The sequence below is a fragment of the Pseudooceanicola aestuariicola genome (genome assembly GCF_045763785.1).
Lineage (GTDB): Bacteria > Pseudomonadota > Alphaproteobacteria > Rhodobacterales > Rhodobacteraceae > Pseudooceanicola.
Map to the genome: position 1 here is coordinate 1,474,969 of NZ_JBJGSF010000001.1, position 56,542 is coordinate 1,531,510.

General features: G+C 61.8%; 53 protein-coding genes (1 of these 53 cut by a window edge). 30 read left to right on the forward strand and 23 right to left on the reverse strand.

The features are described 5' to 3' along the window. Positions 1 to 308 carry the 5' portion of a histidine phosphotransferase family protein gene (locus tag ACI3GR_RS06800; protein ID WP_407493323.1) on the reverse strand. The gene continues 298 nt to the left of window position 1, outside the view, so 308 of the gene's 606 nt are visible here — the first part of the coding sequence; the start codon lies at positions 306 to 308; the stop codon falls past the left edge of the window. Positions 309 to 343: 35 nt separating this feature from the next. Between ACI3GR_RS06800 and ACI3GR_RS06805 the strand changes: the two genes are divergently transcribed. The 3 genes from ACI3GR_RS06805 (at position 344) to olsA (ending at position 2,276) form a co-directional block, all read left to right on the forward strand. Beyond that, positions 344 to 523 carry a DUF3553 domain-containing protein gene (locus ACI3GR_RS06805; RefSeq protein ID WP_407493324.1) on the forward strand — a complete coding sequence of 60 codons (180 nt, stop codon included), beginning with the start codon at positions 344 to 346 and terminating at the stop codon, positions 521 to 523. Between the two features lie 149 nt (positions 524 to 672). Further along, a complete protein-coding gene (gene olsB, locus ACI3GR_RS06810; protein WP_407493325.1) occupies positions 673 to 1,446 on the forward strand; it encodes an L-ornithine N(alpha)-acyltransferase in 774 nt (257 codons plus the stop codon). Further along, positions 1,443 to 2,276 carry a lyso-ornithine lipid O-acyltransferase gene (gene olsA / locus ACI3GR_RS06815; RefSeq protein ID WP_407493326.1) on the forward strand — a complete coding sequence of 278 codons (834 nt, stop codon included), beginning with the start codon at positions 1,443 to 1,445 and terminating at the stop codon, positions 2,274 to 2,276. The genes olsB and olsA overlap by 4 nt, the downstream gene beginning before the upstream one ends. A 17-nt stretch (positions 2,277 to 2,293) precedes the next feature. Here olsA and ACI3GR_RS06820 read toward each other — a convergent pair whose 3' ends face one another. Further along, positions 2,294 to 2,914: a thiamine phosphate synthase gene (locus ACI3GR_RS06820; RefSeq protein WP_407493327.1), complete on the reverse strand. Its 621-nt coding sequence runs from the start codon at positions 2,912 to 2,914 to the stop codon at positions 2,294 to 2,296. A gap of 107 nt (positions 2,915 to 3,021) precedes the next feature. Between ACI3GR_RS06820 and ACI3GR_RS06825 the strand changes: the two genes are divergently transcribed. From ACI3GR_RS06825 to ACI3GR_RS06835, 3 genes are all read left to right on the forward strand, one after another. Continuing rightward, on the forward strand, positions 3,022 to 3,756 hold the full coding sequence (locus ACI3GR_RS06825) for an RNA methyltransferase (RefSeq protein WP_407493328.1): 735 nt from the start codon (positions 3,022 to 3,024) through the stop codon (positions 3,754 to 3,756). Positions 3,757 to 3,825: 69 nt separating this feature from the next. Then, the gene (gene ctaA, locus ACI3GR_RS06830; RefSeq protein ID WP_407493329.1) at positions 3,826 to 4,959 is read left to right on the forward strand and encodes a heme A synthase; all 1,134 of its coding nucleotides are present in this window, start codon (positions 3,826 to 3,828) and stop codon (positions 4,957 to 4,959) included. A 1-nt stretch (position 4,960) separates the two neighbouring features. Next, entirely contained in the window at positions 4,961 to 6,436 is a 1,476-nt protein-coding gene (locus ACI3GR_RS06835; protein ID WP_407493330.1) for a carboxypeptidase M32, read from the forward strand. A gap of 6 nt (positions 6,437 to 6,442) precedes the next feature. On the opposite strand, the gene ACI3GR_RS06840 is transcribed toward ACI3GR_RS06835, so the two are convergent. From ACI3GR_RS06840 to gyrA, 3 genes are all read right to left on the reverse strand, one after another. Then, positions 6,443 to 7,144: a hypothetical protein gene (locus tag ACI3GR_RS06840; RefSeq protein ID WP_407493331.1), complete on the reverse strand. Its 702-nt coding sequence runs from the start codon at positions 7,142 to 7,144 to the stop codon at positions 6,443 to 6,445. A gap of 392 nt (positions 7,145 to 7,536) precedes the next feature. Then, positions 7,537 to 8,400 (reverse strand): LysR family transcriptional regulator, encoded by an 864-nt coding sequence (locus ACI3GR_RS06845; RefSeq protein ID WP_407493332.1) that lies wholly within the window; start codon positions 8,398 to 8,400, stop codon positions 7,537 to 7,539. After that, positions 8,400 to 11,162, reverse strand: coding sequence for a DNA gyrase subunit A (gene gyrA, locus ACI3GR_RS06850; RefSeq protein WP_407493333.1), 2,763 nt, complete (start codon positions 11,160 to 11,162; stop codon positions 8,400 to 8,402). The genes ACI3GR_RS06845 and gyrA overlap by 1 nt, the downstream gene beginning before the upstream one ends. Positions 11,163 to 11,355: 193 nt before the next feature. Here gyrA and ACI3GR_RS06855 point away from each other — a divergent pair, with 193 nt between their 5' ends. After that, positions 11,356 to 11,625, forward strand: coding sequence for an usg protein (locus ACI3GR_RS06855; RefSeq protein ID WP_407493334.1), 270 nt, complete (start codon positions 11,356 to 11,358; stop codon positions 11,623 to 11,625). Between the two features lie 230 nt (positions 11,626 to 11,855). On the opposite strand, the gene ACI3GR_RS06860 is transcribed toward ACI3GR_RS06855, so the two are convergent. After that, a complete protein-coding gene (locus ACI3GR_RS06860) occupies positions 11,856 to 12,812 on the reverse strand; it encodes a radical SAM protein (protein ID WP_407493335.1) in 957 nt (318 codons plus the stop codon). A 166-nt stretch (positions 12,813 to 12,978) separates the two neighbouring features. On the opposite strand from ACI3GR_RS06860, the gene zwf reads away from it, so the two are divergent. Genes zwf through pgi form a run of 3 tightly spaced genes read left to right on the forward strand, consistent with a single transcriptional unit; the run spans position 12,979 to position 16,729 of the window. Next, positions 12,979 to 14,433: a glucose-6-phosphate dehydrogenase gene (gene zwf / locus ACI3GR_RS06865; protein WP_407493336.1), complete on the forward strand. Its 1,455-nt coding sequence runs from the start codon at positions 12,979 to 12,981 to the stop codon at positions 14,431 to 14,433. Further along, a complete protein-coding gene (gene pgl, locus ACI3GR_RS06870) occupies positions 14,430 to 15,101 on the forward strand; it encodes a 6-phosphogluconolactonase (protein ID WP_407493337.1) in 672 nt (223 codons plus the stop codon). Before zwf ends, pgl begins: the two co-directional genes overlap by 4 nt. Positions 15,102 to 15,127: 26 nt before the next feature. Then, entirely contained in the window at positions 15,128 to 16,729 is a 1,602-nt protein-coding gene (gene pgi / locus ACI3GR_RS06875; RefSeq protein ID WP_407493338.1) for a glucose-6-phosphate isomerase, read from the forward strand. 185 nt (positions 16,730 to 16,914) lie between these two features. Here pgi and ACI3GR_RS06880 read toward each other — a convergent pair whose 3' ends face one another. From ACI3GR_RS06880 to guaA, 5 genes are all read right to left on the reverse strand, one after another. Further along, positions 16,915 to 17,337, reverse strand: a complete 423-nt coding sequence (locus ACI3GR_RS06880) for a cupin domain-containing protein (RefSeq protein ID WP_407493339.1) — start codon at positions 17,335 to 17,337, stop codon at positions 16,915 to 16,917. After that, on the reverse strand, positions 17,334 to 17,846 hold the full coding sequence (locus ACI3GR_RS06885; RefSeq protein WP_407493340.1) for a GNAT family N-acetyltransferase: 513 nt from the start codon (positions 17,844 to 17,846) through the stop codon (positions 17,334 to 17,336). Before ACI3GR_RS06885 ends, ACI3GR_RS06880 begins: the two co-directional genes overlap by 4 nt. 192 nt (positions 17,847 to 18,038) lie before the next feature. Then, entirely contained in the window at positions 18,039 to 19,313 is a 1,275-nt protein-coding gene (eno, locus tag ACI3GR_RS06890) for a phosphopyruvate hydratase (protein ID WP_407493341.1), read from the reverse strand. A gap of 252 nt (positions 19,314 to 19,565) precedes the next feature. After that, a complete protein-coding gene (locus tag ACI3GR_RS06895) occupies positions 19,566 to 19,988 on the reverse strand; it encodes a Fur family transcriptional regulator (protein WP_407493342.1) in 423 nt (140 codons plus the stop codon). A 66-nt stretch (positions 19,989 to 20,054) separates the two neighbouring features. Further along, positions 20,055 to 21,620 carry a glutamine-hydrolyzing GMP synthase gene (guaA, locus tag ACI3GR_RS06900; protein ID WP_407493343.1) on the reverse strand — a complete coding sequence of 522 codons (1,566 nt, stop codon included), beginning with the start codon at positions 21,618 to 21,620 and terminating at the stop codon, positions 20,055 to 20,057. A gap of 530 nt (positions 21,621 to 22,150) precedes the next feature. Here guaA and ACI3GR_RS06905 point away from each other — a divergent pair. After that, on the forward strand, positions 22,151 to 23,698 hold the full coding sequence (locus ACI3GR_RS06905) for a trimethylamine methyltransferase family protein (protein WP_407493344.1): 1,548 nt from the start codon (positions 22,151 to 22,153) through the stop codon (positions 23,696 to 23,698). 54 nt (positions 23,699 to 23,752) lie between these two features. Here ACI3GR_RS06905 and ACI3GR_RS06910 read toward each other — a convergent pair whose 3' ends face one another. Beyond that, entirely contained in the window at positions 23,753 to 24,073 is a 321-nt protein-coding gene (locus ACI3GR_RS06910) for a DUF6477 family protein (RefSeq protein ID WP_407493345.1), read from the reverse strand. A 240-nt stretch (positions 24,074 to 24,313) separates the two neighbouring features. Here ACI3GR_RS06910 and ACI3GR_RS06915 point away from each other — a divergent pair, with 240 nt between their 5' ends. Beyond that, the gene (locus ACI3GR_RS06915) at positions 24,314 to 25,396 is read left to right on the forward strand and encodes a DUF6456 domain-containing protein (protein ID WP_407493346.1); all 1,083 of its coding nucleotides are present in this window, start codon (positions 24,314 to 24,316) and stop codon (positions 25,394 to 25,396) included. Positions 25,397 to 25,417: 21 nt separating this feature from the next. Here ACI3GR_RS06915 and ACI3GR_RS06920 read toward each other — a convergent pair whose 3' ends face one another. Continuing rightward, on the reverse strand, positions 25,418 to 26,143 hold the full coding sequence (locus ACI3GR_RS06920) for a VIT1/CCC1 transporter family protein (protein ID WP_407493347.1): 726 nt from the start codon (positions 26,141 to 26,143) through the stop codon (positions 25,418 to 25,420). Between the two features lie 100 nt (positions 26,144 to 26,243). Here ACI3GR_RS06920 and ACI3GR_RS06925 point away from each other — a divergent pair, with 100 nt between their 5' ends. From ACI3GR_RS06925 to lipA, 5 genes are all read left to right on the forward strand, one after another. Beyond that, positions 26,244 to 27,173, forward strand: a complete 930-nt coding sequence (locus ACI3GR_RS06925) for a hydrogen peroxide-inducible genes activator (protein WP_407493348.1) — start codon at positions 26,244 to 26,246, stop codon at positions 27,171 to 27,173. 128 nt (positions 27,174 to 27,301) lie between these two features. Further along, positions 27,302 to 28,711 carry a cytochrome ubiquinol oxidase subunit I gene (locus ACI3GR_RS06930; RefSeq protein ID WP_407493349.1) on the forward strand — a complete coding sequence of 470 codons (1,410 nt, stop codon included), beginning with the start codon at positions 27,302 to 27,304 and terminating at the stop codon, positions 28,709 to 28,711. Then, a complete protein-coding gene (cydB, locus tag ACI3GR_RS06935) occupies positions 28,711 to 29,718 on the forward strand; it encodes a cytochrome d ubiquinol oxidase subunit II (protein WP_407493350.1) in 1,008 nt (335 codons plus the stop codon). Before ACI3GR_RS06930 ends, cydB begins: the two co-directional genes overlap by 1 nt. After that, positions 29,718 to 29,813 (forward strand): DUF2474 domain-containing protein, encoded by a 96-nt coding sequence (locus tag ACI3GR_RS06940; RefSeq protein ID WP_407493351.1) that lies wholly within the window; start codon positions 29,718 to 29,720, stop codon positions 29,811 to 29,813. Before cydB ends, ACI3GR_RS06940 begins: the two co-directional genes overlap by 1 nt. 179 nt (positions 29,814 to 29,992) lie before the next feature. Then, complete coding sequence (gene lipA / locus ACI3GR_RS06945; RefSeq protein ID WP_407493352.1) at positions 29,993 to 30,946, forward strand: lipoyl synthase; 954 nt, start codon at positions 29,993 to 29,995, stop codon at positions 30,944 to 30,946. A gap of 118 nt (positions 30,947 to 31,064) precedes the next feature. On the opposite strand, the gene ACI3GR_RS06950 is transcribed toward lipA, so the two are convergent. From ACI3GR_RS06950 to hpt, 4 genes are all read right to left on the reverse strand, one after another. Continuing rightward, complete coding sequence (locus tag ACI3GR_RS06950; protein WP_407493353.1) at positions 31,065 to 32,120, reverse strand: FAD-dependent oxidoreductase; 1,056 nt, start codon at positions 32,118 to 32,120, stop codon at positions 31,065 to 31,067. Further along, a complete protein-coding gene (locus ACI3GR_RS06955; RefSeq protein ID WP_407493354.1) occupies positions 32,117 to 33,010 on the reverse strand; it encodes a c-type cytochrome in 894 nt (297 codons plus the stop codon). The genes ACI3GR_RS06950 and ACI3GR_RS06955 overlap by 4 nt, the downstream gene beginning before the upstream one ends. Positions 33,011 to 33,043: 33 nt before the next feature. Beyond that, a complete protein-coding gene (locus ACI3GR_RS06960) occupies positions 33,044 to 33,520 on the reverse strand; it encodes a cytochrome c (RefSeq protein WP_407493355.1) in 477 nt (158 codons plus the stop codon). 94 nt (positions 33,521 to 33,614) lie between these two features. After that, positions 33,615 to 34,163: a hypoxanthine phosphoribosyltransferase gene (gene hpt, locus ACI3GR_RS06965; protein ID WP_407493356.1), complete on the reverse strand. Its 549-nt coding sequence runs from the start codon at positions 34,161 to 34,163 to the stop codon at positions 33,615 to 33,617. 67 nt (positions 34,164 to 34,230) lie between these two features. Between hpt and ACI3GR_RS06970 the strand changes: the two genes are divergently transcribed. The 4 genes from ACI3GR_RS06970 to ACI3GR_RS06985 all read left to right on the forward strand — a co-directional run bounded on the left by ACI3GR_RS06970 (position 34,231) and on the right by ACI3GR_RS06985 (position 37,601). Beyond that, positions 34,231 to 34,683, forward strand: coding sequence for a type II toxin-antitoxin system RatA family toxin (locus ACI3GR_RS06970; protein WP_407493357.1), 453 nt, complete (start codon positions 34,231 to 34,233; stop codon positions 34,681 to 34,683). Between the two features lie 127 nt (positions 34,684 to 34,810). Then, complete coding sequence (locus ACI3GR_RS06975) at positions 34,811 to 35,320, forward strand: hypothetical protein (protein ID WP_407493358.1); 510 nt, start codon at positions 34,811 to 34,813, stop codon at positions 35,318 to 35,320. 305 nt (positions 35,321 to 35,625) lie between these two features. After that, positions 35,626 to 36,258, forward strand: coding sequence for a hypothetical protein (locus ACI3GR_RS06980; protein WP_407493359.1), 633 nt, complete (start codon positions 35,626 to 35,628; stop codon positions 36,256 to 36,258). A 59-nt stretch (positions 36,259 to 36,317) separates the two neighbouring features. Next, on the forward strand, positions 36,318 to 37,601 hold the full coding sequence (locus tag ACI3GR_RS06985) for an MmgE/PrpD family protein (RefSeq protein WP_407493361.1): 1,284 nt from the start codon (positions 36,318 to 36,320) through the stop codon (positions 37,599 to 37,601). A gap of 225 nt (positions 37,602 to 37,826) precedes the next feature. Here the strand turns inward: ACI3GR_RS06985 and ACI3GR_RS06990 are convergent, their stop codons facing one another. From ACI3GR_RS06990 to ispF, 4 genes are all read right to left on the reverse strand, one after another. Next, the gene (locus ACI3GR_RS06990) at positions 37,827 to 39,005 is read right to left on the reverse strand and encodes an ammonium transporter (RefSeq protein WP_407493362.1); all 1,179 of its coding nucleotides are present in this window, start codon (positions 39,003 to 39,005) and stop codon (positions 37,827 to 37,829) included. 173 nt (positions 39,006 to 39,178) lie between these two features. Next, on the reverse strand, positions 39,179 to 39,649 hold the full coding sequence (locus ACI3GR_RS06995) for a CinA family protein (protein ID WP_407493363.1): 471 nt from the start codon (positions 39,647 to 39,649) through the stop codon (positions 39,179 to 39,181). A 9-nt stretch (positions 39,650 to 39,658) separates the two neighbouring features. Further along, on the reverse strand, positions 39,659 to 40,159 hold the full coding sequence (locus ACI3GR_RS07000; protein WP_407493364.1) for a phosphatidylglycerophosphatase A family protein: 501 nt from the start codon (positions 40,157 to 40,159) through the stop codon (positions 39,659 to 39,661). Continuing rightward, on the reverse strand, positions 40,156 to 41,307 hold the full coding sequence (gene ispF, locus ACI3GR_RS07005; protein ID WP_407493613.1) for a 2-C-methyl-D-erythritol 2,4-cyclodiphosphate synthase: 1,152 nt from the start codon (positions 41,305 to 41,307) through the stop codon (positions 40,156 to 40,158). The genes ACI3GR_RS07000 and ispF overlap by 4 nt, the downstream gene beginning before the upstream one ends. A 381-nt stretch (positions 41,308 to 41,688) precedes the next feature. Between ispF and dusB the strand changes: the two genes are divergently transcribed. The 5 genes from dusB (at position 41,689) to ntrX (ending at position 48,927) form a co-directional block, all read left to right on the forward strand. Next, entirely contained in the window at positions 41,689 to 42,666 is a 978-nt protein-coding gene (dusB, locus tag ACI3GR_RS07010) for a tRNA dihydrouridine synthase DusB (protein WP_407493365.1), read from the forward strand. Then, the gene (locus ACI3GR_RS07015) at positions 42,663 to 43,748 is read left to right on the forward strand and encodes a two-component system sensor histidine kinase NtrB (RefSeq protein WP_407493366.1); all 1,086 of its coding nucleotides are present in this window, start codon (positions 42,663 to 42,665) and stop codon (positions 43,746 to 43,748) included. The genes dusB and ACI3GR_RS07015 overlap by 4 nt, the downstream gene beginning before the upstream one ends. Positions 43,749 to 43,750: 2 nt before the next feature. Continuing rightward, positions 43,751 to 45,130: a response regulator gene (locus ACI3GR_RS07020; protein ID WP_407493367.1), complete on the forward strand. Its 1,380-nt coding sequence runs from the start codon at positions 43,751 to 43,753 to the stop codon at positions 45,128 to 45,130. A gap of 93 nt (positions 45,131 to 45,223) precedes the next feature. Further along, positions 45,224 to 47,530, forward strand: coding sequence for a sensor histidine kinase NtrY-like (locus ACI3GR_RS07025; protein WP_407493368.1), 2,307 nt, complete (start codon positions 45,224 to 45,226; stop codon positions 47,528 to 47,530). Then, on the forward strand, positions 47,527 to 48,927 hold the full coding sequence (gene ntrX, locus ACI3GR_RS07030; protein ID WP_407493369.1) for a nitrogen assimilation response regulator NtrX: 1,401 nt from the start codon (positions 47,527 to 47,529) through the stop codon (positions 48,925 to 48,927). The genes ACI3GR_RS07025 and ntrX overlap by 4 nt, the downstream gene beginning before the upstream one ends. Before the next feature lie 2 nt (positions 48,928 to 48,929). Here ntrX and ACI3GR_RS07035 read toward each other — a convergent pair whose 3' ends face one another. After that, positions 48,930 to 49,400: a hypothetical protein gene (locus ACI3GR_RS07035; protein WP_407493370.1), complete on the reverse strand. Its 471-nt coding sequence runs from the start codon at positions 49,398 to 49,400 to the stop codon at positions 48,930 to 48,932. Positions 49,401 to 49,503: 103 nt separating this feature from the next. Between ACI3GR_RS07035 and trkA the strand changes: the two genes are divergently transcribed. The 4 genes from trkA (at position 49,504) to hflX (ending at position 54,064) form a co-directional block, all read left to right on the forward strand. Then, positions 49,504 to 50,880: a Trk system potassium transporter TrkA gene (gene trkA, locus ACI3GR_RS07040; protein ID WP_407493371.1), complete on the forward strand. Its 1,377-nt coding sequence runs from the start codon at positions 49,504 to 49,506 to the stop codon at positions 50,878 to 50,880. A gap of 10 nt (positions 50,881 to 50,890) precedes the next feature. Beyond that, complete coding sequence (locus ACI3GR_RS07045; protein ID WP_407493372.1) at positions 50,891 to 52,402, forward strand: TrkH family potassium uptake protein; 1,512 nt, start codon at positions 50,891 to 50,893, stop codon at positions 52,400 to 52,402. 151 nt (positions 52,403 to 52,553) lie between these two features. Further along, positions 52,554 to 52,793, forward strand: a complete 240-nt coding sequence (gene hfq, locus ACI3GR_RS07050; RefSeq protein ID WP_011047807.1) for an RNA chaperone Hfq — start codon at positions 52,554 to 52,556, stop codon at positions 52,791 to 52,793. After that, on the forward strand, positions 52,793 to 54,064 hold the full coding sequence (gene hflX, locus ACI3GR_RS07055) for a GTPase HflX (protein WP_407493614.1): 1,272 nt from the start codon (positions 52,793 to 52,795) through the stop codon (positions 54,062 to 54,064). Before hfq ends, hflX begins: the two co-directional genes overlap by 1 nt. Positions 54,065 to 54,071: 7 nt before the next feature. Here hflX and ACI3GR_RS07060 read toward each other — a convergent pair whose 3' ends face one another. After that, a complete protein-coding gene (locus tag ACI3GR_RS07060; protein ID WP_407493373.1) occupies positions 54,072 to 56,540 on the reverse strand; it encodes a penicillin acylase family protein in 2,469 nt (822 codons plus the stop codon). Between the last annotated feature and the right edge of the window lie 2 nt (positions 56,541 to 56,542).

Sequence of the window (56,542 nt, forward strand, 5' to 3'; positions counted from 1 at the left end):
AGACAATCCTTATCCAGCGTCCAATCGTATCGCACACGACCCGCGCGGCTCATGTCGGCCAGCGTGCCCATCACCTCGGCCCGAGAGATTGGCTGCGCAACCCCGGCCAGACCGAACGCCACGCGCATATACCGGATCCGGGCCGAGGCGTTCTTGACGCTATCCTCGATCAGCGCCATTTCAGGACCAGCGCGACCCTCCATCGCCAAAAGTTCGACGCCATTCTGGATCGCCCCGACAGGAGAGATCAGGTCATGGCAAATCCGCGATCCAACGAGGGCCGCAAGCCTTTGGGTTTCATCCGACATGGTGGTATCCTTCGGCACAATCAGCGAGGCTATAGATGACAGAGTTGAATTCGCTACTGGAACCCGGAATGCGCGTCAGCCATCCCAATGAACCCGACTGGGGCATCGGACAGGTGCAATCCAACATCGGTGGACGCGTCACGGTGAACTTTCCCGAGGCGGGCAAAGTGGTCATTGATGGCACGCGCGTCTCCTTGATCCCGCATTTCGAGTAGCGGGCGATTAACCAAGTTATCGCCGCTCTATGTCATACAAATCCTTTCATAAAGGTTAACAAAGCCTGAAGACCCAGAGGACAAGCGGGATTGCGCTTGGGCCTTTGGGCCCCTAAACCCCCTCAAAGCCTGACAGGACCTACGATTTCATGCCCGATACCTCTCCTGATTTTGTGGTGCGCCTTGCCCGCGATCCGGCAGAGGTTCAGGCCGCCCAACATCTGCGTTATCGCGTTTTCGTGCAGGAACTTGGCGGTGACGGAGAGATGGTGGACCACGACCTGCAGATCGAGGCCGACCGCTTTGACCCCTATTTCGACCACCTGTTGCTGCTGGACACACAGCGCGGGGAAAGCGTTCGGGATCAGGTGGTTGGCGTCTACCGACTGCTCAGCGAAGAGGGCGCGGCACAGGCGGGCAGCTTTTATTCCGACCATGAGTATGACCTAAGCTTACTGCGTAAGTCAGGCCGCAAATTGCTGGAATTGGGCCGGTCGTGCCTGCACCCCGACTATCGCGGCGGCGTTGGCATGATGCTGATGTGGCAAGCCCTGTCGGACTATGTGGCCGAGCGGGGGATCGACCTGCTGTTCGGCACCGCGTCGTTCCACGGCACGGATATCGACACACTGGCCCCGTCGCTATCGTTGCTACATCACCGCCATCTGGCCCCCGCAGATATCCGCGTCCGCACCCAGCCCGACGCCTATCAGCCTATGGACCTGATCGCCGAGGATCAGCTGGACCGCGTTGCCGCCATGCGCAACGTGCCCGCGCTGATCAAAGGGTATCTGCGTCTGGGCGGCTACGTCGGGGACGGCGCTTATATCGATCATGCGTTCAACACGACCGACGTGTTCCTGATCCTCGACACCGCGCGGATCACCGACACGCAGGCGCGCATCTACAAGGGCGGAAAATGACCTGGGATCCCGACAAGGCCGACGCGCCGATGCCGCCGCTTGGCCTGCGCACCAAGGTGATCTTTGCCCTGCGCGCGATCCCCTTTGCCTCGATCATCGTGATCTGCCTTCTTTTGCTGGTCATCCTGCGCTATCCCGAACGCGCGATTTACGGGATGCACCGCCCCTTCACGCCCTATCTGACGCAATTCGTCTGCCGGATGTTCTTTGTCATCACCGGGATCGGGCTGAAGATCACCGGCAAGCCTATGGACGATCACGGCGCCATCGTCGCCAATCACGCCTCGTGGAGCGATATTTTCACCCTGCACGCCGCCAAGCGCGTCTATTACGTGTCCAAGGCCGAGGTGCGCGGCTGGCCCGGCATCGGCATTCTGGCCCGCGCCACCGGCACGATATTTATCAACCGCGTCCGCGCCGAGGCCAAGCAGCAGCAACAGGTGCTAAGCGACCGTCTGACCATCGGGCATAAGCTGTTGTTTTTCCCCGAAGGAACCTCAACCGACGCAGTCCGCGTGCTGCCCTTCAAGACCACGCTGTTTTCCGCCTTTTACGCCCCCGAACTGCGCGACACGCTGAAGATTCAGCCCGTCACGGTGATCTACCACGCGCCCAAGGGCAAAGAGCCGACGTTCTACGGCTGGTGGGGAGAGATGGAGTTCGCGTGGCATCTGGTCCGCGTGATCGGGCAGATGCCGCAAGGATCGGTCGAGGTGGTCTATCACCCGCCGATGAACGTGTCGGATTTCCCCGATCGCAAGGCACTGGCCAAAGCCAGCGAAGACATCGTGCGCAGCGCGATGCCGCCGGAACGCCAGATTATCGACTAAAGATTATCGACTGGGGATCAGTCGAGCGCGGCCAGCAGGTCTTTCAACGCCTGCGCGGGATCGTCGGTTTTCCAGATCTCGGTGCCTACGCCAAAGAAATCCGTCATCGGACCCAATTGCTTGACCAGATCTACCGTCAGGCCGCCTTCGGCCACGACCGGGATTTCGATCATCTGCGACCACCAGTCAAAGGTCTCGGCCTCGGCGCGTTCTCCATCCGCCAATGCGGTTTCGCCCACGGGACCAAAGCTGACGTAATCCACGCCCGCTTCGCCGGCCGACATGCCATCATGGCGAGAGGTGCCGCAGAACGCGCCCACGATCGCATCCGCGCCAAGCTGTTTGCGCGCCTTACGCACGGACCGCGCCCCATCCGTCAGGTGCACCCCGTCCATGCCATGCCGTTCAGCCAGCAGGATGTGGTTGTCGATCACGATGGCAACGTCGCGCTGATGGCAGACCTCGCGCAGGGTGTCGCAGGCGCGGGCGATCTCGCTCTCGTCACGCGTCGACAGGGCCAAACGCACGCAGGCGACCTCGACCGCATCCAGAACCCGGCCAAGCGCCTCACTAAAGCTGCTTAGGTCGAATTCGGGGGGCGAGATCAGGTAGATTTGCGGCTGCTCTTGCTCGGCCATGGGGAATCTCCGTTAAGTTCCGGCGGTATACTGTATGTTCCCTTGCGCGCAAAGACTTGTTCCCAAGACGTGCCGACGCTAACACCCGCCCCAAAGCAGGAGCCGCCATGACCCAACCCGTCTTTGTCCTTGTCCGCCCTCAGATGGGCGAAAACATCGGCGCCGCCGCGCGGGCCATGTGGAATTTCGGACTGGACCGGATGCGCGTCACCGCGCCCCGCGATGGCTGGCCGAACCAGAAGGCCGTCGCCATGGCATCGGGCGCAGGTCGCCTGCTGGACGAGGCCGGTTTGTTTGACACCACAGCCGACGCACTGCACGACCGCACGCATGTCTTTGCCACCACGGCGCGCGCCCGTGGCTTGACCAAACCCGTGGTGACCCCCGAACGCGCAATGCAGATGGCGGCCGAAATGATCGGGCGCGGCGAAAAGGTCGCCGTGATGTTCGGGCCTGAACGCGCGGGGCTGGAAAATGACGACATCACCCGCGCCAACACCATCATCAACGTACCCGTGAACCCCGAATTTCCGTCACTGAACCTTGGCCAATGCGTGTTGCTGTGCGCCTATGAATGGCAGCGGCACACGGCTGAGATCGTTCAGGAACGCGTCGATATGGCAGGCACCCAGTGGGCGACGGGCGTCGAGGTGGAAAAGCTGTCCCAGCACTACGAAGACCGTCTGGGCGATGCCGGGTTCTTTTTCCCCAACCACAAGGCCGAGACGATGAAGATGAACCTGCGCAACCTGTGGTCCCGGATGCCGCTGACGCAGGCGGACGTGCAGACGCTGCATGGTGTGTTGCGACAGATGGTCCGTTGGAAGGAACGGGGCGACTAAACGCCTCAGCCCGTCTGGACGGGGCAGGGGCGGGCGACTACTTTCCCGCAGACTAGCAAGAGGCGGACCATGGCTGAGAAACGCAAATTGTTCGAAGAGGTCCAGACGGACCAGCGCCCCGAAATCGCAACAGGCACTATCGACCGCGCCAAACGCGGCGCGCGCGGGGCGATCCGCGTCTGGCTGATGATCCTGTTCGCAATGGTCGTCGTGATGATCGCCGTGGGCGGTCTGACACGGCTGACCGACAGCGGGCTGTCCATCACCGAATGGCGCCCCCTGACCGGCGCGCTTCCCCCGATGAGCGAGGCCGACTGGCAATCCGAATTCGCCAAGTATCAGGAAATCCCCGAATTTCAGGTGCAGAACGCCTGGATGCAGCTAGAGGATTTCAAAACGATCTACTGGTGGGAATGGGGCCATCGCCAACTGGGCCGCGTGATCGGTCTGGTCTGGGCCATCGGGTTCTTTGGATTTCTGGCATTTCGGAAAATTCCGACCGGCTGGACCGGACGCCTTGTCCTGATTGGCGCTTTGGGTGGCCTTCAGGGCGCGATTGGCTGGTGGATGGTGTCATCCGGGCTTGAGGGTACGATGCTGGATGTGGCGTCCTATCGTCTGGCCACGCACCTTGGGCTGGCCTTTATCATCCTTGGCTTCATCGCGTGGTACGTGCTGCTGCTGGGCCGAGAAGAACGCGACCTGATGCAGGCGCGCCGATCGCGCGAGGCCAAGCTGTTTTCCTTGGGCACAGGATGGATGCATTTCGCCTTTTTGCAGATCCTCATCGGCGCGCTGGTGGCGGGCATCGACGCGGGCCGCAGCTATACCGATTGGCCCACCATGGGCGGGCAGTTCATCCCGCCGGATCCCTTCATGCTGGAACCAGTTTGGCGGAACTTCCTTGAAAATCCGGGCCTTGTGCAGTTCATCCACAGGATGGTCGGCTATGTGCTCTTCGCCTTTTCGATCATGGTGCTGATCAAGTCGCGCCGCGCCGCGCATCGCGTAACCTCTGGCGCGTTTCTTGTGGCATTTGTCGCGCTGACGGGCCAAGTGCTGCTGGGGATTTACACTGTAATCTCAGCCGCCCAGATGCATGTCGCGCTGACCCACCAACTGCTGGCTGTGGCGACCTTCGTGCTGATCCTGCGCGCGCGTTTCCACGCCGCCTATCCCGTCCCCCAATCTGTCCGAGGCTGACATGACCGCACTATCCAACCTACTGGAATTCCAAAAGGAAACCGAGGCGCTGTCAGCCATCGCGGGCCGTCTGGAATGGGATCAGGAAACCATGATGCCCGAAGGCGCGGCGGATCAGAGGGGCGAGGAACACGCCGCGATCCAAAGCGTGTTGCACGCCCGCCGTACGGACCCGCGGATTGGCGACTGGTTGGACAAAGCCGCGTCCGAGGACGCAACCGAGGCGCAGCAGGCCATGCTGCGCCACATCCGCCGCGACTATGAAAAAACCCAGAAGGTGCCCGCGAAACTGGCCGCCGAACTGGCGCGGGTGACCTCTGTCTCCCAAGGTAAATGGGCCGCCGCGCGGGCCGAGGATGATTTCAAAGCCTTCCTGCCGTGGTTGGAAAAGGTCGTCGCCCTGCGTCAGGAAGAAGGTCAGGCGCTGTCCGATGGCAACACGCCCTATGACGCGCTGGTCGACAATTACGAACCGCTGATGTCAGCCGACCAACTGGCGGATATGTTCGGCGAAATGCGCCCCCGGCTGACGGCCCTGCGCGAAAAGGTGCTGGAAAAACCCACGCCCGATGGTCTGTCCGGCACATTTCCCACCGACAAGCAGATGGCCTTTACCACGCAACTGGCCACGACCTTCGGCTATGACCTGAACCGTGGTCGGCTGGACCTATCGGTCCACCCGTTCTCCTCCGGCTCTGGCAGTGATGTGCGCATTACCACGCGTGTTGCAGAAAACGACCCCTTCAACTGCTTCTATTCCACGATCCACGAAGTCGGCCACGCCTGTTATGAACAGGGCATCGATCCGGCATATGCGTTGACGCCACTCGGGCAGGGCGTGTCCATGGGCGTGCACGAAAGCCAAAGCCGCATCTACGAAAACCAACTGGGCCGCAGCCGCGCCTTTACCGGCTGGATGTTCGACCAGATGACCGCACAGTTTGGCGACATCGGCGTGGCGGATGCCGATGCCTTTTACGCCGCCGTGAACCGCGTGCGCAAAGACTTCATCCGGACTGAATCGGACGAGCTTCAGTACAACCTGCACATCATGCTGCGCTTTGATCTGGAACGCGCGCTGATGGGCGGTGATCTGAAGCCTGCCGATCTGGAAACCGCGTGGAATGATCGGTTCAAGGCCGATTTCGGCTATGACGTGCCGCGCGCGTCCTTGGGGTGTTTGCAGGATGTACACTGGTCGATCGGGCTGTTCGGCTACTTCCCGACCTATTCCCTGGGCAACGTCTACGCGGGCTGTCTGAACAAGGCGCTGCGCAAGGCCGTGCCCGATCTGGACGCGCAACTGTCCAAGGGCGACACCAGCGCCGCCACGACGTGGCTACGCGAGAACGTCCAACAGCACGGGGGCCTATATCGCCCGGCCGAGCTGATCGAACGCGCCTGTGGAGAGGCCCCGACAGCGGAGCCTCTGCTAGAGTATATCGAGGCGAAGTTTACCGCCCTTTACGACCTGTAAAGCGCCTTAGTAGCCGTCAAACACACCTTGGCTGTGGCGGCGCGAAAAGCGTGCGCCATTGCCGAACTGGATGGTATAGCCCAAGGTCGCCACGGTTTCGCGGCGATCGTTGCGACCCACGGTCAGCGCCAGTTTGGTGTTATTCGCGAACCGATAATCCGCGCCGACATAGGCGATAGACTTCGTCCCACCCGGCAGACCGGTTTCGCCATGCGCGCCACCAAAGACCCCAAAGCCATTCCAGTTCCCCGGCGCATAGGCCAGTTCGATCCCATAGCGTTCACCGTGGAAAGCGCCATTGTAATCATGACGATAGGCGACATAGACCTCACCACTGAAATCCCCGGTGGTATAGGCCGCCTCTAGCCCCGCGTAGGCGTAGTTGCCGGGACGAAGGTCTTCGGCCAGCACAAAGCCACCGACGGCCCAGTCAGAGGTCGGCGCATAGAACACGTGCACCCCGGCGCTTGGCACCGTGGAATTGATCGCTTCGTATTTACCGACGCTAATGTCCAGCTGCATCCCGATGCCGTTGTCGAAGGTCGTGCCCAAGGACGTCGCAATATGCTTGAAGTTACGGCTTTTCCCGACGTTGTGACCCAGTTCGAACGTGACATCGCCATCCAGCATGTTCTGCGCAACGGCAGGAGAGGTCAGCAAAGCCGCCGTGGCAGCAGTCGCAAGAAGGCGGGCGGGAAATCGGGTCATGGGTCGTCCTTTCAGAACGCTAAACTGGTTAAACTTCAAACCTACCGCCAATGCATATGGTTCCCAAGTCCCTGACGTGCGACAAAAAATGTGTCATTTACGCCATAGGTTTTATCGCCCGCCGATCAGGCATATGCGCAAAAAATTTGGGCCGGAGTTGCCTCCGACCCAAGTTAATCGTGGGCCCAAACGGGGTAGACGTTGTCCCACTTTATTCCGCGACGATACCGGGTAGTGCTATAGGGCCTGTACCGCTGCGGTAACTTTCTTCCCGCAAAGGTAGAACACGTTCAGGTTGCGCGCGCAAGAGCCCTGTGGACAGAATCCGCAAGTTGCTGCAAAAGCGCAATAATCCTGTATACAGCGATGTGGATAAGCGTCAGGTTGACGCGTTACAGCGTGTCGGATTTATCGAAAGCGTTGGAAATCCACTCAATCACAGCTTGCAAAAGCGGATCGTGGCGACGCGTTTCGTGGTAACACAGGTACAGCGGCGTTTCCGTGTCGGGCACAGAAGGATCGTAGCGCTCCAGCCCGGGCGTCTGTTCTGCTTCGATTCGCAGCGTCAGACCGGGCAGGCGGGTCGTGCGGATCGCATTGGCCGTATCGTGCAGCGTTTCCACCCGCAGGCTGGGCGGGCGTCCGTCCATAATGTTGAACGCGTTTTGAACAGCCATCTGCTGATCATGTTCCCGCAGCAAACTGATCCAGGCGCCGCCACGGGGGCTGTCTTCGAAGGCATACATATTCGCATGAACCTTACCGATCGGCTTGACGATCAACCGCCCTTGCTGCGGCCGCACGGGCGACACGATCAGATCATTTTCCCCAAGCGTTTCGCGATAGGTCTGCGCATGCAGGCTTAGTCGGATACCGGGATGACGTCGGACCAGATCGGGGATGAAGGGCGGCAGAACCGCATTGGCCAGCGACCCGGGCATGCCGACGGAAATCGCACCGTTCAACTCTCCGCCTGACGAGTCGGAGGCGTTGAGGAAACTGTCGATCTCTCCTTCGAAGCTGCCGACGCTTTGGATCAGCGCACCGATGGCTTCGCTGGCGACCCAGCCTTCGGGCGTCTTGTGAAACAGCTCGTACCCAAGCGTTTCCGATAGCCGCGCCAGACGACGGGATACCGTGGCCGGGTTCGTGGTCAGCAACCGCGCCGCCGCGCTCATGCTGCCGGTTTTATGGACCGCCAGCAGGTATCGCAGGTCGTCCCAGTTATCGATCCGAGTTTCCGTTCCGCGCAGCATCAGCTTTCATCCGTATTCGTACCTTCTGCGGCCTCGGCCCCGTCGGTATCTTCTTCATTTTGCTCAGCAATGCGCGCGACAGAAACGACGGTTTCGCCCTTGCCGGTGTTGAACACCTTCACACCGCCCGCACTGCGCGAACGGAAGGAAATGCCATCCACCGGCACGCGGATCGACTGGCCCTTGGACGTCGCCAGCATCACCTGATCATCCATCTCGACCGGGAAGGCCGCGATGATTTCACCGGTGCGCATGGATTTTTCCCACGCGGTCACACCCATGCCGCCACGGCCCCGGATCGGGTAATCGTGGGACGAAGAGATATGGCCAGCGCCACCCGCCGTGATGGTCAGGATGATCGTTTCCGCCGCCGACATTTCGGCATAGCGGTCCTGGGGCAGGGGCATATCGGCGTTGCCCTCGTCTTCGTCCGATACCTGTTCCACGTCACCGGCCATGGCGCGGCGCATTTTCAGATAGGACGCGCGTTCATCGGATTCCGCAGGGAAGGTCGGCAGCACGAACATCGACGCGACTTCATCCTTGTCGTTCAGGCGAACACCGCGCACACCCGTCGAGGCACGAGAGTTGAACACCCGTACATCATCCGCCCGGAACCGGATCGCGCGGCCAGATTGCGTGAACAGCATCACGTCATCTTCGGGCCCACAGATCGCGGCGTTGATCAGGCGCATGCCTTCGTTTTCGCCTTCGAACTTCATGGCGATCTTGCCGTTGGATTTCACGTTGGTGAAGTCCGACAGGGCGTTACGGCGAACGGTGCCCGCGCTGGTGGCGAACACGATCTGCAGATCGCCCCAATCCTCTTCGGCGCGGTCAACCGGCATGATCGCCGCAATCGACACGCCTGTCGGGATCGGCAGGATATTGACGATAGCCTTACCTTTGGACGTCCGACCACCAAGGGGCAGGCGCCACGTCTTCAGCTTGTAGGCCATGCCGTCCGTCGTGAAGAACAGCAGCTGCGTATGGGTGTTTGCCACGAACAGCGACGTCACCACGTCGTCATCCTTGGTGGACATCCCCGACAGACCTTTGCCGCCACGTTTCTGCGCACGGTAATCGGCCAGCGGGGTGCGTTTGATATAGCCGGACTGCGTGATCGTCACGACCATGTCTTCGCGTTCGATCAGGTCTTCGTCGTCCATGTCGCCAGACCAGTCGACGATTTCCGTCCGACGCGGCACGGCGAAGAGGTCTTTCACTTCGCGCAGCTCGTCCGAAATGATGCCCATGATCCGGTCGCGAGAGCCAAGGATTTCAAGGTATTCCTTGATCTTGGTCGCCAATTCTTCCAGCTCATCCGTGACTTCTTTGACGCCCAACTGGGTCAGGCGCTGAAGACGCAGTTCCAGAATGGCGCGGGCCTGCACTTCGGACAGGTTATAGGTGCCATCGTCGTTCATCGTATGCGACGGGTCGTCGATCAGGCGAATGAAGGGCGCGATTTCCTCGGCCGGCCAGCGGCGGGTCATCAGTTTTTCACGCGCTTCGGCGGCATCGGCGGACGCACGGATGGTCGCCACGACCTCATCCACGTTCGACACGGCGACGGCCAGACCACACAGCACATGGCTGCGTTCACGGGCCTTGTTCAGCAGGAAGGCGGTACGGCGGGCGACAACTTCTTCGCGGAAGGACACGAAGGCCGACAGGAAACCATACAGTGTAAGTGTCTCGGGGCGGCCACCATTCAGCGCAAGCATGTTACAGCCGAAATAGGTCTGCATCGGTGTGAACCGCCATAGCTGGTTCAACACGACGTCAGGCGTCGCATCGCGCTTCAGCTCAATCACCACGCGCACACCGTTCCGGTCGGATTCGTCCTGAACGTGGGCGATGCCTTCGATCTTCTTCTCGCGCACCTGCTCCGCAATCTTTTCGATCATCGCGGCCTTGTTCACCTGATAAGGAATCTCATCAATAACAATGGCGTAGCGTTCTTTGCGGATTTCTTCGACGTGCTGCTTACAGCGTATGATGACCGATCCGCGGCCTTCCAGATACGCCTTACGCGCGCCAGAGCGGCCCAACATGATACCGCCGGTGGGGAAGTCGGGGCCGGGGATATAATCGATCAGATCTTCGATCGACATATCCGGGTTTTCGATCAGCGCCAGCGTCGCATCCACCACTTCGCCCAGGTTATGGGGCGGGATGTTCGTCGCCATACCCACCGCGATCCCGCCCGCGCCGTTGACCAGCATGTTGGGGAATTTGGCAGGCAGAACAGTGGGTTCGCGGTCCTTGCCGTCATAGTTCAATTCGAAATCGACAGTATCCTTGTCGATGTCGTCCAGCAGGTAGTTCGCCGCCTTGTCCATCCGCACTTCGGTGTAACGGAAGGCCGCGGCCTTATCCCCGTCCATAGAGCCGAAGTTGCCCTGACCATCGAGCAGCGGCAGCGACATGGAGAAATCCTGCGCCATCCGCACCAAGGCGTCATAGATCGCGGAATCACCATGCGGGTGATACTTACCCATCGTGTCCGCAACCGGGCGCGAGGACTTACGATACGGTTTGTCATGCGTATTGCCGACCTCATTCATCGCGTAAAGGATGCGGCGGTGCACAGGTTTTAGGCCGTCGCGCAGATCGGGAATCGCACGGGCCACGATGACGGACATCGCGTAGTCGAGATACGAGGCTTTCATCTCCTCGGCGATGGAAACGGTCGGGCCGTCATACGCCGGGCGGGGATTTTCCTCAGTATTCTCAGGGGGTTCTGGGGTATCAGTCACGGATGTGGCCTGTTCTTTGGCAGCGTCTATATATTGTTGTGGCGGACTATAGCACCCACCTTTTGTTGGGTGCAATGGTCACCGGGCGGCACTTTTGGCACTCATTTGGTCAGGTGGATAACAGTCTGTTTTTGTTGATTTTTAATCCTTACGGCGCATCATTTTCATATCGGTAACGTGTTGAGGTGCACATATGAGCATGAGCGAGACGGAAATGATGCTAAAGGGCTACGGTCTGACGACGGCGGAATTGTTCTATCGATTGCCTGACTATCAAAGCGTCCTGAACTCTTTCATCTGGCAGGAATACGATCTGGCCCCGGACCATCCGCGGCTGTTTCAATTCATCGAGTTCTGGCAGGACAAGATCGAAGGCCCGCTGCATTCCGTGCGGTTCACCCATCGCAAACAGATATCGCCCGGAGAATGGCGGAACTGCAAAGGAGAGTTCACGCTGCATTAGCGGATCAGGGCTGGGCGTCAGGCCCTGCTTCCCAACATCGAATTATCTAACACGTGCGGAATCAAGGGCCGCAGGCCCGCCGCACATCGCAGGGCCGCCCCCCGGCACTGCGATTGGCTGATGCCTGCGGCACGTGCGGGCGCAAGCGCTACCACGGCTGCCATAAATCAAGGTGTCCATTGGTCAGGGTCGCCGCACCGCGGCCCTGCGACATGCGGCTCTGACCCAAATCAAACCGAACAGCTCGCCCCGCCCAATACGCAGAACTTGGCGCAATGCGGATGGTTCAGCGCGACTTCCTGACCGACCTCTGGCGCCTCTGGCCCCATGTCAAATCCGCGGTCGTAGGGCAGCAGGGTGCAGGCGGCATAGGCCGGGGCCTCTCCCTTCCGTTTCACCAGCATCCGGGACGTAGCGCACATCTGATCTTCGGGCCGTTTGTTCAGAATACCCCAGCAGGCCGTCGTGATCTCGGGCACGGGCGCGTTCATATCCATCTCGGGGAAGATCACGCAGCGGGCCGGATCATAGGCGTCGATCTTAAACCCTTCCTCGGCAAACAGCGCGGCATAGCCCGCACGTTGGGATGCCTCGTCTTCTCCGGTAAATCCTCGCCCCGCCACGCTTAGCGTCACGCCGATATCCCGCAGCCAGCGCATCCCGGTCAGCGAACTTAGGAAAGACCCCAGCCCGCGTTCTTCATCATGCACGGACGCGGTGTAGTGATCCAAGGAAATCCGCAATTCCATCTGGCCGGGATAAAGCGCGTTCAACCGCTGGATCGCCTCTTGCGGCACGGGCCGCATCATCGGCTTCATCGCATTGGTCAGGATCAACACGCGCAAACCACGGCGCAGCGCATCCTCGACCATTGCAGGGAAGGCGGGGTTCATAAAGGGCTCGCCCCCGGTAAATCCAACCTCTTCAACGGGATGGCCCGCTGCCAGCACGGCATCCAGATGTGCGCTAACTTCTTCGGCGCTCAGGTACACCAGCGCGTCATTGGTCGGAGAGCTTTCGATGTAGCAATGCGAACAGGCGATATTGCACAGCGTCCCGGTATTCACCCACAGCGTGCGGATCCCGGTCAATGCCACGCTGGCCCGGGTGTCGCCATCTGCGGTCACCTGCGGGTCGATAAACTTGCCGGAATTGGCAGCACCGGCGGCGGCGATCTCGTCTTTCATGGGGGCTCCGCGTCAAATCTGTTGTCCGGATCCGTGTAACGGGTGGACAGGGGCAGGGCAAACCGCTGGTATGGTCATATCGCCATTGTGATCTGCGGGTGCGACGTTATGTTAGCGCCCAAACTGGGCTTGGGAAGCCCATAAAACCTAGGCAAAGGAAAACTCCATGGTCTCGCGCGTCATCCCGGTCGATCCCTTTGACCTTGTCGTTTTTGGCGGCACTGGTGATCTGGCACGACGGAAAATCCTGCCCGCGCTGTTCCGACGGTTCTGCTCTGGCCAGATGGAGGATGACAGCCGCATCATCGGCGCCGCCCGGTCCGAACACAGCCGCGACGAATTCCGCCAGATGGTGGCCGAGGCGATTGCCGAATTCAACACATCCACCACCTGCGAGGCGGGCACGGTCGAGGCGTTTCTGGAACGCATCGATTACGTCAATATCGACGCTAAGGGCGAAGAAGGCTGGGAAGACCTGCACAACCTGATGATCCCCGGCCGCGTGCGGGCCTTCTACTTCTCGGTCGCGCCCAGCCTGTTCGGCGATCTGGCCGAACGGCTGCACAAACACGGCATGGCAGATGCCGACAGCCGCATCGTGGTCGAAAAGCCCTTTGGTCGCGATCTGGACACGGCCAAGGACCTGAACGCAACGCTGGCGCAGCACTTTGACGAAAGCCAGATCTACCGGATCGACCATTACCTTGGCAAAGAAACCGTCCAGAACCTGATGGCCGTCCGTTTTGGCAACATGCTGTTCGAACCGCTGTGGAATTCGCAATACGTCGATCACATCCAGATCACCGTGGCCGAAACCGTGGGCGTGGGGGGCCGTGGCGAATATTACGACCGCTCTGGTGCGATGCGGGACATGGTGCAGAACCACCTGATGCAGCTTCTCTGCCTGATCGCGATGGAGCCGCCCGCCAAGTTCGATCCAGACGCCGTGCGTGACGAAAAACTGAAAGTTATCCGCGCCTTGGACCCGGTCGAGCCCATCGACATCGTGCGCGGTCAATACGGCGCAAAGGACGGCAAGCCTGATTACCCGACCGACGTGGAAAACCCGCGCTCGACCTCGGAAAGTTTTGTGGCGCTGCGGGTCAATATTTCCAACTGGCGATGGGCCGGGACGCCGTTCTACCTGCGCACCGGCAAGAAACTGAAGGCGCGCAGCAGCGAAATCGCCGTGGTCTTCAAGGAAACCCCGCATTCGATCTTCGGAGAAGAGGCAGGCCGCCACCGCAACATCCTGACCATCCGATTGCAGCCCAACGAAGGCATGGATCTGGACGTCACGATCAAGGAACCGGGGCCGGGGGGTATGCGTCTTGTGGATGTGCCCTTGGACATGACCTTTGCCGATGCGCTTGGCCCCGACGGCGAAGACGTCCCCGACGCCTACGAACGCCTGATCATGGACGTGATCCGCGGCAACCAGACGCTCTTTATGCGCGGGGACGAGGTTGAAGCCGCCTGGGCCTGGACCGACCCGATCATCGAAGGCTGGGAAACCCGCGGCGACAGGCCCGTATCCTACGATCCCGGCTCCTCGGGGCCGGATGACGCGCTGATGCTGATGCATCGCGACGGTCGCAAGTGGAGGGAGATAAGATCATGAATTTCAAAGCCTATCCCGATACAGACATGCTGGTTCTGGACCTGTCGGACGTGCTGGCCGCGTCCTTGAACTCGGCCCTTAATGGCAAGGAGCGGGTGACCTTTGCGGTGCCCGGCGGCACCACCCCCGGCCCGGTATTCGACGCGCTGTCCCAAGTGCACCTGCCATGGGACCGCGTCGATGTGGTGCTGACAGACGAACGGTGGGTGCCGGAAAGCTCTGACCGCTCCAACACCGCCTTGCTACGCAGAACCTTGCTGAAGGACGCCGCAGCGGCGGCCACCTTGATCCCCTTGGTCGCCGACACGGACGCGCCCGAAGACAGCCTTGATGCTTTGACCGAAGGACTCAAGCCGCACCTGCCTATCGACGTGCTGCTGATCGGCATGGGGGCGGATATGCATTGCGCGTCGCTGTTTCCCGGCGCGGATCGGCTGGCCGACGCGCTGGCCCACAACGCGCCACCCTTGATGCCGATGCGCGCGCCCGGCGCACCAGAGCCGCGGATCACCCTGACGGCCCCCGTGCTGCGCGGCGCGATCGACACGCATATCGTCATCACCGGAGCCGAGAAGAAAAACGCCATTCACAAGGCGCAAAAGCTGCAACCGATCGACGCCCCGGTCGCCGCGATCCTTGACGGCGCGCAGGTTCATTACGCCGACTGAAGTCACCGACCCGAGCGGAGGGTACATTGTTCAAAGACATCCAGAACCACGGCCAAGCTGCGATTTCCCGAAATATCGCAAAAATGTTCGATTCAGAGAACAGAGCGGCGGATATGTCTGTCACTTTTGGTGACATCCTGTTCGATTACTCTAAGACGCAGATCGACGGATCGGACCGTGACGCGCTGCTGGCGCTGGCCCGGGAGGCCCATGTCGAAGCCCGTCGTGAGGCGATGTTCAACGGCGAGAAGATCAACGAAACCGAAGGCCGCGCGGTTCTTCATACCGCCTTGCGCAACCTGTCGGGGCGTGAGGTTTTCGTCGACGGTCAGGATGTCATGCCCGGCGTGCTGGACACGCTGACACGGATGGAGGATTTCGCCAACGACGTCCGCTCTGGCGCTTTCACGGGGCAGGGTGGTGCGATCACCGATGTGGTGAACATCGGCATCGGCGGGTCCGACCTTGGCCCCGTCATGGCCACCGCGGCATTGGCGCCCTACGCCGACGGGCCGCGCGTGCATTACGTGTCCAACGTCGACGGCGCGCACATCCACGACACGCTGAAGGCACTGGATCCCTCGACCACGCTGGTGATCGTCGCGTCCAAGACCTTCACCACGATTGAAACGATGACCAACGCCGAAACCGCGCGCCGCTGGATGGCGGAAACGGTCAGCGACCCGGCCGCGCAATTCGCCGCCCTGTCCACCGCCGCCGACCTGACGGCAGAGTTCGGCATCGATCCGTCCCGCGTCTTCGGGTTCGAAGACTGGGTCGGCGGCCGGTACTCGCTGTGGGGGCCCATCGGCCTTCCGCTGATGATCGCCATCGGCCCGAACAACTTCCGCGATTTCTTGGCGGGCGGGCACGAAATGGACATGCATTTCAGCGCCGCGCCCTTGGACCAGAACATGCCGGTCATGCTGGCCCTGGTCGGTATCTGGCACAATCAGGGGCAGGGCCACGGCACCCGCGCCGTACTGCCGTATGATCAGCGCCTACTGCGGTTACCCGCCTATCTTCAACAGCTTGAGATGGAGAGTAACGGCAAATCCGTGTCGATGGACGGCCATGATCTGGAGGTAAATTCCGGCCCCATCGTCTGGGGCGAGCCGGGCACCAACGGCCAGCACGCCTTTTACCAGCTGATCCATCAGGGCACCCGCGTCGTGCCCTGCGAATTCATGGTCGCGGCCCAGGGGCACGAACCCGATCTGGCGCATCACCACCAGCTTCTGGTCGCCAACTGCCTTGCACAGTCCGAAGCCTTGATGCTGGGCCGGTCGCTGGACGAAGCCCGCGCGCTGATGGAGGCCAAGGGGCTGGAGGGTGATGAGCTGGAGCGTCAGGCCCGCCACCGCGTCTTCCCCGGCAATCGCCCCTCTACCACGTTGATATTCCCCAAACTTACACCGCATATTTTGGGTCAGATCGTGGCCCTATACGAACATCGCGTGTTCGTCGAAGGCGTGATCCTCGGCATCAACTCCTTCGACCAATGGGGGGTCGAACTGGGCAAAGAGCTGGCGAAATCTCTGGCGCCTTTGCTGGCTGGTAAGGAAAGCATCGAAGGCAAAGACGGGTCCACCAAAGCGCTGGTGGAATACGCGCAACGGCATCGCTAAAACTTATAAAACTGGCCCGTAAATCACGTCCCACCCGGCGACCACGCCGGGCACCGTCCCGTTGCCGGGTAGGGGATTGCGCCGCAATCACCCGAAACGGGGCCGCCCCACAGGCGGCGCGACTGCGCCACCCCGGATCGACCCGGCCCTCGCCATCGGTGATAATCGCAGGTCCTGCTCTCACCTCAGTCCGGAATATCGAACCCCGGCGCGGCCAGTTCGAACCCGTCGAACCGGAACCCCGGCGACACCGTACAGCCGACCAAAGTCCAGTCTCCGGTCGTTTCAGCCGCCTGCCACCAATCCTTCGGCACAATGCCCTGAGGCCGCGCCCCTGACGCCAGATCAGGTCCTAAGGTCAGTGCCTTAGCCGGACCCGATTCGGTCTCTGCCAGATGCAGCAACGATGGCGCGCCCGCGTAATAATGCCAGATCTCCACCGCATCGACGCGGTGCCAATGGCTCCGCTCTCCGGCCTTCAATAGGAAATAAATGCAGGTGCCAGTGGGCCGCCCTTCGGCCTCTTCGTCGATCCATGTCTGGCGGTAATACCCGCCCTCGGGATGGGGCGAGAGGTCCAGCATCGCGATAATGTCGTCGGCAGTCATAGGCGGATTCCGTAAAAGCGGATTAGGTCTTCGAACCCCTCGGGCAGGTCGTAAAACGGCTCCCACGCGGTAAAGCCCAGTTTTTCATACAGCGCGATCGCCTCGACCAGCCGGACCATCGTGTCCAGCACCATCACGGAATACCCATCCGCCCGCGCCTGATCCATTGCCGCCATGAAAATCGCCTGCGCCGCCCCGTGCCCACGTGCGTCCGGCGCCGTGAAGACGCGCTTGATCTCACAGGTCTCGGGCCCGACACGATGCGTCATCCCGCAGCCCACGATCTGGCCGTTCAGACGCGCCAAGAAAATCTCTCCATCCGGACGGGCGTGCTTTTCCGGCAGCACAGCCAAAAGCGCCTCGTAATCCTCTTCCGCATAATAATTCGCAAGGATTTCAGGACGGTCCGGGATCCGCTCGGCCAGCAACAAACGGTAGGCGCGGCACAGGTCGCGCACGGCATCCAGATCCTCAGGGCTGCGAACGATATCAACGGTCAGATGGCTCATGGCGCTACTTTGGATCTCTCACCGCCAGCCGCAACACAAAAACGCGCCCGAAACCGGACGCGCTTTGATCTTCTTCTGGTTGGTAAATACCCTCGGGGGTCCGGGGGCAGAGCCCCCGAAATAGATACTGTGGGCAGAGCCCCCGAATTAGATACTCTGGGCAGAGCCCCCGAAGTACCTAACCGCGTAACATCACTTCAGGATCGAACGGCCCGCATATTCCGCCGCTTCGCCCAGCAGTTCTTCGATACGGATCAGCTGGTTATACTTGGCCAACCGGTCCGAGCGTGCCAGCGACCCGGTCTTGATCTGACCGCAGTTCGTGGCAACCGCCAGATCGGCAATCGTCGCATCCTCAGTCTCACCGGACCGGTGGGACATCACGTTGGTGTACCGCGCACGATGCGCCATATCGACGGCGCGCAGCGTTTCGGTCAGCGATCCGATCTGGTTCACCTTGACCAGCATGGAATTCGCCACGCCCTTTTCGATACCTTCCGCCAGACGCGCCGGGTTGGTCACGAACAGATCGTCGCCCACCAGCTGCACTTTGTCGCCCAAGCGATCGGTCAGCAGCTTCCAGCCTTCCCAATCGTCCTCGGAACAGCCGTCTTCGATCGAGATGATCGGATAATCCCCGCACAGCGCCGCAAGGTAATCGACGTTCTCTTCCGCCGACAGCGTCTTACCTTCGCCGGACAGCACGTATTTGCCGTCTTTGAAGTATTCGGTCGCCGCGCAGTCCAGCGCCAGATAGATGTCTTCGCCGGGTTTATAGCCCGCTTTTTCAATGGCTTTCAGAACGAAATCCAGTGCGTCACGGGTCGATGCCAGTTCCGGCGCGAACCCACCTTCGTCGCCCAGACCGGTGGACATGCCTGCCGCCGATAGTTCTTTCTTCAGCACATGGAACACTTCGGACCCCATGCGCACCGCGTCGCGGATATTGCCCGCGCTGACCGGCATGATCATGAATTCCTGAATGTCGATCGGGTTGTCCGCGTGCTCACCGCCATTGATAATGTTCATCATCGGAACGGGCAACATCCGGGCCGAGGTGCCGCCAACGTAACGATACAGCGGCTGCATGGTGAATTCCGCCGCCGCCTTGGCCGCTGCCAGAGACACGCCAAGGATCGCGTTCGCGCCCAGACGGCCTTTGTTGTCGGTCCCGTCCAGATCGATCATCGCCATGTCGAGGCCAATCTGATCCGTCGCGTTTATGCCAGCGAGTTCTTCCGCGATCTCACCGTTCACCGCCGCCACCGCCTCCAGCACACCCTTGCCGGAATAGCGGGATTTGTCGCCATCGCGCTTCTCAACCGCCTCATAGGCCCCGGTAGACGCGCCCGACGGCACCGCCGCCCGCCCCAAGGACCCGTCTTCGAGCGTCACATCGACCTCGACCGTGGGGTTGCCCCGGCTGTCCAGAATTTCGCGGGCGTGAATGTCGATAATCGTGCTCATCAGAGGCTTATCCTTATGAAAGGGCAGATGTTGCGGGGCTTTTACGGTGTGGGACGAGCCATGGAAAGGGGCCGAGGACGCAGTTTGCGCAAACAGGGTCGGAAATAGCAGTTGAGGGCAGCGCCGTCCGGGGGAACGGACGGCGCTGTCCGGCATCGCCGCCGGGCGAAGCATCTGATTATGGTTGGGAAATGCGATAATATACGTCCGATGAGGCGTGCATCCAGCGGGGATATTTACCGCAAGAGGATGCTACTCGTCGTCCTTCAGCGGACGCCCATACAGCTCCAGCCGGTGGCCCAGCAGCTTGAAGCCGAGCTTCGCCGCGATCTTTTCCTGCAGCGCCTCGATCTCTTCATCTACGAATTCGATGACCCGGCCCGTATCCATGTCGATCAGGTGATCATGGTGGTCGCGTTCCGCATCTTCATACCGCGCGCGGCCGTCACCGAAATCGACTTTCTCAAGGATCTGCGCCTCTTCCAGCGTCTTCACGGTGCGATAGACGGTGGCCAGCGAAATGCCGGGATCGCGGGCATTGGCACGGGCGTGCAGTTCTTCCACGTCGGGGTGATCGCGCGACATGTCCAGCACCGACGCGATGATGCGGCGCTGCGCGGTCATGCGCAGGCCGTTGTCTTCGCAGCGTTTCAGGATGCTGTCGCGTTTCGCCATGGCGCGGGTCCCCGGTTTGGTGGGGTCCTGAATGCATCAAGTGATGCGCTCAGGCAAGAAGCGGGATCACTCCCACTCGATCGTTCCCGGAGGTTTCGACGTGATGTCATAGGTCACGCGGTTGATGCCTTTGACCTCGTTGATGATCCGCGTCGCGGTTTCGCCAAGGAAGTCGTGGCTGAACGGATAATAATCCGCGGTCATCCCGTCCACGGACGTCACGGCCCGCAGCGCACAGGCGTAATCATAGGTGCGTCCGTCGCCCATCACGCCAACGGTGCGGACGGGAAGGATGGCAACGAAGGCCTGCCAGATCTCATCGTACAGACCATGTTTGCGGATCTGGTCGATATAGACCGCGTCGGCCTTGCGCAGTATCTCCAGCTTGTCGCGGGTGATCTCTCCGGGGCAGCGGATCGCCAGACCCGGTCCGGGGAAGGGGTGGCGGCCGATGAAGCTGTCGGGCAGGCCAAGTTCGCGACCCAAGGCGCGGACCTCGTCCTTGAACAGTTCCCGCAGCGGCTCAACCAGCTTCAGGCCCATCTTTTCAGGCAGGCCACCGACGTTGTGGTGCGATTTGATCGTGACGGACGGGCCGCCGGAAAAGGACACCGATTCAATGACATCGGGATACAGCGTACCCTGCGCCAGGAACGATGCGCCTTCGATCTGGTCGGCGTATTTCTGGAACACGTCGATGAAAAGCTTACCGATGATCTTGCGCTTGGTCTCGGGATCGCTGACGCCTTCAAGCTCACCCAGAAACAGTTCCTGCTCTTCGGCGTGAATGACCCTCAGGTTCATATGATCGCGGAACATGCCGACGACCTCTTTGCCTTCGTCCAGACGCAGCAGGCCGTGATCGACGAACACGCAGGTCAGCTGATCACCGATGGCCTCGTGGATCAGCGCGGCCGCGACGGAACTGTCGACGCCGCCAGACAGCCCGCAGATCACTTTGGCATCGCCCACCTGATCGCGGATTTTCTGAACCATTTCTTCGCGATAGGCGGCCATGGTCCAGTCACCGGCAAAACCCGCCAGACGCACAAAATTCTCATAGATCGTGCGGCCATTGGGGGTGTGGTGCACCTCCGGATGGAACTGCACGGCATAGAACCCGCGGTCGCGGTCGGCGGTGATGGCAAAGGGCGCGCCGGGCGAAGTGCCCAGCACGTCAAACCCCGGGGCGATTTCGGCCACGTGGTCGCCGTGGCTCATCCAGACCTGTTCGCGGCCCTCAAGGAACCAGCCGGTCAGCAGATCGCTTTTCGCCTCGGCCGGGGTCACGTAGGCGCGGCCAAACTCTGCCGTGGCATGTTCGCCAGCCTCAACCCGGCCACCCAGATCGTGCATCATGACCTGCTGGCCATAGCAGATGCCGAGGATCGGTACCCCAAGGTCATAGACCTCTTTCGGCGGGCGGGGCGATCCCTCGCGCATCACCGAATCCGGCCCGCCGGAAAAGATCACGGCCTTGGGCGCGAACTCGGCCAACATGGCGCCGGTCACGTTTTGATAGGGATGGATTTCACAATAGACGTTCAGCTCTCTCAGGCGGCGCGCGATCAGCTGCGTCACCTGGCTGCCAAAGTCGATAATCAGAAGGCGGTCGTGCGAGGTCTCGGTCATGGCGATGCATTAGTCGCGACCGGTCCCGCGCGCAAGATGCAACACGTCGTCCAGCCCCTTGGCGCGGGAAATAGGGGGCTTTCTGCCCCCTCCGCCGCCAGATGCGGCAGTCCCGTTCCGGCGCGCCCCTATGGCACGCCCTTCCGAGGGACATTTGCGCCACCAAAGAAGGAGAGATCACCTCCGCCCCTAGACCAGAGGCAGAGGCTTCTTCGGTCACGGTCATCGGCGTCCCCGCCTGTACCGTCCCTCGCTTATCCCTCATTAAGGTTAATTAACCGTTACCGACGCCCGAGATAGCTGCCAGACCGCCTATCTTCTTTGGTCGGACAAATATTCCTCGGGGGAGGTCGGCAAAATCCACGATTTTGACGAACGGGGGCAGACAGCCCCCGACACGCTTGACGCCCGTGCGACATGTCGTTTTTGCGATCAGCTTGACGCAATCCGCGCCTTGCCGACTGGCCTGTGCCGTTATCACGGTGGAAAATCTCCGGATGGGATTCGGAGGCACCATTTGGGGACGACCTATGAACGATACAGCAGTGCGCAGCAGACGGGGACGCTCGGGCGGGGGCGCGGCACGCCGTGCAGAACGGACCGCAGGTGATTTCGGCACCGCGCCGACGATCCAGCGCAACATCCCGAACATGGAACTGCTGACGGAAGAAACGCTGCAGATCATCGAAGCCAACGCGGAAATCGTGCTGGAAGAGATCGGCGTAAACTTCGTCAACAACCCCGGTGCGCTGCAACTGTGGCGGGACGCTGGCGCTGACGTTCAGGGCGAACGCGTCCACATCCCGCGTGGTCTGGCCCGTAAGCTGTGTGCAACCGCGCCCAGCCAGTTCACCCAGCACGCCCGCAACCCCGCCAAATCGGTGGAAATCGGCGGCAAGGGTCTGGTTCTGGCACCGGTCTACGGCCCGCCCTTCGTGCGCGACGCCCAAGGGGGCCGCCGCTATGCCACGATGGAAGATTTCCGCAAATTCGTGAAACTGGGCCATATGTCCAAATGGGTCCAGCACTCGGGCGGCACCGTTTGCGAACCGACCGATATTCCGGTGAACAAGCGTCACTTTGACATGCTGATGGCGCATATGACGCTGACCGACAAACCCTTCATGGGGTCGGTCACCGAACCCAGCCGGGCGCAGGACAGCGTCGACATGTGCGAAATCCTGTTCGGCAAAGAGTTCGTTCAGAACAACACCGTGATGACCTCGCTCATCAACATCAACTCTCCGCTGACGTTCGATGACGTGATGATGGGCGCGCTGGAAGTTTATGCGCGCAACAATCAGGCCTGCATCATCAGCCCCTTCATCGTGGGCGGCGCCATGGCCCCCGTGTCGGTTGTCGGCACGCTGACACAGGTTCTGGCCGAGGTGATGGCCGGTATCGCGTACAGCCAGTTGGTCCGCCCCGGTGCGCCGGTGATCTTCGGGGCCTTCGTGACCTCGATCGACATGAACTCTGGTGCGCCGACCTTCGGCACGCCCGAAGCGTCGCAAATCCTGTATGGCGCTGGTCAGCTGGCCCGCCGCATGGGTCTTCCGTTCCGATCGGGCGGCAGCCTCTGCGGGTCCAAACTGCCCGACGCGCAGGCCGCGTATGAAACCGCGAACACGCTGAACACGGCGCTGCTGGGCGGTGTGAACTTCATGCTGCACGCTTGTGGTTGGCTTGAAGGCGGTCTGGTGTCGTCGTTCGAGAAGTTCGTGATCGACGCCGACCAGCTGGGATCGCTGCACAAAATGGCCGCCGGCGTGGCAAACGACGAAAACGCCCAAGCCATGGACGCCATGCGCGAAGTGGGGCCGGGCGGTCACTATCTGGGCTGCGCGCATACGCAGAACAACTACAAATCTGCCTTCTGGCGCTCGGAACTGTTTGATTACAAACCGTTCGAGACATGGGACGAAGAAGGCGCGCGCGACACGCAGGCGCTGGCCGCCGAACGGGTCACCAAGCTTCTGGACCGCTACGAGGCGCCGCCGATGGATCCGGCCATTGCCGAGGCGCTGGCCGCCTACGTGGCGCAGCGCAAGGCTTCTATGGAAGACGCCTTCATGTAAGGCCGTCAGGTCTTGCGACAATTCAGGCGATCGGGTCACGGCCCGGTCGCCTTTTTATTGGCCCGGAGGCTTTGCCGCGTCCCGAGTTGAGGTCCGCAGCAACTGCGCCTCAGCCAGCAGGGCGGTCAGGGCGGCCACATGCGCCACCGCGTGATACCGCGCGTCCTGCACCTGCCGCTGGTCTTCCAGCTCGGCCTCTTTGTCGAACAATATCATCATTGCGGCCCCATGCCCCGGCACCCGCCCGATGGCCCGCGCGCCAATCACCCGGCGCAGGTCGCGCGCCCTGTGATATTGCGCGGCCCCGGCCTGCGCCGCGTCGATCAGGACGCGGGGACGGGTCATCATGTTCAGTCGGCTAATCGGATCCTGCATTCTGCACCTCTTCAATATGCGAGTCGGAGCAGTATCTCACACCTTTGGGTTGTGTTGCGTGAATCGCCAAACAGAGATCTGTGCCTCCAGACTCCGTTTACGTTTTCGAAACATTCTTGGTCATCAAGGTTAACCGTTAATGAAACGGAAACCATTAACCCGTCAGACTCCAAGGTGGTCTGGGGAAAGGCCAGCACGCAGAACGTGTGCTGGCGGGTGTCGAACAAAAGGGAGTGTCTTATGACCCAACATGTCCAGAATTGGAACGATAGCTGGCCCGAATGGGTGCCGGAACAAGTCCGCCGATACATCGCGCATACCGAAGGCGGCGCGCCGATCCGCATTCTTGCCAAGGCCGAAGGCTGCCACGCCTCGACGGTGATGCGTCAGATCCGTCAGGTGGAAAGCGCGCGGGAAGACGCGCTGTATGACGAAGGGCTTCGCTGGCTGGGCCAGAACACCGAAGTCATCGACTTGGGCACCGGAGAGGACGTGCTGCCCGGTTTCAAACTATCCGAGACCGTGCACGACGTGCCGACCTTGGAGAAAGAGGCGATCCCAGCCCTGCGCCGCCTGTCCAAACCCGGCGCCGTCATGGCGATTGCTGCGGAAATGGACCGCGCCGTCATCGTCAAAAACGGCGAAGGCGGAGAGACGCATCGCCTGGGCGTCGTCGAACGCCGGATCGCGCAGACGCTGGCGCTGAACGAATGGATCAGTTGCATCCAGCCCGGTCGGCTTAGCCGCTACCGGATCACCAACCTTGGCCGGACCGAACTGAACGCCATGATGGCGAAATTGGACAACCTTGCCAATGGGTTCGCCGAAACGCCGTCGCAGTTCCTTGGCCAGACCAAGCGCAAGTCGGCCGCCGTCAAACGCAGCCGTATGGGCCTGATCGAAACCCCGATCATGAGTCTTGCCCGCCGTCGCGATACGCGCGGACGGCCCTTCCTGACGCCTGCGCAGGTGCGGGCGGCAGAGCGTATTCAGGACGATTTCGAACTGGCGCAGATGGAGCCGCGGACCACCACCAACTGGAACGACTACCTGACCGCCGGAACCTCTGGCCCCGGCCTGTCCGAGGGCGGGTTGCGCGGTGCATCGGCTGCGCGGGCGCGGGTGTCGGCGGCGCTGCGTGAATTGGGCCCGGGTCTGGGCGACGTGGTACTGGAATGCTGCTGCCGTCTGGAAGGGCTGGAAACGGCCGAGAAAAAGCTGGGCTGGTCCGCCCGGTCCGGCAAGATCGTGCTGCGCATCGCGCTGCAGCGGTTGCGCCAGCACTATGACAACCTGTCCGATGGCGGCGGCCTGATCGGCTAAGCGGAACGGCGTGATGCGGGCTTAGCCCCCGACCAGCCAGCCCACGCCGAACGCCACAGCCGCACAGAGCGCGCCAAGGAACACCGTTTCCGCCACCGCGCGGATCAGCTTTTCCCGCGTCGCGTACCAGCGCAGAAGACCAAGCCCGAAAAGCGCCGAAAACGTCGCAATGACAGAGGCATAGAAGGTGCCCTGCGTCGCGTCGCCGATGAAGTAGGGCACCAAGGGCACCGATCCGAAGACGATGAAACTGCCGAAGGTGAACAGCCCGTTGATGCCGGGGTCTTCGTCATCCGGATCGTGCATCCCGAACTCGTAGGTCATCTTTAGATCGGCCATCATCTCCGGGTGCCGGATCAGAATCTCTGCCACCTTGTCCGCGTCATCAGCGGGCAAACCGCGCTGGCGGAACAGCGCGCTCATCTCTTGGCGTTCCTGCGCGGGCGTATCGGCAATCGCCTGCATCTCTTGTGCGCGGCGGTTGTGGTACAGATCGTTCGTGGCGCGGCCTGACAGGAACTCTCCCATCCCCATGGACACACCATCGGCAAAAAGGTTCGCAAGGCCAAAGACCAGCACAGCCAGCCCGCCGATCTGTGCGACCCCATCGGCCTGCGCACCGGCAAAGCCCGCGACGATGGCAAAGGTGGTGACGATCCCGTCGTTGCCGCCAAAGACCAGTTGTTTCAGAAATTCCTGAATGCGGGTCAGCCCGTGAGCCTTGCGCCGGTGTTGAGTCGGTTCCATGGCGGATCCTCTACTTGTCCCCAAATGAATCGCGCGGTTGCCCGGTGGGCGCAAGGGCGTGTGCTCTTGTGTCCCAAGCATTGCGCGATAAGGTACGCTTATGAATATCACGCTGCGGCAATTGAGTTACTTTAAGGCACTGGCAGAGCACGGCAATTTCGGCCGCGCCGCGCTGTCGGAACGGGTGTCGCAGCCCGCGCTGTCGATGCAGATCAAAGCGTTGGAGGACGCCTTGGGCGGTGCGCTGGTCGAACGGCACGCCCGCGCCGTGGTGCTGACCCCCTTTGGCCGCCGAATTCTGGATCACGCAGAGGCCGTGCTGTCGCGGATGCAATTGCTGGAAGAGGCCGCGCGCTGGAAGGACGGGCTGGCTGGTCGGCTGGCGCTTGGCGTCATTCCCACCATCGCGCCGTACCTGTTGCCCGGCCTGCTGGCCCGCTTGCGCGCCGATAACCTTGCGCTGGACGTGGAGGTGCAGGAGGCCCAGACCAACCGCCTGCTGGACGATCTGGCGGCGGGCCGCATCGACGCGGCGATCATGGCGCTGCCGTCGGGCGGCACGGGCGTCAGCGAACGCCGCCTGTTTGACGATCGGTTTTTTCTGGCCGGATCCGCCGCACGCATCGCCGCACTGAATACCGGGGCCGAAGCACTGCGGCCAACGGAACTTGGCACCCAACAGTTGATGTTGCTGGAAGACGGCCATTGCCTGACCGATCAGGCGCTAGAGGTCTGCGGCCGGGGCAGGGGCCATGCACAGATCAACACCGGGGCATCTTCGCTTGCGACCTTATCACGACTGGTGGCCGCGGGCTTTGGTCTGACATTGTTGCCGGAAATGGCCCTGAAAACCGAAGCGCGCGACCTGACCGTTCAGCGGTTCGCAGCGCCCGAACCCTATCGCACCATCGGTCTGGTACGCCGCGCCACATCCCCCAAGGCGGACTGGTTCGACACGCTGGCCGAGATCATCATCGACCTGTCCGGCACGCTGACTTTCGACCCACCTGCGCCACTGGACAGACCCTAAGCAGTGACCGCGCGGAACGGTCACGCGGTGACCATATTCGCCATGACAAAAGACCGCAGGGGGGTCGAATTGGCTGGTTGAGGCCTAAATGATGTCTCAGAACCAAGGCGAACATACAGGGGAATTACATGTTTGATTTCACCGCTCTCGACCTGGCCCGTTTCCAGTTCGCTTTCACGGTGTCGTTCCACATCATCTTTCCGGCCTTCTCGATCGGGTTGGCCAGCTACCTCGCCGTTTTGAACGCCGCCCATTACATCACGGGCCGCGACGTCTTTATGCGGCTGTTTGATTACTGGAAAACGATCTTTGCCGTGGCCTTTGGCATGGGTGTCGTGTCGGGCATCGTTATGTCTTATCAATTTGGAACAAACTGGTCGGTTTTTTCTGATAAAACCGGCCCGATCCTTGGACCAATGATGGGTTATGAGGTTCTGTCGGCCTTCTTCCTTGAGGCCGGGTTCCTTGGCGTGATGCTGTTTGGCCGGTCGCGGGTCGGCCCCGGTCTGCACCTTGTCGCGACGCTGATGGTCGCCATCGGTACACTTGGCTCGGCCTTCTGGATCCTGTCGGTGAATTCGTGGATGCAGACGCCTGTTGGCTATTCCATGAACGAGGTCGGCCAGTTCGTCCCCGAAGACTGGTGGGCCATCGTCTTCAACCCGTCCTTCCCTTACCGCTTTGTGCATATGGTGCTGGCCGCCTACCTGACAACCGCGCTGGTCGTGGGCGGCGTGGGCGCATGGCACCTGTTGAAGGACCGCGCCGATCAGGGCGCGCGGACCATGTTCGCCATGGCCATGGGGATGTTGGTGGTCGTCGCGCCCATCCAGATTTTCGCGGGCGACGAACACGGGCTGAACACGCTGGAATACCAGCCTGCCAAGATCGCCGCGATGGAGGGCCATTACGAACCGCATCCAGAAGGCGCGGCCCCGCTGATCCTGTTCGGCATCCCGGATGACGAGGAAGAGACTGTCCACTACAAGATTGAAATTCCATATCTTTCCAGCCTTATCCTGACGCGTGACCTGACCAGCCCGCTGCCGGGCCTGAAGGACTTCCCCAAAGAAGACCGCCCGAGTGCCGAGCTGATCTTCTACACCTTCCGCATCATGGTGGCCCTTGGCTTTGCCATGCTGGGGCTGGGCATCTGGGGCGCGATCAGCTGGTGGCAGGGGCGGCTTTACGACCGCAAGTGGCTGCACCGCGCAGCGATTGGCATGGGGCCGATGGGCTTTGTTGCCGTGCTGTGCGGCTGGATCACGACCGAGGTCGGACGCCAACCCTTCACGGTCTACGGCTTGCTGCGCACGGCGGACTCGGCTTCTCCGGTTGATCTGCCTGCGGTGACCACGTCGCTTCTGGCCTTTATCGTCGTCTATTTCATCATCTTCGGGATCGGCACCTATTACCTGATCCATCTGATGAAGCAGCCGCCTGAAAAGGGCGATCCCGATCCGGCCATGGGGCCGACCCGGACGGCGGGCGTGGCGCCCGGTCCGGCCATGGGCAAAGACGCGCAGGGGGCCGAGTGATGCTGGGGTTTGAACTGTCGATGATCTGGGCGGGGCTGATCGCCTTTGCCATTCTGGCCTATGTCATTCTGGACGGCTTTGATCTGGGCACGGGGATCCTGTTCCCGTTCCTAGGCAAAGAAGACCACAGGGCCCACGCCATGAACACCATCGCGCCCGTCTGGGACGGGAACGAAACATGGCTGGTGCTGGGCGGCGGCGGATTGTTCGCCGTCTTTCCGCTGGCCTATGCCATTGTGATGCCTGCGCTTTATCCACCGGTGATCGCGATGCTGCTGGCGCTGATCTTTCGCGGCGTGGCGTTCGAATTCCGGCACCGTAATCCCGACCACGAAAAGCTGTGGGATATCTCGTTCTTCTTCGGGTCGATCGTGGCGACCCTGTCGCAGGGGCTGATCCTTGGCGCCTTGGTGCAGGGGATCGAGGTTGAAAACCGCGCCTATGCGGGCGGCTATTTCGACTGGCTGACGCCGTTTTCGATCCTGACCGCAGTGGCCTTGGTTGCCGGATACGCGCTGTTAGGCGGGACGTGGTTGGTGATGAAGACCACGGGCCACCTGCGCGACCGCGCGCGCCGACTGTCGTGGATCGCGGCGGTTGCGACACTGGTGCTGGTGGGCGCGGTGTCGCTGGCGACGCCATTCCTTGACCCCGCCTATCTGGATCGCTGGTTCGCACGGCCCAACGTCTATTACACCATGTGGGTGCCCGCGGGCATCGTTCTGGCGGCAGTGCTGTTTGTCAGCGGCATGCGGCATGACCGCGACGCCTGGCCGTTTCTGTCGGCGCTGTCGATCTTTGTGCTGTCCTTTGTCGGTCTGGGCGTCAGCCTTTATCCGTACATGGTGCCGCATTCGGTCACGATTGCCGAAGCCGCCGCACCAGATGAATCCCTGTGGTTCCTGCTGGCGGGCGCATTGGTGCTGGTGCCGATGATCCTTGCCTACACCACCTATGCCTATTGGGTATTCCGGGGCAAAACCGATCCGTCGGAGGGGTATCACTGATGCGACGGGCCCTGTGGTTTATCGCCTTCTATCTGGTGGGGCTTAGCGTGCTGGGCGTGATCGCCTATATCATTCGGTCCGTGCTGATTGGATAGCAGGGAAGGGGGCTGTCTGCCCCCTCTGCCACCTTGGGTGGCATTCACCCCCGAGGAATATTTGTTGGACCAAAGAAGGCTATGTCGTTCGTGCATGGCGGTGATGTGTTCTGGGGTGGCTGGTCAAGAGCCTGCCGAAGGTCTATCTAGGGCCCAATGCCGCGACCAAGAGGCCCCCGATGCGTGATCTGAAGATCCCTGAACAGCGTCACCCCGAAAAGGCGAAAAAGCCTGACAATCCTCAGCCGAAAAAGCCGGACTGGATCCGGGTCAAGGCCCCCACTTCAAAGGGCTATTTCCAGACCCGCGACATCATGCGAGAGCACAAGCTGGTCACCGTCTGCGAAGAGGCGGGTTGCCCCAATGCCGGCGAATGCTGGTCACAGGGTCATGCGACCATGATGATTATGGGCGAGGTCTGCACCCGCGCCTGTACCTTCTGCAACATCGCCACAGGCAAGCCGCCCGAAGATCTGGACGTGTTCGAGCCGGGCCGCGTTGCCGATGCGGTGGCCAAGCTGGGTCTGAACCACGTCGTTATTACCTCTGTCGACCGTGACGATATTGAGGACGGCGGGGCCGAGCATTTCGCCCAGACCATCCGCGCCATCCGTCACCGTGCGCCCGGCACCACGATCGAGATCCTGACGCCGGATTTCATCCGCTGTGGGCCAGAGGCGTTGGAAGTTGTTGTGGCTGCCAAGCCGGACGTCTTTAACCACAATTTGGAAACCGTGCCGGGGCTGTATCCCGAGGTGCGGCCCGGGGCGCGGTATTTCCATTCGCTGCGCCTGTTGCAGCGGGTGAAAGAGCTGGACCCGTCGATGTTCACCAAATCGGGCATCATGGTCGGCCTTGGCGAAAACCGTCAGCAGGTCACGCAGGTGATGGAGGATATGCGCGCGGCGGATATCGATTTCCTGACCATCGGTCAGTACCTGCAACCGACGCCCAAGCATCACGCCGTGGATCGGTTTGTCACGCCCGAGGAATTCGCGGCTTACGAGAAGACCGCTTACAATAAGGGCTTCCTAATGGTGTCTGCCACGCCACTGACACGGTCGTCTTACCACGCAGGCGATGATTTCGCGCGGCTGCGTGAGAACCGGTTGAAGCGGTTGGGGCAGGCGTAAGACAGCGCGTCGGGGTTGGCTCAGGCGGGCTGAAGCCCGCCCTACGAGGCTTGGCTTAGGTGGGTTGAAAACCCACCCTACGGGTCTTGGCTTAGGTGGGGGGAAAACCCGCCCCAAATCAGCCGGATAGCAATTGGTGGACGATGGCGTGTTTGGCGCTCTCGGAATGGTTCAATCCGCGCATCGCGGTCTGGAACACCAGCTTTGCCGCGCCTGTGCTTTGGATCATCCGGCGGGCGCGTTCGCTGCCGTGAATCACCTGCTCTCCGACCTCCATACGGGTGTCCTCGTAGCCTTCCAGATCGCCCGCAGCGATACGAGCAGCCAGATCGGCGGCGTCAGCGATGCCAAGGTTCATGCCGCGCCCGCCCACGGGTGAATGCACATGCGCCGCGTCGCCTGCCAAAAAGACGCTGCCTTTGCGATAGCGTTCGGCCTGACGCACCTGGATCGTGAATTCGGACGTACGGCGCAAGTCATCGACCTCCATCGTCACGGGAAGCGCCTTCAACGCATCCGGCAGGCTAGAGATCACGCGGTAACGATCACTGGCCATGGGCACGACGACGGCGACCTCTCCGCCCGGTAGCATGTACCCGGCAAAGGAGTCCTTGTGGGGCCAAGTCTTCGACATCACGTCAGCAATCGACCAATGCCCCGGCAGATCGTGGCCGTCGAAATGAATGCCTGCGGTGGCGCGTACACGGCTGTGCGACCCGTCGGCACCGATCAGATAGCGCGCCTCTATGTGGATGTGCTGGCCAAAATCGGCAAGGATGTGATCGCCGTGAACGTGGTAGTTGGTCAGGGGGCGGTTGTATTCGACCGTCACACCACACCGGGCGAGGGCGTCGATCAGATGCGCTTCGGTCCGGTCTTGGGGCAGGCCATAGACGGTCGAGCGGTCGTCGAAGTTCAGCGGCAGGGTCAGGATCGGATCGGCGCCCTGATGCATGACCATGGCGTCAAAGCGCACGGCCTCTGACCGGATGGCGGGGCCCGCACCTGAAGGCGTCAGCAGGTCGATCGAGGCGGGGGTGATCCCCACCGCGCGGCTAAGCGGCGACGGCCCGTCGCGTTTGTCAAAGATACGAACGGCAATGCCGCGCCTTGCCAGCTCTACCGCCGCTGTCAGCCCCGTGGGCCCCGCGCCGATCACCAGCACTTGTGTCATTCGACGGCCGGGATCGCTTTCAGATAGGCTGCGATGGCCGCCAGATCTGCATCCGACAAATTCGACATGTTCTGGACCACCTCTGCCATTTCGCCACCGGCACTATCGAAATCGGGGGTGAACCCGGTTTTCAGATAGGCGGCGATGTCCACCTCGCTCCAGTCTAGCGCAGCAGGGGTGATGTTGGGAATACGTCCGCGACCATCGGGCGACGGTGCGCCCGCCATCCAGCGGCCCGTATCCAGCCCGCCAATCGCGTTGCGCGGCGTGTGGCATTCGGCACAATGGCCCAAGGCTTCGACCAGATAACGCCCACGCTCCAGATCGTCGGGGGCATTGGCAAGCACGAAATCATCGCTGAAGAACAGCATCTTCCAGCCGCCAAGGCTGCGGCGGATCGAGAAGGGAAAGCCCACGTCATGTGGCGTGTTCGGTGTGTCCGAGGCAGGCAGGGTCTGGATGAATTCATACAGGTCCGCCACGTCCTGCGGCTGCGCCTTGACGTAAGAAGTATAGGGGAAGGCCGGGTAGTAATGCGCGCCAGAAGGCGACACGCCCCGCATCATCGCATTGCCCAGATCCTCCAGCGACCAACCCGCGATGCCAGCGTCAGAGGGCGAGATGTTGGGCGCATAGAAGGTGCCAAACTCGGTCGCGAAGGGACGACCGCCCGCAAGGATCAGGCGCTCTTCGCCTTCAGCCTCGGGTGCGGAATGGCAGGACGCACAGCCAGCGGCCCAGAAAACGGCTTCGCCAGCCGCCGCATCGCCAGTGACCCCGGCAAACGTGTCAGCGGGCAGGGGGGACGGACGGGTGACGAGCCAGAACACCCCGAGGCCGATCACGGCCAGAACGACAAGCAGGGCCAATACCCTAGTGAGTTTATACATGGCCCTGCTCCTTATTAAATCGGTCAGCCGGTCTTAGTTGGACGACGCGCGGTAGGACTTGTGGCAGCCGCCGCAGGCCCCGCCAAGGGCGCCCATTGCGCCCTGCAGCGACGCAAGGTCGGTGCCAGCCGCTGCTTCCATCGCCATGGCCGCTTCGGTCATCGCGGTCGCCGCTGCGCCGACGCCAGCCATGTCTTCCCAGATCGCAGGCAGCGCCTTGGACCCTTCGATCTGACCTTCGGCCGTACCCGGGGCCCAATAGGCCATCTGGTTCTGCGTCGACAGCTTGACCAGGTTGCCAGCCGCCGCGCTTGCGGCATCGGCGTCATAGTCGGTCGTGCCCTTGGCCATGTTGCCAAGGATACCAAGGTTGAACGCATAAAGCTGCATGGTCGCCTGACGCGCGTTAACGGCCTTTTTCAGATCGTCTTCGGACATATGGCTTTCTGCAACGGAAACGCCCGCCAGACCAATCGTGGCCATAAGGGCGGCAGCAAGTGTCTTTTTCATTAGGTAAACTCCTCACAAACAACTTGTGTGGCGACGTTAGCGCGAAGTTGTGTGTCAAGCGGTGACGAATCCGTGATCGCACGTGAACGGCGGGTTACGCGTCGTCCGTGAACCGCACTTTGCCGATAAAAGGCAGGTTGCGATTGCACTGGGCGTAGTCGATGCCATAGCCCACGACGAACTCGTCCGGGATTTCGAAACCGATGTAATCCGCCTTGAAATCAACCTCGCGGCGCGATGGCTTGTCCAGCAGGGCGATGGTCTTCAACTGCTTGGGATGGCGCGACGCCAGCAGGTGGATCACGTGGTTCAGCGTGTGGCCGGTATCGACGATGTCTTCGACGACCAGAACGTTGCGGCCCTCGATCTCTCCACGCAGGTCCTTGAGGATCCGCACTTCGCGCGACGACTCGGTCGAGTTGCCGTAGGACGAGGCCTCTAGGAAATCGACCTCCACGTCGCGGTCGCGCAGTTCACGCACCAGATCGGCGATAAAGACGAACGACCCCCGCAGCAGGCCCACAACCACCAGCCGTTCATCGGCGGGGAACACCTTTTTGATCTCGTCGGTTAATTCTTCGATCCGGGCCGCAATCGTCTTGGCCGAGATCATCTGATCGATGACATAAGGACGCGTCGTCATGGGTTTTCCTTGAACTTCCGGCGTCACCATACGACATGACTTATTGAAGTAAAACGAGACATTGCCCATGCCCAGACATTCCGAGACCAAACACCTGCCGTATACCGCACAGCAGATGTACGATCTGGTCGCGGACGTCGGCAAATACCCCGAATTCCTGCCATGGTGCGCCGCCGCGCGCGTACGGTCGCGCGAAGATCGCGGTGATCACGAGGTGATGGAGGCCGATCTGGTGATCTCGTTCAAAGTGTTCCGCGAACGGTTCGGATCGCGCGTGGTGCTGTGGCCCGAGCAGAAGAAGATCGAAACCGAATACGTCGACGGCCCATTCAAATACATGAAATCCGACTGGTCCTTTGCCGACGCCGAGGGCGGCTGCGAAGTATCCTTCTTCGTCGATTTCGAATTCAAGAACGCTGTGCTGCAGGGCATCATCGGCGTCGTCTTTAACGAGGCGATGCAGCGCATCGTGCGGGCGTTCGAAAACCGCGCGGCGCAGCTATACGGCCCGAAGGCCTAATACATTTTTGCAAAGCCGTACCTGCGGCCATGGGCCAGAACTGGGCGGTTTCGTCCCCTGTTAACCACAATCCAAACGCAATTCACGCCCATCTTCTGCCGCGGGTGGACGTGAATAGGAGAGAGTTATGGGACTCATTACAGGCCTTCTGGGCGGCGGTAGCGCAGCCACGGGCACAACGAATTCGGGTGGTGCAACCTCGACATCGACGACCGCAACGGAAAACGCTGCGAACACGAACACGACGGCAGACCCGACCGAAACCAACACCGCAGTGACCGCGCCTGATGAGACGCAGTCCAGCGAAAGCACCTCGACCAACACCACCGGATCGAATGTCTATTACTACAGCCGCCCGACCGAGGCAGAAGCCGACACCGGCCGCGCGTCTGTCGATACCGGCGATCTGACCCTGCGCGACGACGAAGTGATCGCCGTCGACTATGCCCGCCGCGCCGCCATTGCCGCACAAGCCAAAGCCAAGGTGGAATCGCTGCTCGACGGTCTGACCGCAGACCCCAAGGACGACAGCGCCTATCTGCAACTGTCGGCGGGCAAGGCCGATGCCGACGGCGCCTATGCCAAGGCCGACGCCGCATCGCCGCGCTATGGCGAAAAGGTCAGCTACGACGCGTGATGCACACCGCACACGCGGGCAGCAGACCAACAGGCAAAAACAACCCAATTCCGAAACGGGCCTTTCTGTTCACCAGAAGGGCCCGTTTTCTTTTGGCCTGACGGCAGAGACGACGGGGGGCAGGGCGCAACCCCAGGGTGTGCCTGTGTACAAGCACAACCTGAGGTGTATAATTTTGTACAAGCGACTTTGCAGGTTTGAATACAATTAAGGCGGGAATTGCGAAACAAAACCATTTTTCAATCCGATTTGGGTTTCACCTTTAACGTGTAGTGCAAAGAAAAACAAAAAGGAGCTGAATGCCCATGATTACTACACGAGCCGTATTGACCCAATTCTGGGGATCGCTGAGCAACGATAAAAAAGACGCCCTTCGCGACGCGTATAAGCAGTATAAACAGGACGATACTCAAAGCACGCAAAGCACCTCGCAGGCCGAACCGGTGCCGACCGAACCCGTCGCAAAAACGGATACAACGGCAACCTCAGGTGGTACTGACACTGTCGTAAAACTGGTCACCAACACTGCCGATCAACTGGCAGAGAGGCAGCCAGAGGTTGCATCCGATCCGGTGACATCCACCGACGACGTGGTCGGTCAACTCGCCAGCAGCCTGAAAGACGCCGCGCCCGAGGTCGTCGAAAAGGCCGTCAAACTGGTGGAAGAGGTCAAGGCGCTGGTTCAGCCCGCCGATCCCGAACCCGCCCAACAGTTCCCGCGTTATGACGCCGAAGCAGATGCCGGCAAGGTCGACGCCACCGACTACGCCCGCCGCGCCGCCATCGCCGCGCAGGCCAAGGCCCAGCAGATGTCGCTGTTGGACAGTCTGGGCGCAGATCAAGGCGATAGCTTTGCCCCCGTTCTGAAGGCCAGCAGCTATGGCGGCGGATCCGCTGCCGATCAGCCGCGCACCAAGCCGGTGGATCTGACCGTCTGATCCCCCTTTAAGGCCGCGGGTCAGGGCAGTAAGGTCGCCTCCGACGATAGGAGGAGCCGATGTCCCTGACCCGCGCCCTGGCAGAGTTTGCTGCCACCCCGACACCCAATATCCCCGACACCACCGCCCGCATCCTGCGCCTATCCATGCTGGACTGGATCGCCTGTGGCATGGCGGGCCGCGATGAACCCGTCGCCCAGATCACCCGTGCTATGGGGATGGACGAAGGCGGCGCGGAACAGGCCTCGGTCTTTGGCGGCGGACGGCTGCCCGCGCGCACCGCAGCGCTGATCAACGGCGCGACCTCTCATGCGCTGGATTACGACGACACCCATTTCGCCCATATCGGCCATCCGTCGGTTGCCGTGTTCCCCGCCGCGCTGGCCGTGGCCGAGGCACAGGGCGCCGATGGCGAGGCACTGCAAACCGCCGCGCTGATCGGGATCGAGGCCTCGATCCGCGTCGGCGTCTGGCTGGGGCGTGGTCATTATCAGGTGGGCTTTCACCAGACGGGCACCGCCGGGGCCTTTGGCGCCGCCTTGGCCGCAGGTCGCCTGATGGGCATGGACGCAGACCAGCTAGAGGCCGTTCTGGGCCTTGTCAGCACCCGCGCATCAGGTCTGAAAAGCCAGTTCGGCACCATGGGCAAACCCTTCAACGCCGGGATCGCCGCCTCTAGCGGGGTCGAAGCCGCGCTATTGGTGTCCAAGGGGTTCGTGCCGTCCTTAACCGGGCTGGACGGGGCCTTGGGCTTTGGCGTTACGCACCATGGCGCGGCAGATATGTCGGCGCTGGACGGGCTGGGGCAGGACTGGCTGATGGACACGATCAGCCACAAATTCCACGCCTGCTGCCACGGGCTGCACGCCTCGCTAGAGGCCATCGCCACGATCGACGCCCCAGAACAGATCGATCGCATTGATGTGGTCACCCATCCCCGCTGGATGAGCGTCTGCAATCAGCCTGCGCCGATGACGGGTCTGGGGGCCAAGTTTTCCTATGCCACCGTTCTGCCGATGGCCCTGCTGGGCGTCGATACTGCACGGTTGGAAAGCTACACCGAAGAGCTGTGCGCCCGAGACGATCTGCAGGCGCTGCGCGCCAAGGTGCACGTGAGCGAAGACGAGAGCCTAAGCGAGATGCAGGCGCGGGTGACGGTCGCAGGCGGAGGGGAAATCCGCGAGGCCTTTTATGATCTGGATGCGCCGATGTCGGTGGACGACAAGACCGCCAAGATCGACGCCAAGGCCGCAAGCCTGCTGGGCAACCGCGCCGAAGAAGCGGCGGGTCTGGTAAGCACAAAGGCCCCGGCAGCAGAGCTGGGGGCCTTTATTCGGGGGTAGGGGCGACGCATAGTTCATGCCTTCAGATACCCGCTCGATCATAGGTCCCGCCCGGCGTGAAACGCCGGGCAGCGCCCGACCCGCCCCCATGGGCGGGCGCTTGTGCGCCCACCCTCGGGACGGGCGCTGCCCTCAGCGTTCATGAACAAAGCTTCATGACCAGCACGTACAAAAAAGGGCCGCGCCGATCCTCAGATCAGCGCAGCCCCAAAGCAAATCCACCCCTTACGACACGTGGTCGTAAGCCCGCTCACCATGCTGAACAAGGTCCAGACCGGTGGACTCGGTCTCTTCATCCACCCGCATCGGCAGCACAAGCGCCACCAGCTTGACCAGCACCACCGTCACGACCGCCGTGAACACGCCAACGATCGCCAGCGACCCAAGCTGCGCCACCCAAGACCCCTGACCAAAGACCGCGATCATGATCGTGCCAAAGATGCCGCCCACGCCGTGGACCGCGAAAACGTCCAGCGTATCGTCGATGACCAGCTTGTTGCGGATCAGGTTCACGGCTTCCTGACACAGGATACCCGCGATGGCCCCGATGATCAGCGCCTCGATCGGGCCGACGAAACCAGATGCGGGCGTGATCGATGCCAGCCCGGCGATGGTCCCGGTGACGATGCCCACCAGCGAGGCCTTGCCGTATTTGATGCGTTCCCACAGCGCCCATGTCAGCGACGCCGTCGCGGCCGAGATATGGGTGACCGTCAGCGCCATCGCGGCCCCGCCGTCCGCCGCCAGTTGCGACCCGCCATTAAAGCCGAACCAGCCGACCCACAGCATCGACGCACCCAGCATGACATAGCCGGGGTTATGCGGCGGCTTGGACTTGTCCTTACGGCTGCCCAGCATGACCGCGATGATCAGCGCCGCGAGACCTGCGGTTTCGTGCACCACGATACCACCCGCGAAATCACGCGCGCCAACCTCGCCAAAGATGCCGCCGTCCGACAGCATCCCGCCGCCCCAGATCCAGTGCACCACCGGCGCATAACACAGCAGCATCCAAAGGGTCGAAAAGGTCAGAACCCAGCCAAAGGACGCGCGTTCCACATAGGCCCCGACGATCAGCGCAGGTGTGATGATGGCAAAGGTCATCTGGAAGGCAAAGAACAGAACCTCGGGGAGGGTGCCCGACAGGCTGTCGGCGTCCACACCCATCAGAAACGCCTTGCCCAGACCGCCCCAGATCGCGTTGCCGTCGCCAAAGGCGATGGAATAGCCAACGGCAAGCCATGCGACGCTCATAGCGCAGGCGATGGCATAGCAATGCATGAAAACGCTAAGAACGTTCCGCGCCCGCACCAGCCCGCCGTAAAACAGCGCCAGCCCCGGCAAAGTCATGAACAGGACCAGCGCCGTGGCGACGATGATCCATGCTGTATCCGCTCCGTTCATCAAAGAATCCCCCATCCCGAGTTTGATTTCGGGCGTCCTAAACGGCGGAACTTTGATGAAGGAAGAGGCAAGGCACCAGATCTGCGCCTTTTATTGCATCACTTTGCAAACCGCACAATTAATAGGCGAAAAGCGGCGCGCTATGTCGTAATCTTAGGCGCTTTGCGAAACGCTTAGCCGAGAGCGGTCAGAACCATCTGCAATGCGTGATCGCGGGATGCAGCACGCACCTCGTTCCGGCCAAGTGCACCGAACTGGACGGTTTCGGCCACGACCTCGGCCCCTTTGCGCGCCACGGCGAAACAGACCATGCCTTCGGGCTTGGGGCCACTGGCCCCCGGTCCGGCGACGCCCGTGATCGATACCGCGATATCCGCGCCCAGCCGCGACAGCGCGCCGCTGGCCATTTCCCGCGCGGTCTCTTCGCTGACGGCACCGTGCGCTTTCAACGTGGCTTCCCGAACGTTCAGGACAGCCATCTTTATGCTGTTGGAGTAGGCGACGATCCCGCCCAGAACCACGTCGGACGACCCCGCAATATCGACCAAAGAGGCCGAGACCATGCCGCCCGTGCAGCTTTCCGCGGTGACCAGTTTCACACCCGCAGCCCGGCAGGCTGTCAGGACATCTTCTTGCAGGGACATGGGCTCTCCTTACCCTAGGATCATCGGCACATGATAGGCGATCGCCAGCAGGATGACGATCACAGCCGCCATGACGCCCGCAATCACGTCGTCCAGCATCACGCCAAGCGGATCATGACGACGATCGGCGCGGCCCACGGGGCCGGGTTTCCAGATGTCGAACAGGCGGAAGAACACGAAGGCCGCGATCCAACCGGGCCACAGGCGCGTCACCTCGACCCCCGCGAACATGGCGCCGTAAAGCACGGGCAAAAGCGCGACCCATTGGCCTGCGACCTCATCAATGACCACACGGCTGGGGTCGGGGTCATCGCCCTGCGTGGTGATCTGGATGGTCGCCCACCAGCCCGCAAAGAACACTACGATCAGCGCCACCAAGACCAGAAAGAACCCGCCCAGCTGAAACAGGCCATAGGCCAAGGGCAGAGCGGCCATGCTGCCCCAAGTGCCTGACGCGGGGCGCAAAAGTCCGACGCCAAAGACGGTTCCGATGACTTCAGCCAGCTTCATTCGGACAACAGCGCCGCGGTGGCAATCGCCGCGATCCCTTCGCTGCGGCCGGTAAAGCCCAACCGTTCAGACGTGGTCGCCTTGACCGAGATGCGCGCGCGGTCGATCCCCATGATCCCGGCCAGCGCAACGCGCATCGCCTCGGCATGGGGACCGACTTTGGGGTGTTCGCACACGATAGTGCAATCGACGTTCGACACGGTAAATCCTTTCTCGGCGGCCAGTTTGACCGCATGGGCCAGAAATATATCGCTGGCCGCGCCTTTCCACTGCGGATCCGAGGGCGGGAAGTGGCGACCGATATCGCCTTCGGCCAGCGCGCCATAGATCGCGTCGGTGATCGCATGCATCCCCACGTCCGCATCCGAATGCCCCTTAAGCGCCTGCGTATGCGGCACCTTCACACCGCACAGGACGACGTGATCGCCATCTTCGAACGCGTGCACGTCGTAGCCGTTGCCAAGGCGTATATCCATTGCAGCCTCTTGATTTTCCGTCAGGATTTGTTCCGCGCGGGCAAAGTCCGCGGGGTGGGTGATCTTGATATTCCGTTCATCGCCGGGGGTAAGCGTGACATGTAGCCCCGATCCGCGAGCGACCTCGACATCATCCGCGGCATGGTCATCCGGGTGTCCGTCATGCGCGGCCGCAATCGGACCGATGGCAAAACCCTGAGGCGTCTGCGCCCGGTAAAGCCCACTGCGATCCTGGGTGCCGGTGATCTGGCCATCCGTCACCTGCCACAGCGCATCGGTCACCGGAATGCCCGGTGCGGCGGCTTCGGCCCCGTCCAGAAGCGCCCGCCTTACACCGTAAATCACGTCCTGCGACACGCAGGGCCGCGCGATGTCGTGGATCAGCACATGGGTCGCGCCCAGCTCCCACGCTTTGGTCAGGCCCGCCTTGACCGACAGCCCGCGGGTCGCGCCGCCGGGGACGCGGTGGATGTGGTCGGGCAGGGGGATAGCGAGGTCGTCGGGGTGCAGCACTGTGACGATTTGGCCAAGCGGATCAAAGGCTTGGATCGTCCAGTCCGCTACGCGTTTGCCAGCCAATGGCCGCCATTGCTTGGGCGTACCGCCGCCCGCGCGAAGGCCACGGCCCGCGGCAACAAGGATGGTGATGAACTTTGGCGCGTCGGTCGTCATGGCGACTGAGTAGGGGGAAATCGCGGGCAGGTCCATGGGGGAGGATTATGTGGTAACATCTGATAGCTTCGCCCTGCACCACGTCCACATCTTCCTAACATATTTTTAAGTAACGGAGGGCAGCGCTGACCCGGGGTGGCGCGATAGCGCCGCCCATGGGGCGGGTCGGCGCTGCCCGGCGGTGCCGCCGGGCGGGCGATTGATCGTGGGTGTCGCCACAGAGGAGCCGCCAAGTAGGGAACCACACCCTCTCTGCGTCAACCGCACCTCCGCCGCACAAAAATTAATCAAACGCCGCTTTCCCAAGCGCAAAGCACCTCTGCACACGTTGAGGTTGCCCCCAGACACCGCTATCCAAAGGTTAGTGCACAAGGATTAAGCATGTCCCTACCGGATTTTACCGCAACTGAACGCCCCATCGTGGCGCTGGCCCCCATGGCCGGGATCACGGATCTGCCCATGCGCGATCTGGTGGCGGGCTTTGGCGCCGATCTGGTGGTCAGTGAAATGGTCGCCAGCGGAGAGCTTTTGACGGCACGCCCCGGCACGCGGGAAAAGGCGGAACTGGGGCTGGAACGTGCCGCGACCTCGGTTCAACTGGCTGGCCGCGCGCCCGATACTATGGCCGAAGCCGCGCGCCAGATCGCCGATCAGGGCGCCAAGGTCATCGACATCAACATGGGTTGCCCGGCCAAAAAAGTGACCGGCGGCCTGTCCGGGTCCGCCTTGATGCGCGACCCCGATCTGGCCCTGTCGCTGATCGACGCGGTCGCCAATGCGGTGGACCTGCCCGTGACGGTCAAGATGCGGCTAGGCTGGGACGACACCAACCACAATGCCGCAGACCTTAGTAAACGGGCCGAGGACGCAGGCGTGCGCATGGTCGTGATCCACGGCCGCACGCGTTGCCAGTTCTACAAAGGTCACGCGGATTGGGACGCCATCGCCAACGTGGTCAAGGCTGTGAACATCCCCGTTTTGGCCAATGGCGACATCACCGATATATCCAGCGCCCGCACCGCCTTGGCCAAGTCCGGCGCGGCGGGGATCATGGTGGGGCGCGGCATCCAAGGCCAGCCATGGCTGCTGGCCCAGCTCATCGCGGAACTGGAGGGCACCCAGCCCCCCGAGACCCCCGACCTGATCCCGCTGGTTCAGACGCATTATCAGGCGATTCTGGCCTTCTACGGCCCTGACCTTGGCCTGCGCGTCGCCCGCAAGCAATTGGGCTGGTACATGGACCGCTGCCAGACACCCGCAGACCTGCGCGGCCGGATCCTACGATCAAAAGACAGTGCCGATGTGATGCAGATGCTGCCCGACGCGCTGATCCCCCAGACCACGCCGGAGGCCGCATGACTAGCGACGACGCCATCTGGGCCTCTTTGCCCGTGCCGGCCCTGATCTTGGACCCGGACGACATGATCGTGGCGATCAACGCCGCGGCCGAAGGGTTCCTGAACACCTCGTCCAAATCCATCATCGGCCAGCCTGTCTGGGACAAGGTGATGATCGACGCGCCGTTGGAAAAGGCGTTCATCCGGGCGCGGGAAACCTCTTCGCCCTTGTTCGTCAATGACGTGGACGTGGGCACGGGCGAACGCGCGCCGCTGCATTGCAACCTGCAGGTCGCGCCCTTGGCGGATCAGCCGGGGCATATGCTGTTCCTGATTTCGCCGCGTGAACTGGCGGGACGGCTGACACAGGACCACACGGTCAAATCCGCCGCCAAATCAGCCATCGGCATGGCCGAGATGCTGGCGCATGAAATCAAGAACCCGCTGGCAGGTATCACGGGTGCGGCGCAACTGTTGTCGATGAACCTAAGCGCAGAGGATCAGGAACTGACTGACCTGATCGTCGAAGAAAGCCGCCGCATCGTGAAGTTGCTGGAACAGGTCGAACAATTCGGCAACCTGACCATGCCCGACCTGCGCCCCGTGAATATCCACGACGTGCTGGACCGGGCGCGGCGGTCCGCGCTGCTGGGCTTTGGCGCGCATATGAAGATCGTCGAAGACTACGACCCCTCATTGCCCATGGCCGTTGGCGACCCGGATCAGCTGCTTCAGGTCATTCTGAACCTGCTGAAGAACGCGTCTGAGGCCGCAGGGAAAGAGCAGGGCACCATACGGCTGCGCACGTTCTTTGAACACAGCTTCCGCCTGCGCCGCTCTGATGGCGAAGGCGCGACCCTGCCGCTTCAGATCGAGGTGATCGACGACGGCCCCGGCCTGCCGCCCGATATCGCAGGCGATATTTTCGACCCCTTCGTTTCGGGCCGCGAAAACGGGACCGGACTGGGCCTCGCGCTGGTCAGCAAGATCATGTCGGACCACGGCGGATGGATCTCCGTCACCTCGGTCCCCGGCAAAACCACATTCCGACTATCCCTTCCGATGGAAAAACCGGCGAAGGCAAAAACAAGTAAGGAGAGCTGAGCATGGATGGCACCATCCTTGTCGCAGACGACGACCGCACCATTCGCACCGTTCTGACACAGGCCCTGACACGCGCCGGGTGCAAGGTTCACGCGACATCTTCGCTGACCACGCTGATGCGGTGGGTCGGCGAAGGCAAAGGCGACGTGGTCATCAGCGACGTGATGATGCCCGACGGCAACGGCCTAGAGATGCTGCCCAAGATTGCCGAGGATCGCCCCGGTCTGCCGGTCATCGTCATTTCCGCCCAGAACACCATCATGACGGCCATTCAGGCGGCCGAGGCCGAGGCCTATGATTACCTGCCCAAGCCCTTTGACCTGCCGGACCTGATGAAACGCACCGCTCGCGCGCTGGAAGCGCGGCGGAAATCTGCGACGCCCGCGATCACCTCGGATGCGAACGAACGCCCGGACGAACTGCCGCTGGTGGGGCGGACCCCGTCGATGCAGGCGTTGTATCGCCTGATCGCGCGGGTGCTGAACACCGATCTGTCGGTTCTGATCACGGGCGAGTCGGGCACGGGGAAATCCCTGATCGCGCGCGCCATTCACGACTTTTCGGATCGGCGGAACCTGCCGTTCGTCGTCGCCTCTGCCGCGGATCTGCAGGACATCGAAGGCCCGGCGCAGGTGCTTGCGAAATCCAAGGGTGGCACGATCCTGTTTGACGAGGTCACCGACATCCCGTCCGAGGTGCAGGCCCGTATCGTGCGCATGATGGACGGCAACCCCGACGCGCTGCCGCGTTTCATGGCCACCAGCCAAAGCGATCTGAACCGCGCGATGGACGACGGCAAGCTGCGGCAGGATCTGTATTACCGCCTGTCCGGCGCGTCGATCGCGGTGCCTGCGCTGCGCGACCGGGTGGATGATATCCCGTTGCTGGTCGATCACTTCCTGTCCCGCGCCGAACGCGAAGGCCTGCCGCTGCGCAAACTGGCCGACGACGCGATGGAGCTGGTGCGCTCTCATCCTTGGCCCGGCAACGTGCGTCAGTTAGAGAACGCGATTCGACGGCTGGTGCTGACCGCGCGGGTCGATGAGATTTCGAAAACCGAAGTCGCGGCGGTGCTGGGCAGCCAGCCCGACAGCGAACCCATGGCCGGTGGCGGCGGGGTCGAGGATAATGAAATGCTCTCGGCCTCGATCGGGCGGCACCTGCGGCGGTATTTTGATCTGCATGGCAATATGTTGCCGCCGCCGGGGCTTTATGCGCGGATCCTGAAGGAAATGGAGCTTCCTTTGCTGGAAATCGCGCTGGAGGCGACAGGCGGCAATCAGGCCAAATGTGCCGATCTGCTTGGGATCAACCGCAATACCTTGAGAAAAAAGATCACTGATCTGGATATCCGCGTGACACGCCGTCGGAAGTTGATGTAAAACAGCAACAGAGCAGTGGCTTCTTTGCGTCACACCGCAAAAGGTCACGACAACATCAACGGTCGCAGAAGCGGCCCGATTGCGAGGCGCCCCGTGGCAACCCGGGCAAACAGCAACACCTGGGCGGCGTGGACGCGGCTTAGGCGGCAACGACGTTGGCAGAATGCCGCAACATTGGGCCTGGTCATCCTGGGCCCGGTTCTGGTGGCGGCCACCTTCCTAGTTCTTGGTCCCTTGCAGCAGGGCGCGGCGTCGCAATCCCTGCGTTTGGTCCTGCTGGCCGATCTGGTCTATGTGCTGGTCGTCGCGGCGCTGGTGTTGCAGCGCGTGGCCCGCATGGTGGCTGCACGGCGGGCGAAATCGGCAGGCTCGCGGCTTCACCTGCGCCTGACCGGGGTCTTTGCCATCATGGCGCTGATTCCCACGGTCTCGGTCGCGATCTTTGCCGTTCTGACCATCAACATCGGGCTAGAGGGCTGGTTTTCCGACCGTGTCCGCCAAGTGGTCGGCACATCACTGGCCGCGGCCCGCGCCTATGAACAGGAACACCGCGAAGATCTGGAAGAAGACAGTCGCGCGCTGGCCCGGTTCCTGAACACCGCCAAGCAGCGCGAATTCCTGATCGGCGACGCAGAGATCCGGCAATTGCTGGCCTCGGGTCAAAGCCAGATCCAGCGCGGGCTAAGAGAGGCCTATGTCATCGATGGGGCAGGCGGCATCCGGTCGCGCGGCGAACGCAGCTATCTGTTCAACTACGAAGAACCCACGCCAGACCAGATCGCCGAGGCGACGGATACCGGTTTCCTGCTGATCCAAGACTGGGACAACAACGAATTCCGCGCGCTGATCCCGCTGCAGGCCTATGTCGACCGCTACCTCTATGTCAGCCGCGATGTGGACGGCGATATCCTGAACCTGCTGGATGACACGCAGGAAACGGTGCGCCTGTACCAGCAGTTGGAAAACGAACGCGGGCGGGTGCTGTTTGAGTTTGGCCTGCTTTACATCGGCTTTGCGGTGATCCTGATTTTGGCCGCCGTCTGGCTGGGCCTGTGGTTCGCCGAACGCCTGTCCGGCCCTGTGGGTCGCCTGACCGGTGCAGCACAACGCGTGGGCGCTGGCGATCTGGACGTGCGCGTGACCGAGGACGACGGCGAAGATGAAATCGCGCTTTTGTCACGCTATTTCAACCAGATGACCAAACAGCTAAAGGGCCAGCGCGAGGCCCTTCTGGAAAACACTCACCAGATCGAACAGCGCCGCCGCCTGTTCGACAGCGTGCTGTCGTCGGTCACCTCGGGCGTGGTCGGTCTGGACCGCGAAGGTCGCGTGACCTTTGTAAATCGATCCGCTGAACGGCTGCTGGACTGGCAGGACGATCAGGAAAACGTGGCGATTTCCGTCGCGGTGCCAGAGTTCGGGCCGATGTTTGACCAATTGCGCGACACCGGCGGCCAGACCCTTCAGGCCGAGGTCAAGGTGGTGCGCGGCGGGCGGCAGGAGGCACTGCTGGTCCGCATGGCCACGCGCCGCAACACTGACGGCCGACGCGAAGGCTACGTGGTGGCCTTTGACGACGTGACCGATCTGGTCACCGCGCAACGGATGGCCGCATGGGGCGACGTGGCCCGCCGCATCGCGCACGAGATCAAAAACCCGCTGACGCCGATCCAACTGTCGGCCGAACGGATCAAACGCAAATTCTCGCGCCACCTGAGCGAGGAACTGGGCGAAGACCTCGAAGCGCTGACCGAGGTGATCGTGCGCCAGACCAACGACCTGCGCCGCATCGTGGACGAGTTTTCCAAATTCGCCCGCATGCCAGAGCCTGAGAAGCACAAAGAAGACCTGCGCGACCTGCTGCAGGGTGCCGTTCTGCTGCAACAGGCGGGTCAGCCCGATGTGGACATCACCGCCGATCTGTCAAAACAGCCCATGCCCGCCGATCTGGACGCCACCATGATCGGACAGGCGCTGACGAACCTGATCAAGAACGCGGGCGAGGCGACCGAGACGCGCCGCGACAAGGGTGCGCCCGACGATTACAAACCCGCGATCCGCATCACAGGAACGGTCGAACAGGAAGACACCGAAATGGGCCTGACCCCATGGGCCGAAATCCGCATCGCCGACAACGGCATCGGCCTGCCCGAAGACCGCGCGCGCCTGTTTGAACCTTACGTGACCACGCGCGACAAGGGCACCGGGTTAGGCCTGCCAATTGTGAAGAAAATTATTGAAGAACATGGCGGTACGCTCCGCCTTGATGATGCGGAGCCATTTGACGGCTCCGACCATTCCGGCGCCTGCGCCATCATCCGACTGCCGCTTTTGACGGGCGCGGGTCGTGATGATGTGTCGCCTGCGGACGTCGCAAAACTGATGAGCGAGGGAACATGAGCGATATTCTGATCGTCGATGACGAACGTGACATCCGGGAACTGATCTCGGACATCCTAGAGGACGAAGGTTTCGCCACCCGGCTGGCCGGAAACTCGGACGAATGCCTTGCCCATCTGAACACCGAAGCGCCCGCGCTGATGATCCTCGATATCTGGCTGAAGGACAGCCAGATGGACGGGATCGACATTCTGAAACATGTGAAGCGCGATAATCCGGATGTGCCGGTCGTCATCATCTCGGGCCACGGGAACATCGAAATTGCCGTCGCCGCGATTAAGCAGGGGGCGTATGATTTTATCGAAAAGCCCTTCAATATCGATCAGTTGCTGGTGGTGATCCGCCGCGCGATGGAGACGTCCCGGCTGCGTCGGGAAAATACCCAGTTGCGGAAAAAGGATGTCACCTCGGCCGAGATGGTGGGCAATTCCGCTGCCTTCCGCACGATGATCGGACAGCTGGACAAGGTGACCAAATCCAACGGGCGGGTGATGCTGAACGGGCCGTCCGGGTCGGGCAAGGAAATCGCCGCGCGCTATATCCACGCCCAATCCAACCGTGCCGACGGCCCCTTTGTCTGCGTGTCCTGCGCCACGATCGAAGCCGACCGCATGGAAGAGGTGCTGTTTGGCCGCGAAGGTGGGGATCGCGGGGTCGAACCCGGCCTGCTGGAACAGGCGCATGGCGGCGTGATCTATTTCGACGAGGTCGCGGACATGCCCATGGGCACCCAGTCCAAGATCCTGCGCGTTCTGGTGGATCAGCAATTCGCCCGCGTCGGTGGATCGGACAAGGTGCGGGTCGATCTGCGGGTCGTGTCGTCAACCTCTCGGGATCTGGAGCTTGAGATCTCCAAGGGTACGTTCCGGCAAGAACTCTATCACCGTCTGAACGTCGTCCCGATCGACGTGCCCAGCCTTGCCGACCGTCGCGAGGATATTCCGGTACTGGCCGATTACTTCATCGAAGGGCTGCACAAGTCCCAAGGCCTGCCACAGCGGAAACTGTCGGATGAGGCCGCGGCGCTGATGCAGACGATGGTCTGGCCCGGCAACGTGCGCCAGTTGCGCAACGTGATCGAACGTATCCTGATCCTTGGCGACGGCACAGGTGACATCAGCGTCAAGGAAGTCCCGACCGAAGAAGAAAAGTCCGAGGGTGAAGAGGGCCGGGTGGTCCTGTCCGGTGCGCTGGCGACCCTGCCACTGCGCGAGGCGCGCGAAGCCTTCGAACGGGAATACCTGCTGACCCAGATCAACCGGTTCGGCGGCAATATCTCGAAAACCGCGCAGTTCGTGGGGATGGAACGCTCGGCCTTACACCGTAAGCTGAAATCGCTTGGCGTGGTCACCACGTCGAAATCCGGTGGCCGCGTGGCCACCGTCGAAGGCGAATAACCTTACGGGGTCACGATCTGATAGGCATCGCCGCCACGCGGGATGATGCATGATGCTTCGCTGATCCGGGGCAGGGTACGCGTCACACCCACCGCCACGGATTGACGCTGCGCGCTGTCACAGGTGGGCAGGGTGACACGGTCGAACCCGGCCTCTGCCATACAGGTCCGCGCCAGCAGAACCCGACGCTCTGCATTGGCATCGACCGTCTCGAACTCGGGAAAGCCTTGCTGGGCGGGCACGATCTGACAGTTGCCCTGCGCGTCGCAGACCTGTTTTTCGGGGATCAGGGGCGCGGGCCTGATACGGGTTTCCGGACGATAGGGCGCGGCGGTCTGGGCCTGCAGCGCACAGGCATCCTGCGCCCGCTGCACCTGCGCGGTGGTGACGCCGGGTTTGTAATAAATCTGCTGCGCACAGCCCGCGAGGGCCAGAGCTGCTGCCAGATACGGCACGGAAGCAAAGAGTTTCATATCCGCAGTTTGCATAGCTTTAACAACAAGGACAATTCGTTTGACCACCTCTCACGCATCTGTCATGCGATAGGTTCGAAGATCAGGTCCCGGGGGACATGGGATGAAGGTGATTATCTGCGGCGCGGGCCAAGTGGGCTGGCAGATCGCACGGCATCTTTCCGGCGAAAACAACGATGTGACAGTGGTGGACAATAATGCCGACCTGGTGCGCCGGGCCTCGGAAACGCTGGACGTGCAGGGGATCGCCGGCCATGCGTCCTATCCCGACATCCTTGACCGCGCAGGGGCCCGTGACGCCGACATGATTATCGCCGCCACCCATTCGGACGAGGTCAACATGGTCACCTGTCAGGTGGCGCATTCGGTCTTTTCCATCCCGCGCAAGATCGCCCGCCTTCGCGCGCAAAGCTATCTGGACGCGATCTATTCCGACCTCTACCGCCGCGATCATATGCCCATCGACGTGGTGATTTCGCCCGAGCGAGAGGTCGCCGAAGCCGCTCTGCAACGCCTGTCGGCACCCGCGGCCTTTGACACCGAAACCTTCCTAGACGGGCGGGCGCATCTGCTGGGCATCACCATCGATGAAGACTGCCCCGTGGTGAACACGCCGCTCCGGCAGTTGACGGACCTGTTTTCCACCCTGCGAACCATCGTCGTCGGCATCCGTCGCGAAGGGCGCCTGTTCGCCCCCGAACCGCGCGACCAGCTGTTTCCGGGCGACGCCTGTTACCTCTGCGTTGTGGACGAAGACGTGCCGCGCACGATGGAGGTCTTTGGCAAGACGACCCGCACGCAGGAACGCGTGATCATCTTGGGCGGCGGCAACGTCGGTCTGGCCGTGGCGCAAAAACTAGAGGCCAAAGGCCGGTCGATCCGGTCCAAGATCATCGAGAAAAACCGCCGTATCGCCGAACATGCCGCCGATGCACTGGAACGGACCATCGTTCTGAACGGCGACGGGTTGGACAAGGCTCTGCTGGCCGAAGCGGGGGTGAACCGCGCCGACGCCATCCTGTGCGTGACCGACGACGACAAGACCAACATGCTGGCCGCGGTGCGCGCCAAGGCGGCGGGCTGCGAAATGGCGATCACGCTGATCAACGACCCGTCGCTGGTGCCGCTGATGAACCCGCTTGGCATCGACGCCCATATCAATCCGCGCCAGACCACCGTGTCGTCGATCCTGCGCCACATCCGACATGGCCGCGTGCGCGGTGTCTATTCCGTGGGTGATGCCGAGGCCGAGGTGATCGAAGCCGAGGTGCTGTCGACCAGCCCCATGGCCGGGCGCACCCTGCGCGACATCGATTTCCCCGAAGGCGTTCTGCTGGGCGCGGTGATGCAGGGCAACAAGGTGGTCAAACCCGACGGCAACCTGAAGATCGAAGCAGGCAACGTCGTGCTGATCTTTGCGCTGTCGAATGACGTGCCCGAGGTCGAACGCCTGTTGCAGGTCTCGATCGACTATTTCTAGGCCGCCGCCGATGCGCCTGTCCCAACAGCCCCTGATCCTAGTGCTTGTGGCCTTTGCTGCGGCGTCCATGATGCTGCCCGCAATCGTCGCCTTGGGGATGGAGGATTTCCGCACCGCGCGCAGTTTCTTCTATGCCTCGATCGTGGGGCTGGTGATGGCACTGATGGTGTCGCTGGCGCGGGGCAAACAGCCGTGGACCGGGCGCAATACGGACCTGATCGGGCTGTTGTCACTGCTGGCGGCCTATGTGCTGATCCCGGCCTTTCTGGCGATCCCCTTCGTGGAAAGCCTGCCGTCGACCACCTACCTGAACGCCTATATCGAAATGGTGTCCGCCCTGACGACGACGGGCGCGCAGATCTTCGAAAGCGGCCGCTTGCCCCCGGCGCTGGAGCTGTGGCGCGCGCAGGTCGGCTGGATGGGCGGGCTGATGATCTGGGTCGCCGCAGCAGCCGTTCTGGCCCCTTTGAACCTTGGCGGGTTCGAGGTAACGCTGGCCGCCGTTTCGGCCAATTCAGGGACCGAGGTCGAACGCTTCCGCCGCGCTGGTATCCTGCGACGCGTTATCCGCAGCTTTGTGCAACTGGCCCCGGTCTATGCGACGCTGACGGCGATCCTGTGGCTGCTGCTGCTGATCAACGGCGACAACGCGCTGGTGGCGCTGTGCCATGCCATGTCGACCATGGCGACCAGCGGGATCTCTCCGGTCGGGGGGCTGCCCAATGGTGAAAGCGGCATCGCGGGCGAAATGGTGATCTTCCTGTTCCTGATCTTCGCGCTTAGCCGCGTCAGCTTTACCACCGACACATCTGTGTCGCGGTTTGGCCTGCACATGGATCCCGAACTTCGGCTTGGCACGCTGATCGTGCTGGGCGTGCCGACCCTGCTGTTTCTGCGCCATTGGATCGGCGCGTTCGAGGTCAACGCAGGCGAAGACCTTGGCCTTGGCCTGCGGGCGTTCTGGGGCGCGCTGTTCACGGTGATGAGCTTTCTGACGACCAACGGCTTCGAAAGCGGCGACTGGGACGCGGCGCAGGCGTGGTCCGGTTTGGGCACGCCGGGGATGATCCTGATGGGCCTTGCGATCATGGGCGGGGGCGTCGCAACCACCGCTGGCGGCGTCAAGCTGATGCGGGTTTTTGCGCTGTATCTGAATGGCTTGCAGGAAATGCAGAAACTTGTGCATCCGTCGGCTGTATCCGGCATGGGGTCGGTTGCCCGCCGGATCGGACGGCAGGGGGCCTATCACGCCTGGATCTTCTTTATGCTCTTCGCGCTGACCATCGCCGGGCTGATGTTCCTGCTGGCGCTTTTCGGGCAGGAATTCGAACAGGCGACGGTGCTGGCGGTGTCGGCACTGACCACCACCGGGCCGCTGTTGGCCCTTGCGACCGAGACGCCCATTCAGATTTTGGATTTGAACCTAGGCGCCAAGCTGGTCTTTGCCGGCGGGATGATTTTGGGGCGGCTGGAGCTTTTGGCATTTGTTGCGTTGTTGAACGCAGATTTGTGGCGGGACTGAATAAATCCGCGCATTCCGGGCATTAAGCGAAAATTGGGGTGGAAAAAGCCCGGAACACCAGACATAGTGGATGCGCTAGAGGGCCCGTGAATGGGGTGGTCGCCTGCGCGGTGACGAAAAATATGAAGAACAAGAACAAAAGGCTACAATAATGGCTTCGGACAGACAGAACCTTCAGGATGCGTTCCTAAATCATGTTCGCAAAACCAAGGTTCCCGTAACGATTTTTCTGATCAACGGTGTGAAGCTCCAGGGGGTTATTACCTGGTTCGATAATTTCTGCGTTCTGCTTCGCCGGGATGGCCAATCGCAGCTGGTTTATAAGCACGCGATTTCGACCATCATGCCGGCGCAACCGATCAGCCTTTATGAAGGCGAAGACGCCAATTGATCCCGCGTGACAGGCCCGACACGCGGGCCTGGGTACTGCATCCAGACCTCGTCAGCGAAGACCGCCGCCACGCGGCCGAGTTTGCATTGGACGAGGCGGTTTCCCTGGCCCATGCTTTGCCCGGACTGGAGGTCATCGGATCTTCGGTGGTTCGCCTTGCGCGGGCCATTCCCGCAACTTTGTTCGGAAAGGGCAAGGTTGAAGAGCTAAAGCAGCACTTTGCCGACCAGAATGTTGAACTTGTGCTAGTGGATGGCCCGCTATCTCCGGTGCAGCAGCGCAATCTGGAAAAGGACTGGGGCGTCAAAATCCTGGACCGGACCGGCCTGATCCTTGAGATCTTCTCGGACCGCGCCCGCACCCGCGAAGGTGTGCTGCAGGTCGAAATGGCCGCGCTTGCCTACCAACGCACCCGGCTGGTCCGCGCATGGACCCACCTTGAACGTCAGCGGGGCGGATTAGGCTTTGTCGGCGGCCCGGGGGAAACCCAGATCGAAGCGGACCGCCGTGCCATCGACGAACAGCTGACCCGCCTGCGCCGCCAGTTGGAAAAGGTCGTGAAGACCCGCGAATTGCACCGCGCGGCCCGGGCCCGCGTGCCGTTCCCGATCGTCGCCTTGGTGGGCTATACGAACGCCGGGAAATCCACGCTGTTCAACTATCTGACCGGTGCAGAGGTGCTGGCCAAAGACATGCTCTTTGCCACGCTGGACCCGACGATGCGCCGCGTGCGCCTGCCCGACAATGGACCAGAGGTGATCCTAAGCGATACCGTGGGCTTTATCTCGGACCTGCCGACGCAATTGGTCGCCGCCTTCCGCGCCACGCTGGAAGAGGTGCTGGAGGCCGATCTGATCCTTCACGTGCGCGACATCAGCCACCCCGAGACGACAGAACAGAAAGCCGACGTCGAAGACATTCTGACCGACCTTGGCCTGCGCGAAGACGTGCCTGTGCTGGAAGTCTGGAACAAGATCGACCGACTGGACGCCGACGAACGTGACCTTGTTCAACGCCGGGCCGAAACGGAAGAGGCCTTTGCCATTTCCGCCGTGACCGGGCAGGGGCTGGACCCGCTGCTGCAGGCGATCGAGGTCGGGCTGGACGAAACCCGGTCGGTCGAAGACCTTCTGATCCCCTACGACGACGGTCGCCGCCGCGCGTGGCTGTATGAACAAGGTGTAGTCATCGAAGAGGCGCAGACCGAAGAGGGCCAGCAGATCAAGGTTCGCTGGTCACCGCGTCAGTCCGCACGGTTCCGCAGCCTCTGACCCGACCCTATCGGGCCGGGGTCAGGATGGTGATGCCTTCGTTGGCGGCCCGCGCCAGTTCCACGTCCAGCGACATCGGCACATATTCCCCGCGCCGCCACAGCTGGCTTAGGTCGTCATAATGCCGCGACAGGAAATGCCCTGACTGCCCGGTCGAGGTGATGAAGACCGAAGAATTGGGATCCGCAAAGTCATAGACCCCGCGATACCCCGCGCCGTGCACGTTCAGGAACGGATCGGGCAGGGTGCCCTTGGTCATGCCGCGCAGCAGAGTGTTGTCGCCGCCGCTGGTGGATTGGCGGATGTTGACGAAATACTTCAGCACCGGCACGTCGCCTAGGATCTGGTGATCATGCGTCGCCTGATGCGCATCACCCCACCGCAGGCTTTCCAGTGCGTCACCATAGGTTTCGTCGATCCAGATCAGCGCATCGTCCAGCGCCATGCGGGCGATGTCGGTGCATGTCTCATTGGGGCTGGATTGCTGGATGTCACACCAGATGCCCGCACCGTCGATATCGCGGAACACGCGTTCGATAAACACCGGCTCGGGGTGCGGGAAGCGCGCGGCCAGAGGCCCAAGCTCGTCCTGGATCAGCCGCTGCTGCAGCGCGCGCAACCATGCCGCATAGATCAGCGGCTCGGGCAGGTGTTCGTTCATCTCACCGTTCCAGCCTGCCAGCAGCTCCAACGCGCGCTGGCGCAGACGTTCGGGCGTGCCCTCGGGGGCGGCCTCTCCGGTAAACCACAGGTCCTTGCCGATCAGCGGCAGCAGCGACCGGGCGGTGAAGCTGACCGTATCCAGCTGCGCCTCGATAAAGCTGTCGCGCGTGTGCACCTGACGCGATTGCATCAGACGCTGCCAGCGATGCACCCGCTGCGTGTCGCCCCAAAGGTAAGAGACGTGATCCGGGAACGCGCGATCCACCACCTTGTTGTTCGTATTGCCCAGAATACCGCCTGCGGGCGACCGGAATTCAGGGTTCGACGTGTAGGGCAGGAAGCCGTTCCAGCGGTTTTCGAGCAGCCAGCCTTGGGTCGGCAGCCGCCCCTTGGACGCATGCCCCGGATCGCGCGCCGGAAATTTCCCCAGCATTTTCATCGCGATTTCGTTCCGGTCCACCAGCGTGATGTTCTGGCTGGGCGCAGTGAAATCTTCGAGCACCTCCAACGCCTCATCAATCGATCCTGCGGACATCAGCCGGATACCCGCGCCAATGGTGCGGTCGTTTTCTTCCAGAGCCGTCCAATTCACCGTGGCCACGTGGCCCGGCGGCGTGATGGTGGCAAGGTTGTAGTCGTTGCCCGACAGCACAGGCCCATTGTCGGTCCAGCGCAGGGTTACAGTGACCGGATCGCCATCTTTGACCCGAATGATCGACCCGCGGCTTTCGAATTCCTTGAACCCATCGGGCGTACGGTATTCGGCGGAATTGGAGGGATTGATCTGTTCGATGTGAACGTCCTGATCGTCCAGATAGGACGAGGTCAGACCCCATCCCAGCCGATCCGACCGCCCCGTCAGCACCGACGGAATACCGGGGATCGTGCCGCCGATGACGCCGCCGGATTGAAGTTCCAACCGCGCCAGATACCAGATCGCCGGGGCCGAGAACCCAAGGTGCGGATCATTGGCCAGCAAGGTGCCGCCAGCCGCAGACCGCGACGGCGCCGCAGCAAAGGCGTTGGACGCCCCCGCCAGTCGCGGCGGATGAATGGGCGACAGCGGGTGATCCGGCAGGCCCGCGCCCTGAGCGTAGCGTGGCAGCCCCGGGAAAAGCGCTGCATATTCCGGCAGCGCCGCGATCCCCGATCCGGGCGCATCGGGCATGATATCGACCAGCCGATCCGGGTCCGGCAGCGCCAAAGAGGTGCGGGCGCGCAGCACCTCGTTCCCCAGATGGCCCGTCAGTTGCAGCGCCATCAGCTTGCCCATGGCAATCGTGTCCGCAGGGGTCCACGGCGCGACGGGGGCGTTGAACAGGAACAACTCTGGCGCGCCGCGGCCCAGAGCGTCTGAATTCACCTCTTCCAGCCGCGCGTTCACCCCGGCGGCATAGGCGCGCATCTTGGCCAAATCTTCCGGTGTCTGGTTTTCGACCGCGCGCCGCGCCACGCCATAAAGATCCAGCCGTCGCAACAGCTTATCCACCGCCAGCGTGCGCACGCCAAAGACCTCGGACAGCCGCCCCTGCACCGTCCAGCGCATGGTCAGCATCTGCCACATCCGGTCCTGCGCATGGGCATAGCCAAGGCCGAACAGCACGTCTTCGTCCGTCGCGCCGAAAATATGCGGCACGTTGGCGTTGTCGCGCACGATCTCGACAGGGGCCGTCAGGCCCGTCACTTCAAGCGTTTTGTCATAGTCGGGCAGGGACCGGGACGCGAAATAATAGACCAGTGTCGCGGCGATCACCGACAGGATGACCAGCCCCGTGGCGATCCGAAACAGCCACAGAAACACTTTGCCCAGCATTG

What these genes read in the sequence shown, in the direction of transcription:
- trkA (WP_407493371.1), top strand. Translation starts at nt 49,504, where the DNA reads ATGAAGGTGATTATCTGCGGCGCGGGCCAAGTGGGCTGGCAGATCGCA.
- ACI3GR_RS07020 (WP_407493367.1), top strand. Translation starts at nt 43,751, where the DNA reads ATGGATGGCACCATCCTTGTCGCAGACGACGACCGCACCATTCGCACC.
- ctaA (WP_407493329.1), top strand. Translation starts at nt 3,826, where the DNA reads ATGGCTGAGAAACGCAAATTGTTCGAAGAGGTCCAGACGGACCAGCGC.
- ACI3GR_RS06975 (WP_407493358.1), top strand. Translation starts at nt 34,811, where the DNA reads ATGGGACTCATTACAGGCCTTCTGGGCGGCGGTAGCGCAGCCACGGGC.
- ACI3GR_RS06845 (WP_407493332.1), bottom strand. Translation starts at nt 8,400, where the DNA reads ATGCTGCGCGGAACGGAAACTCGGATCGATAACTGGGACGACCTGCGA.
- ACI3GR_RS06940 (WP_407493351.1), top strand. Translation starts at nt 29,718, where the DNA reads ATGCGACGGGCCCTGTGGTTTATCGCCTTCTATCTGGTGGGGCTTAGC.
- ACI3GR_RS06925 (WP_407493348.1), top strand. Translation starts at nt 26,244, where the DNA reads ATGAATATCACGCTGCGGCAATTGAGTTACTTTAAGGCACTGGCAGAG.
- ACI3GR_RS06960 (WP_407493355.1), bottom strand. Translation starts at nt 33,520, where the DNA reads ATGAAAAAGACACTTGCTGCCGCCCTTATGGCCACGATTGGTCTGGCG.
- pgl (WP_407493337.1), top strand. Translation starts at nt 14,430, where the DNA reads ATGAATTTCAAAGCCTATCCCGATACAGACATGCTGGTTCTGGACCTG.
- ACI3GR_RS06990 (WP_407493362.1), bottom strand. Translation starts at nt 39,005, where the DNA reads ATGAACGGAGCGGATACAGCATGGATCATCGTCGCCACGGCGCTGGTC.
- zwf (WP_407493336.1), top strand. Translation starts at nt 12,979, where the DNA reads ATGGTCTCGCGCGTCATCCCGGTCGATCCCTTTGACCTTGTCGTTTTT.
- ACI3GR_RS06895 (WP_407493342.1), bottom strand. Translation starts at nt 19,988, where the DNA reads ATGGCGAAACGCGACAGCATCCTGAAACGCTGCGAAGACAACGGCCTG.
- ACI3GR_RS06970 (WP_407493357.1), top strand. Translation starts at nt 34,231, where the DNA reads ATGCCCAGACATTCCGAGACCAAACACCTGCCGTATACCGCACAGCAG.
- olsB (WP_407493325.1), top strand. Translation starts at nt 673, where the DNA reads ATGCCCGATACCTCTCCTGATTTTGTGGTGCGCCTTGCCCGCGATCCG.
- eno (WP_407493341.1), bottom strand. Translation starts at nt 19,313, where the DNA reads ATGAGCACGATTATCGACATTCACGCCCGCGAAATTCTGGACAGCCGG.
- ACI3GR_RS07000 (WP_407493364.1), bottom strand. Translation starts at nt 40,159, where the DNA reads ATGAAGCTGGCTGAAGTCATCGGAACCGTCTTTGGCGTCGGACTTTTG.
- ACI3GR_RS06880 (WP_407493339.1), bottom strand. Translation starts at nt 17,337, where the DNA reads ATGACTGCCGACGACATTATCGCGATGCTGGACCTCTCGCCCCATCCC.
- ispF (WP_407493613.1), bottom strand. Translation starts at nt 41,307, where the DNA reads ATGACGACCGACGCGCCAAAGTTCATCACCATCCTTGTTGCCGCGGGC.
- ACI3GR_RS06910 (WP_407493345.1), bottom strand. Translation starts at nt 24,073, where the DNA reads ATGCAGGATCCGATTAGCCGACTGAACATGATGACCCGTCCCCGCGTC.
- hpt (WP_407493356.1), bottom strand. Translation starts at nt 34,163, where the DNA reads ATGACGACGCGTCCTTATGTCATCGATCAGATGATCTCGGCCAAGACG.
- lipA (WP_407493352.1), top strand. Translation starts at nt 29,993, where the DNA reads ATGCGTGATCTGAAGATCCCTGAACAGCGTCACCCCGAAAAGGCGAAA.
- ACI3GR_RS06855 (WP_407493334.1), top strand. Translation starts at nt 11,356, where the DNA reads ATGAGCATGAGCGAGACGGAAATGATGCTAAAGGGCTACGGTCTGACG.
- ACI3GR_RS06915 (WP_407493346.1), top strand. Translation starts at nt 24,314, where the DNA reads ATGACCCAACATGTCCAGAATTGGAACGATAGCTGGCCCGAATGGGTG.
- ACI3GR_RS07060 (WP_407493373.1), bottom strand. Translation starts at nt 56,540, where the DNA reads ATGCTGGGCAAAGTGTTTCTGTGGCTGTTTCGGATCGCCACGGGGCTG.
- ACI3GR_RS06805 (WP_407493324.1), top strand. Translation starts at nt 344, where the DNA reads ATGACAGAGTTGAATTCGCTACTGGAACCCGGAATGCGCGTCAGCCAT.
- ACI3GR_RS06840 (WP_407493331.1), bottom strand. Translation starts at nt 7,144, where the DNA reads ATGACCCGATTTCCCGCCCGCCTTCTTGCGACTGCTGCCACGGCGGCT.
- ACI3GR_RS06920 (WP_407493347.1), bottom strand. Translation starts at nt 26,143, where the DNA reads ATGGAACCGACTCAACACCGGCGCAAGGCTCACGGGCTGACCCGCATT.
- ACI3GR_RS07035 (WP_407493370.1), bottom strand. Translation starts at nt 49,400, where the DNA reads ATGAAACTCTTTGCTTCCGTGCCGTATCTGGCAGCAGCTCTGGCCCTC.
- ACI3GR_RS06825 (WP_407493328.1), top strand. Translation starts at nt 3,022, where the DNA reads ATGACCCAACCCGTCTTTGTCCTTGTCCGCCCTCAGATGGGCGAAAAC.
- cydB (WP_407493350.1), top strand. Translation starts at nt 28,711, where the DNA reads ATGCTGGGGTTTGAACTGTCGATGATCTGGGCGGGGCTGATCGCCTTT.
- ntrX (WP_407493369.1), top strand. Translation starts at nt 47,527, where the DNA reads ATGAGCGATATTCTGATCGTCGATGACGAACGTGACATCCGGGAACTG.
- ACI3GR_RS06860 (WP_407493335.1), bottom strand. Translation starts at nt 12,812, where the DNA reads ATGAAAGACGAGATCGCCGCCGCCGGTGCTGCCAATTCCGGCAAGTTT.
- ACI3GR_RS06905 (WP_407493344.1), top strand. Translation starts at nt 22,151, where the DNA reads ATGAACGATACAGCAGTGCGCAGCAGACGGGGACGCTCGGGCGGGGGC.
- guaA (WP_407493343.1), bottom strand. Translation starts at nt 21,620, where the DNA reads ATGACCGAGACCTCGCACGACCGCCTTCTGATTATCGACTTTGGCAGC.
- olsA (WP_407493326.1), top strand. Translation starts at nt 1,443, where the DNA reads ATGACCTGGGATCCCGACAAGGCCGACGCGCCGATGCCGCCGCTTGGC.
- hfq (WP_011047807.1), top strand. Translation starts at nt 52,554, where the DNA reads ATGGCTTCGGACAGACAGAACCTTCAGGATGCGTTCCTAAATCATGTT.
- ACI3GR_RS06835 (WP_407493330.1), top strand. Translation starts at nt 4,961, where the DNA reads ATGACCGCACTATCCAACCTACTGGAATTCCAAAAGGAAACCGAGGCG.
- ACI3GR_RS06980 (WP_407493359.1), top strand. Translation starts at nt 35,626, where the DNA reads ATGATTACTACACGAGCCGTATTGACCCAATTCTGGGGATCGCTGAGC.
- ACI3GR_RS06885 (WP_407493340.1), bottom strand. Translation starts at nt 17,846, where the DNA reads ATGAGCCATCTGACCGTTGATATCGTTCGCAGCCCTGAGGATCTGGAT.
- dusB (WP_407493365.1), top strand. Translation starts at nt 41,689, where the DNA reads ATGTCCCTACCGGATTTTACCGCAACTGAACGCCCCATCGTGGCGCTG.
- ACI3GR_RS06955 (WP_407493354.1), bottom strand. Translation starts at nt 33,010, where the DNA reads ATGTATAAACTCACTAGGGTATTGGCCCTGCTTGTCGTTCTGGCCGTG.
- ACI3GR_RS06950 (WP_407493353.1), bottom strand. Translation starts at nt 32,120, where the DNA reads ATGACACAAGTGCTGGTGATCGGCGCGGGGCCCACGGGGCTGACAGCG.
- ACI3GR_RS07015 (WP_407493366.1), top strand. Translation starts at nt 42,663, where the DNA reads ATGACTAGCGACGACGCCATCTGGGCCTCTTTGCCCGTGCCGGCCCTG.
- ACI3GR_RS07045 (WP_407493372.1), top strand. Translation starts at nt 50,891, where the DNA reads ATGCGCCTGTCCCAACAGCCCCTGATCCTAGTGCTTGTGGCCTTTGCT.
- ACI3GR_RS06985 (WP_407493361.1), top strand. Translation starts at nt 36,318, where the DNA reads ATGTCCCTGACCCGCGCCCTGGCAGAGTTTGCTGCCACCCCGACACCC.
- ACI3GR_RS06820 (WP_407493327.1), bottom strand. Translation starts at nt 2,914, where the DNA reads ATGGCCGAGCAAGAGCAGCCGCAAATCTACCTGATCTCGCCCCCCGAA.
- ACI3GR_RS06930 (WP_407493349.1), top strand. Translation starts at nt 27,302, where the DNA reads ATGTTTGATTTCACCGCTCTCGACCTGGCCCGTTTCCAGTTCGCTTTC.
- ACI3GR_RS06995 (WP_407493363.1), bottom strand. Translation starts at nt 39,649, where the DNA reads ATGTCCCTGCAAGAAGATGTCCTGACAGCCTGCCGGGCTGCGGGTGTG.